General features: G+C 62.8%; 39 protein-coding genes and 1 tRNA gene (2 of these 40 cut by a window edge). 25 read left to right on the top strand and 15 right to left on the bottom strand.

What is annotated here, in order from left to right:
• A protein-coding gene (locus LNV08_RS01175; RefSeq protein ID WP_263531823.1) for a S9 family peptidase crosses the window boundary here: on the top strand, positions 1–1,378 show its 3' portion. The gene continues 650 nt to the left of window position 1, outside the view; only the last 1,378 of its 2,028 coding nucleotides appear in the window; its start codon lies off the left edge, out of view; its stop codon occupies positions 1,376–1,378.
• Positions 1,379–1,505: 127 nt separating this feature from the next.
• Here the strand turns inward: LNV08_RS01175 and LNV08_RS01170 are convergent, their stop codons facing one another.
• Together LNV08_RS01170 and LNV08_RS01165 are read right to left on the bottom strand one after the other, a co-directional pair.
• Positions 1,506–3,176 (bottom strand): ShlB/FhaC/HecB family hemolysin secretion/activation protein, encoded by a 1,671-nt coding sequence (locus LNV08_RS01170; protein ID WP_263531822.1) that lies wholly within the window; start codon positions 3,174–3,176, stop codon positions 1,506–1,508.
• 23 nt (positions 3,177–3,199) lie between these two features.
• Positions 3,200–7,327: an MBG domain-containing protein gene (locus LNV08_RS01165; protein WP_263531821.1), complete on the bottom strand. Its 4,128-nt coding sequence runs from the start codon at positions 7,325–7,327 to the stop codon at positions 3,200–3,202.
• A gap of 478 nt (positions 7,328–7,805) precedes the next feature.
• On the opposite strand from LNV08_RS01165, the gene LNV08_RS01160 reads away from it, so the two are divergent.
• The 6 genes from LNV08_RS01160 to LNV08_RS01135 all read left to right on the top strand — a co-directional run bounded on the left by LNV08_RS01160 (position 7,806) and on the right by LNV08_RS01135 (position 16,762).
• Positions 7,806–8,987 (top strand): vWA domain-containing protein, encoded by a 1,182-nt coding sequence (locus tag LNV08_RS01160; protein ID WP_263531820.1) that lies wholly within the window; start codon positions 7,806–7,808, stop codon positions 8,985–8,987.
• A 41-nt stretch (positions 8,988–9,028) separates the two neighbouring features.
• On the top strand, positions 9,029–11,089 hold the full coding sequence (locus LNV08_RS01155; protein WP_263531819.1) for an autotransporter assembly complex protein TamA: 2,061 nt from the start codon (positions 9,029–9,031) through the stop codon (positions 11,087–11,089).
• 33 nt (positions 11,090–11,122) lie between these two features.
• Positions 11,123–15,532, top strand: a complete 4,410-nt coding sequence (locus LNV08_RS01150) for a translocation/assembly module TamB domain-containing protein (RefSeq protein WP_263531818.1) — start codon at positions 11,123–11,125, stop codon at positions 15,530–15,532.
• Between the two features lie 48 nt (positions 15,533–15,580).
• Positions 15,581–15,655: transfer RNA gene (locus tag LNV08_RS01145), tRNA-Arg, on the top strand.
• 26 nt (positions 15,656–15,681) lie between these two features.
• A complete protein-coding gene (locus tag LNV08_RS01140) occupies positions 15,682–16,314 on the top strand; it encodes a hypothetical protein (protein WP_263531817.1) in 633 nt (210 codons plus the stop codon).
• Between the two features lie 124 nt (positions 16,315–16,438).
• Positions 16,439–16,762 (top strand): 2TM domain-containing protein, encoded by a 324-nt coding sequence (locus LNV08_RS01135; RefSeq protein ID WP_263531816.1) that lies wholly within the window; start codon positions 16,439–16,441, stop codon positions 16,760–16,762.
• Positions 16,763–16,882: 120 nt separating this feature from the next.
• On the opposite strand, the gene LNV08_RS01130 is transcribed toward LNV08_RS01135, so the two are convergent.
• Positions 16,883–17,728: a transporter substrate-binding domain-containing protein gene (locus tag LNV08_RS01130; protein WP_263531815.1), complete on the bottom strand. Its 846-nt coding sequence runs from the start codon at positions 17,726–17,728 to the stop codon at positions 16,883–16,885.
• 371 nt (positions 17,729–18,099) lie between these two features.
• Here LNV08_RS01130 and LNV08_RS01125 point away from each other — a divergent pair, with 371 nt between their 5' ends.
• Complete coding sequence (locus LNV08_RS01125; RefSeq protein WP_263531814.1) at positions 18,100–18,903, top strand: substrate-binding periplasmic protein; 804 nt, start codon at positions 18,100–18,102, stop codon at positions 18,901–18,903.
• Positions 18,904–19,043: 140 nt separating this feature from the next.
• Here LNV08_RS01125 and lpdA read toward each other — a convergent pair whose 3' ends face one another.
• The 3 genes from lpdA to aceE are packed head-to-tail and all read right to left on the bottom strand — an operon-like array spanning position 19,044 to position 25,274.
• Positions 19,044–20,846: a dihydrolipoyl dehydrogenase gene (lpdA, locus tag LNV08_RS01120; RefSeq protein ID WP_263531813.1), complete on the bottom strand. Its 1,803-nt coding sequence runs from the start codon at positions 20,844–20,846 to the stop codon at positions 19,044–19,046.
• 12 nt (positions 20,847–20,858) lie between these two features.
• Positions 20,859–22,532 carry a dihydrolipoyllysine-residue acetyltransferase gene (aceF, locus tag LNV08_RS01115; RefSeq protein WP_263531812.1) on the bottom strand — a complete coding sequence of 558 codons (1,674 nt, stop codon included), beginning with the start codon at positions 22,530–22,532 and terminating at the stop codon, positions 20,859–20,861.
• Positions 22,533–22,550: 18 nt separating this feature from the next.
• Positions 22,551–25,274, bottom strand: coding sequence for a pyruvate dehydrogenase (acetyl-transferring), homodimeric type (aceE, locus tag LNV08_RS01110; protein ID WP_263531811.1), 2,724 nt, complete (start codon positions 25,272–25,274; stop codon positions 22,551–22,553).
• Between the two features lie 240 nt (positions 25,275–25,514).
• On the opposite strand from aceE, the gene LNV08_RS01105 reads away from it, so the two are divergent.
• The 5 genes from LNV08_RS01105 to LNV08_RS01085 all read left to right on the top strand — a co-directional run bounded on the left by LNV08_RS01105 (position 25,515) and on the right by LNV08_RS01085 (position 32,801).
• The gene (locus LNV08_RS01105) at positions 25,515–28,109 is read left to right on the top strand and encodes a PAS domain S-box protein (RefSeq protein WP_263531810.1); all 2,595 of its coding nucleotides are present in this window, start codon (positions 25,515–25,517) and stop codon (positions 28,107–28,109) included.
• Positions 28,106–28,729 (top strand): response regulator transcription factor, encoded by a 624-nt coding sequence (locus LNV08_RS01100; RefSeq protein WP_263531809.1) that lies wholly within the window; start codon positions 28,106–28,108, stop codon positions 28,727–28,729. Before LNV08_RS01105 ends, LNV08_RS01100 begins: the two co-directional genes overlap by 4 nt.
• 169 nt (positions 28,730–28,898) lie before the next feature.
• Positions 28,899–29,762 carry a bifunctional methylenetetrahydrofolate dehydrogenase/methenyltetrahydrofolate cyclohydrolase FolD gene (gene folD / locus LNV08_RS01095; RefSeq protein WP_263531808.1) on the top strand — a complete coding sequence of 288 codons (864 nt, stop codon included), beginning with the start codon at positions 28,899–28,901 and terminating at the stop codon, positions 29,760–29,762.
• Positions 29,759–31,780: a M3 family metallopeptidase gene (locus LNV08_RS01090; RefSeq protein WP_263531807.1), complete on the top strand. Its 2,022-nt coding sequence runs from the start codon at positions 29,759–29,761 to the stop codon at positions 31,778–31,780. The genes folD and LNV08_RS01090 overlap by 4 nt, the downstream gene beginning before the upstream one ends.
• Positions 31,781–31,943: 163 nt before the next feature.
• Positions 31,944–32,801 (top strand): substrate-binding periplasmic protein, encoded by an 858-nt coding sequence (locus LNV08_RS01085; protein ID WP_263531806.1) that lies wholly within the window; start codon positions 31,944–31,946, stop codon positions 32,799–32,801.
• 69 nt (positions 32,802–32,870) lie between these two features.
• Here the strand turns inward: LNV08_RS01085 and LNV08_RS01080 are convergent, their stop codons facing one another.
• Positions 32,871–33,596, bottom strand: coding sequence for a substrate-binding periplasmic protein (locus tag LNV08_RS01080; protein WP_263531805.1), 726 nt, complete (start codon positions 33,594–33,596; stop codon positions 32,871–32,873).
• 46 nt (positions 33,597–33,642) lie between these two features.
• Positions 33,643–36,429, bottom strand: coding sequence for a M16 family metallopeptidase (locus LNV08_RS01075; RefSeq protein ID WP_263531804.1), 2,787 nt, complete (start codon positions 36,427–36,429; stop codon positions 33,643–33,645).
• A 104-nt stretch (positions 36,430–36,533) separates the two neighbouring features.
• Between LNV08_RS01075 and LNV08_RS01070 the strand changes: the two genes are divergently transcribed.
• From LNV08_RS01070 to LNV08_RS01055, 4 genes are all read left to right on the top strand, one after another.
• Entirely contained in the window at positions 36,534–37,385 is an 852-nt protein-coding gene (locus tag LNV08_RS01070; protein WP_263531803.1) for a PA4780 family RIO1-like protein kinase, read from the top strand.
• Positions 37,386–37,510: 125 nt separating this feature from the next.
• Positions 37,511–39,094 (top strand): sensor histidine kinase, encoded by a 1,584-nt coding sequence (locus LNV08_RS01065; RefSeq protein ID WP_263531802.1) that lies wholly within the window; start codon positions 37,511–37,513, stop codon positions 39,092–39,094.
• Complete coding sequence (locus LNV08_RS01060) at positions 39,091–39,456, top strand: response regulator (RefSeq protein ID WP_263531801.1); 366 nt, start codon at positions 39,091–39,093, stop codon at positions 39,454–39,456. The genes LNV08_RS01065 and LNV08_RS01060 overlap by 4 nt, the downstream gene beginning before the upstream one ends.
• Positions 39,457–39,522: 66 nt before the next feature.
• A complete protein-coding gene (locus LNV08_RS01055; RefSeq protein ID WP_263531800.1) occupies positions 39,523–40,395 on the top strand; it encodes a universal stress protein in 873 nt (290 codons plus the stop codon).
• 9 nt (positions 40,396–40,404) lie between these two features.
• Here the strand turns inward: LNV08_RS01055 and LNV08_RS01050 are convergent, their stop codons facing one another.
• Complete coding sequence (locus LNV08_RS01050) at positions 40,405–41,586, bottom strand: MFS transporter (protein WP_263531799.1); 1,182 nt, start codon at positions 41,584–41,586, stop codon at positions 40,405–40,407.
• The gene (locus LNV08_RS01045) at positions 41,583–42,929 is read right to left on the bottom strand and encodes a DNA recombination protein RmuC (protein ID WP_263531798.1); all 1,347 of its coding nucleotides are present in this window, start codon (positions 42,927–42,929) and stop codon (positions 41,583–41,585) included. Before LNV08_RS01045 ends, LNV08_RS01050 begins: the two co-directional genes overlap by 4 nt.
• Before the next feature lie 160 nt (positions 42,930–43,089).
• Between LNV08_RS01045 and LNV08_RS01040 the strand changes: the two genes are divergently transcribed.
• The 6 genes from LNV08_RS01040 (at position 43,090) to LNV08_RS01015 (ending at position 51,494) form a co-directional block, all read left to right on the top strand.
• Positions 43,090–43,863: a hypothetical protein gene (locus LNV08_RS01040; protein ID WP_263531797.1), complete on the top strand. Its 774-nt coding sequence runs from the start codon at positions 43,090–43,092 to the stop codon at positions 43,861–43,863.
• A gap of 88 nt (positions 43,864–43,951) precedes the next feature.
• A complete protein-coding gene (locus tag LNV08_RS01035; RefSeq protein ID WP_263531796.1) occupies positions 43,952–45,466 on the top strand; it encodes an FAD-binding oxidoreductase in 1,515 nt (504 codons plus the stop codon).
• Positions 45,467–45,521: 55 nt separating this feature from the next.
• Positions 45,522–47,576: a UvrD-helicase domain-containing protein gene (locus tag LNV08_RS01030; protein ID WP_263531795.1), complete on the top strand. Its 2,055-nt coding sequence runs from the start codon at positions 45,522–45,524 to the stop codon at positions 47,574–47,576.
• 120 nt (positions 47,577–47,696) lie between these two features.
• On the top strand, positions 47,697–48,305 hold the full coding sequence (locus tag LNV08_RS01025; protein ID WP_263531794.1) for a PEP-CTERM sorting domain-containing protein: 609 nt from the start codon (positions 47,697–47,699) through the stop codon (positions 48,303–48,305).
• A gap of 29 nt (positions 48,306–48,334) precedes the next feature.
• Entirely contained in the window at positions 48,335–50,284 is a 1,950-nt protein-coding gene (locus LNV08_RS01020) for a bifunctional metallophosphatase/5'-nucleotidase (protein WP_263531793.1), read from the top strand.
• Position 50,285: 1 nt separating this feature from the next.
• Positions 50,286–51,494, top strand: a complete 1,209-nt coding sequence (locus tag LNV08_RS01015) for a tetratricopeptide repeat protein (RefSeq protein WP_263531792.1) — start codon at positions 50,286–50,288, stop codon at positions 51,492–51,494.
• A gap of 4 nt (positions 51,495–51,498) precedes the next feature.
• Here LNV08_RS01015 and yghU read toward each other — a convergent pair whose 3' ends face one another.
• The 5 genes from yghU to LNV08_RS00990 are packed head-to-tail and all read right to left on the bottom strand — an operon-like array spanning position 51,499 to position 56,045.
• The gene (yghU, locus tag LNV08_RS01010; RefSeq protein ID WP_263531791.1) at positions 51,499–52,389 is read right to left on the bottom strand and encodes a glutathione-dependent disulfide-bond oxidoreductase; all 891 of its coding nucleotides are present in this window, start codon (positions 52,387–52,389) and stop codon (positions 51,499–51,501) included.
• Between the two features lie 30 nt (positions 52,390–52,419).
• Positions 52,420–53,346, bottom strand: a complete 927-nt coding sequence (locus tag LNV08_RS01005; protein WP_263531790.1) for a LysR family transcriptional regulator — start codon at positions 53,344–53,346, stop codon at positions 52,420–52,422.
• Between the two features lie 28 nt (positions 53,347–53,374).
• The gene (locus LNV08_RS01000) at positions 53,375–54,343 is read right to left on the bottom strand and encodes a 2-hydroxyacid dehydrogenase (protein ID WP_263531789.1); all 969 of its coding nucleotides are present in this window, start codon (positions 54,341–54,343) and stop codon (positions 53,375–53,377) included.
• A gap of 3 nt (positions 54,344–54,346) precedes the next feature.
• Positions 54,347–55,054: a nitroreductase gene (locus LNV08_RS00995; RefSeq protein ID WP_263532282.1), complete on the bottom strand. Its 708-nt coding sequence runs from the start codon at positions 55,052–55,054 to the stop codon at positions 54,347–54,349.
• A gap of 34 nt (positions 55,055–55,088) precedes the next feature.
• Complete coding sequence (locus LNV08_RS00990) at positions 55,089–56,045, bottom strand: histone deacetylase (protein WP_263532281.1); 957 nt, start codon at positions 56,043–56,045, stop codon at positions 55,089–55,091.
• Between the two features lie 247 nt (positions 56,046–56,292).
• Here LNV08_RS00990 and LNV08_RS00985 point away from each other — a divergent pair, with 247 nt between their 5' ends.
• Both LNV08_RS00985 and LNV08_RS00980 read left to right on the top strand, forming a co-directional pair.
• On the top strand, positions 56,293–56,850 hold the full coding sequence (locus LNV08_RS00985) for a phasin family protein (protein ID WP_263531788.1): 558 nt from the start codon (positions 56,293–56,295) through the stop codon (positions 56,848–56,850).
• Between the two features lie 306 nt (positions 56,851–57,156).
• Positions 57,157–57,671, top strand: partial view of a phasin family protein gene (locus LNV08_RS00980; RefSeq protein WP_263531787.1) — the 5' portion only. The gene runs 40 nt beyond the window's last position; 515 of the gene's 555 nt are visible here — the first part of the coding sequence; it begins with the start codon at positions 57,157–57,159; the stop codon falls past the right edge of the window.

The following is a 57,671-nucleotide window of genomic DNA, read 5'->3' as shown; positions in this document are numbered from 1 at the left end:
CCCCGATGGCCGCAGCATCGTATTTGCCTTTGATCCGGCGCCCGAGAAGAAGGTCGGCAATTGCTTTGCGCTGGCCGAGATAACGCTGAAATCAGGCGGCAAGCCAGGCGAATTTCGCACCCTCTTGCAAGACGCCGCCTGGGACTTTGGTGCGCCACGCTATAGCCACGGCGGCCAGCATCTCGCCTTTTTAGCCAGCAACCAAGGGCTCAAGCACACGATGCCGGCGCAGCTGGCCGTGCTGGATACCCACGGCCAATGGGCGGTCGTGTCGGCCGATTGGGACCGCGAAGTCGCCGCGCCGCTGAATTGGGCCGAAGATGATTTGTCGCTGCTGTTCTGCGCCGAGCAGGCCGGCCGTCGCCACCTCTGGCGCTTCGACCTGCCTGCCGCCTCCGTCGCTATCGAGTTCGAAGGCGGCCACGCAACAAGCTTCGCGGCCGCCGCGGGCGTGATCGTCGTCAACCACGACAGCATTCACTTCCCTCCGCGCTTGTCCGTGTTGGATGAAGAGAAGAAAGCGCAGCGCATCGAGTCCTTCAACATCGACTTGCTGGCGGCGCACAAATTCTCCAAGATCGAAGAAGTCTTCTACGCCGGCGCGCAGGGCGAGCAGGTGCAGATGTGGCTGGCCTTCCCGCCCGGCTTCGAGGCCAAAAAGAAATACCCGGTCATGCATCTGATCCACGGCGGCCCGCACACCGCCATGGGCGACAGTTGGCATTGGCGCTGGAACCATCAGTTATTCGCCGCCGAGGGTTATGTGGTCGCCGCCGTTAATTACCACGGCAGTTCCAGCTTCGGTCACGCATTTCTCGACTCGATCACGCACCGCTGGGGCGAGCTGGAGTTGCAAGACATCGAGGCGGGCACCGATTGGATCTTGAAGAAGCCTTGGGCCGACAAAGGCCGCGTTTACGCCACCGGCGGCAGCTACGGCGGCTTTATGGTTGCATGGATGAACGGGCATGTGGAGCCTGGGCGTTACCAAGCCTATATCTGCCACGCCGGCTGCTTCGACTGGCAAGCCATGTATGCCGACGATTGCTACACCTGGCATGTCAAAGAGCTGGGCGCCAACTACTGGGTCGACCCGGCCAAAATCGCCGCCCAAAGCCCGGTCAACTTCGCCCAGCATATGCACACGCCCACGCTGGTCATCCACGGTGCGCTGGACTACCGCGTGCCCGACGCGCAGGGCCTGGCCTACTACAACACGCTCAAGGCGCGCGGCGTCGACGCGCGCCTGCTGTGGTTCCCGGACGAAAACCATTGGGTGCTGAAGCCCCAGAACAGCAAGCTCTGGTACGGCGAGTTTTTTGATTGGTTGAAGCGCCATCCAGCCAAAGCGGCAAAGGCCACAGCGCCAAAAAACTAAGGCTCGCTTGAAGCCGTGCCGAGTGGCACGGCTCGAGCCAAGGTCGCGCGAATGTTGCAAACGCCATGACCAGCATGTCCCGGCAAAGCGACACCAAGCTAGCGCAATTCGACAAGCAAGCGGGTGGCTAAATCCGATAAATCACGCTGACCCAGACAAGCGGCTGCTTGTTCGAGCTGGTGTCGGCTTGCGGTGCGCCGCCCTTGCCCCGCCAAGCCAGCGCCGCGTCCAGCTCCAAGTCCTTGATTTGCGCCCTGACGCCCAGTCCGGCTCCGCTGAGTGTGCGGTTGTTGATGGCCGTTTGTGGTGTGGGCGTCTTGTTGATCTGGACCTTGCCCAAGTCATACAAGACATAGGGGACGAAGCCGCCAAGCGGGTAGCGCAACTCCATTTGGGTCATCCAGCCTTGATCTCCCGTGGCTTCGCCATTGGGAAAGCTGCGCACCCCACTGGCACCGCCGAGAGTGATGCGCTCGCTCGAATCGAGATTCTTGTCCGTCATTTGGGCGCTGATGCGGCCATAGAAACTCAGGCCCGAAGCGCTCAGGTTTTGCAGACGAATGAGGTCAAGATTGATCTTTGTGAAGCGGCCCAGGGTTTGGTTTTCGTCCTGCGGATATTGGGGGCCGCCAAATTTGAGCCTGCCTGGGGTCATGCTGAGATTGCCAAAGCTGATGCCGCCATAGCCCAGACCGTCACGGCGATCAAAGTCAAAACCCAGCACCAAGGCATCGGTGGATTTGCCTTCGCTGATGCCCGCCTTGTTGTCTTGCAAGCGCTTGTGCTGATAGCCCGCCGATGCCTTCAGATTGGCATTGTTCGTGCGCAGCAAAGGGTAGCTCAAGCCCAGATTGCTGACCTTGGCGGTGCCGGTGGCATTGGCACTGGCAAATTCTTTGCCTAACTGATAGTCCGTATGGGCATAGCTGACGCTGCCGCGCAGCCCTTGGCTGCCCAAAGGCGTGTTGTAGGCCAAACTGCCAAGCCACAACTTTTCGTCACTGACGAGGCTGCGCAGGCTGATCTGGTCGCCCAAGCGCAGGGGGCTGTTCCAGTCGAGATTGAATTGCAGTCGGTTGCGGCCGCTGTAGCGGTTGCCGTGATTGTCTGCCCCGACGCTGCCCACCCAGGTTTGCGCCGGCGTGACTTCAACTTCCAAGTCCCCGCTGCCGACCTTGCTGCCTGGCTGCATCATGGGGACGACGCGCACCCCCGGCTGATCACCCAGAATCAAGGTTGCCCGCTCCAGCGCTGCGCTTGAGATGACGGCGCCGGGCTGGAGCACGCTCAAGAACTGCTCGGCCTGGGCCGCCCAAGCGGGATCTGTGCTCACGGCCCGAACCTGCCCGTACTCGCCCTCCAGCACCTGAATGCGCAAGACGCCATCGCTCAATTCTTGCGGCGGCAAATAGGCGCGAGCAAATAGAAAGCCACGCTGCTGATAGAGGGCGCCGACCCGGTCGGCCAATTCGCGCAGGCCGGCCAAGTCGAGCTTTTTACCTGCAGCATCTGCCAACAGTTCCTCCAGAGTGGCACTGTCGATCACCGTGTTGCCACTCAGCTGAACGCTGCTGATCAGCACCTGCCTGCCGCCGGGTAGCACCAGGTCGGTGCTGGGACTTGGCATGGTCAGCTTTGGAGCCTGGCGCTGCGGTTCCGGCAGGCGCCTGAGCTCTTGTGAAAGTTGCCCTGCATCGGGTGGTGTCTGTGCGCGGGCTTGATTGCCGGCCATGCCCGCGATCAAGGCCAAGCTGGCCAAGCGCACGATTTGCAAGCCGCGTGCGTCAGAACTGCTCATGGTGAGAGCCTTGATGTCTTTTCTCATTGTTCTTTCCCGCCTTCTTGATTGTTCGCTGGTGTCGTGCGTAGCTCAGGCAGTTTGATGCCGCCGCCGACAACCAACATGCGCAAGCTGCCGGCCGAGCCGGTCAAAGCCGAGTTGTCAGCGATGGGAGGCGTTGTGCCGGCGCTGCGGGCGGTCGGGCCACTTGAATCTCCGCCAGCGTTTGCCGCCGGGGCGGCTGGCACATCGATCAGCGTGAACGCGCCGCCGCCAAAATTCGGCACCGTCAGCGCCGGCGGCATCGAAATGACGTTGGTGGCCGATGGGCTATTGCCGGCAATCACATTCGCATTGACGGCCGGTGCAATGACCAGGTTCGAATCGACCGCGGTGATGGCGTAGTTGCTATTGCTCAAGGCCTGAGCGCTGATGGCATGGCTGCCAATGCTCTCGCCGGAGGCGCGAGATAGCGCACCGTCGAGTTTGTCGCCACTGACCATGCTGCCGCTGCTGATTTGGTAGCTGAGGGCGGGGTCGGCCTCGCCGTAGGTTTTGCTCTTGGCATCCGCCGCTACGGTGATGGGCCGTGGCGTGATGCTCAGCACACCGTTTTGCGCCGTGATCAAGTAGTTGCCATTGGCGAGGCTTGATGCGTCGATGGTGTAGTTGCCGACGATGCCGCCAGGCGAGCGGCTCAGCGCACCAACCAAGCTGTCGTCACCCACCAGATTGCCGGCCGTCACGGCATAACTGAGAGTCGGTTCGGCATTGCCGTAGACCTTGCTCTTGGCATCCGCCGTTACGGTGATGGGCCGCGGCGTGATGCTCAACACGCCGTTTTGCGTCGTGATGAGGTAGTTGCCATTGACCAGGCTTGATGCGTCGATGGTGTAGTTGCCGACACTGCTGCCTGGCGAGCGGCTTAAGGCGCCGGCCAAGCTGTCGTCACCGAGCAAGTTGCCAGCCGTCACGGCATAACTGAGAGCCGGGTCGGCATTGCCGTAGATCTTGGTCTTGGCATCCGCCGTCACGGTGATTGGCCGCGGCGCGATGCTCAACACGCCGTTTTGCGCCGTGATCAGGTAGTTGCCATTGGCCAGGCCTGATGCGTCGATGGCGTAGTTGCCGACATTGCTGCCTGGCGAGCGGCTTAAGGCGCCGACCAAGCTGTCGTCTCCGACCAGGTTGCCGGCCGTCACGGCATAACTGAGAGCAGGGTCGGCATTGCCGTAGACCTTGCTCTTGGTATCCGCCGTCACGGTGATGGGGCGCGGGCTGATATTGGCGCTGGCAGAGGCGCTGGTGTTTTGCAAACTGTAGTTGGCGGCGTCGGCGCCACTCAGGCTGATGCCTCCGATCGTCACCGTTTTGGCATTGCCCGCGCTGCTATTCACGAAATTGGCGTTGCTGTGGGCGATGCTCAGCATGTCATTGGCAATCAGATCTGCCGAACTGGCCACCACAACAGCCGAGGCACTGCCGTCATAGACCTTGTTGCTGGCCGTGTAGCTGGCTGTCAAAGGCTTGGCAGCGATGCTGGCCGACACCGTGCCGCCACTCAAGCTGTAGTTGCTATTGGATAAAGCCAAACTGCTGCTAACAAAGGCCGAATAAGCGCCGACGTTCTTGCTGGCCACCGCCGCCGTGCCGGTCACGGTCGGGCTGGCGTCGCCATTGACCATGCCGGTCAGCGCAAAGCCCGAGACCATCGAGTTATTGCCGTCATAGGTCTTGCTGACGCTCAGGTTCAGCGTACGCGGGGTGATGCTCCAATTGGCCGCGGCACCCGCACTCAACGAGTAGGCTGTGTTGCCCAAGCTGACTCCGCTGGCATAGCTCAAACTGTAAGTGCCGGCATTGGATGTGCTGCTGGGGGCGCCTGTCCAGACGGCCGTGCCGGAGGCCGAAGCGTCTGAGATCAGATTGCCACCCGAGATGGCGTCGAACAGCGAATAGCTGAAGCTGGGCCGAGCGCCATAAATGCTGCTGCCTGGATTCAGGCGCAGATAGATCGGAGTGCTGCCCCCACCAGCTGCTTGGCCAACCGAGCTGATGGCGTTGTTGATCAAGCTGACGGGCGCGCCAGCGTAGTACCAGACGAAGCCGCCGGACTGGCCGCTGGCCAAATCGGAGAGGCGCTTGAACATCGCGTACGAGCCATCGACCTGGGCGCTATTGATCTGCGAGGTCCGGGGATCTTTGTTAGTGGAGTTGGAGAAGCTGCAGCAAGAGGCATGTGCCATGTCCACGCCGTCTGATGTCGAATAGAACAAGACCGCACCACCGGTGCTGCCGTCGTTGTTTTCAGTGACCTTCAGCGCATTAGACGCTGTGTTCTGGGTCGGCAGGCTGACGAAGGTGTTGTTGACGATATTGCCTTTGGATTTGTAGCTGGCATCGCCCTGCCCAACCCAGTCATCGCGGGTTCCGATCCACAGTCGCAGATTGCTCAGCGCGCTGGAGCCCAAATTGGTCAGCTGGGTGTCCGTCTTGGAGTAGCTATTGCCCGCCAACAGTTCGAAACTGTTTTGCACACGGATCAGTTGCCCGCCGCCCATGTTCAGGGTGGCGCTGCTGATGATGGTGCCGACGCCCTCATGGTAGCCAGCAATATTGACGGACTTGTTGCTCAAAGCAGCGGTGAAGGTGTCCTGGGTGGTCTTGACCGTACCGTTGTAATTCCAGCTATTGCTGCCATCGCCCCCGACCCCCACGGCCAGATCCAAGGGGTTGCTGCTGATCGTCATCTTGTACCAGCCGTTGCGGCCGGTGGTGACGTTGTCGAAGTAGAAGGGCTGCCTCAACTGCCCGCTGGGGTCGATGGAGTCCTGCGTGCCATTGCCGAAGCGCAAGAGCCCGTTGTCCAGCACCAAGTTTTTGGTGGCGCCGGTGCTGCCTTTCTTCCAGGTGAAAGCAGCGGCATTGGGAATCAGGACCTTGACGCCGTTGGCCACACTGTACCCAGCGCCGCTACCGTTGCTGCTGGCTTGGCCGTACACAAAGGCCAGGCTACCCGTGCCGGTGGCGTTGAGGTCCGAGTTGACATTGATATTGCGCTCGGCCGTCAGCGTCAGCTTATTTGCAGCCCAAGTCACCGCATCATTGACATGAATATCGCCATTGCCACCCGTCGTGCCTTGGGTGGCAGTGGAGATGGTGACGTTGCTGCTGGCCAGGTCGGTGCCGAGTTGGCTGCCGCTGATATTGCCGCCACTGGCCGCAATCGTGTAATCGTTCGGATCGATCAGCCAAGTGCCATTGCGTCCATCGGCGCTGAGCGTTGTGACAACACGGCCAGGGTGGAAATCGACCAGCGCCGCGCTGGTTTCTACAAAACCGCCACCGCCACCCTGCGGCCCACTGGCATCGAGTCGCCCGCCCACCACGATGCGGTCGTTGCCCATCCCGCCCATCAAGAAGATTTCGCCCTTTTCACCGGAGGCCAGCGTTTGCGCCTCGGTCACGCCGGTGTGGTTGATCACCGTGCTGGCCAGGCTGCCAGCGGCCTTGGCGCTGAGATACACCAGACCACCATCTGCCTTGATGGCCCCGCCTTGCTCGATCAAAGCATCGATCGCGGCCGCATCGACTTTCAATTTGACCGGGCCGCCCAAGTCCAAAACGACTTTTGAGCCGGCGCCCATCAGCACCTGCCCGGCGGGCGCAAAGATGCTGCCGCTATTGCTGATCTTGGCCGCGATCAAGGCAACGGCGCCACCCGAAGCGGCGGTGATCTGCCCTTGATTGATGATGGCGTTGCCGCTGTCACCGCTGAAACGGTAGCGGCCGGCGAGGAAGTCCTGGTTGTCCAACCTGAGAGTGCTCGCGACCAAGGCGCCTACATTGACCTGCGCCGTTGGCGTGAACAACACACCGTTGGGGTTGAGCAAAAAGACTTGCCCATTGGCATTCAAAGCCCCTTGGATGCGCGAGACCTCGTTGCCCACCACCCGGTTCAAGGCCACGGAAGTGCTGGAGGGTTGGACGAAGTTGACGGTGTGGCCAGCGCCGATACTGAAGCTGCGCCAGTCGGTCGCCAGCAAGGCACTGTTTTGCTGCACGGTCAGCACATTGCCTTGAGCACTGATCTGCGCCTGACCGGCCACCACTTGAGCGCCAGTGGGCAGTTGGGCCGCCCGGGCAGCTTGCGCGCTCAGAAAGCTCACCCCGAAGCAAGCACTCAAGCAAACAACGAGGTTCCGCAATCTATTGGGTACTCGGGGTTGAAGCGCTGTGCGCTGCATTCTGCTTTCATTTCTGAATGCGGGTCGGACCGAGCCGGGCATTCCGTGGAGGGCTGCGCTGACCTCGGGCGCGGGTGTGGGGTTCAAGGCCAATTCGTCGAAGTGCTTCATCAAAGGCTCCAAAGGCGACACGACATCCGCGCATTCACCCTGGCGTATCGGCAATGAATCACGAAACTGAAGTATTTCTGCACGCCCCTCAAGAAATCCCGAGGGTAGCTTGGCAAAGCCAAGCCTTCTCAGCCTAGAAAAGGACTGCATTGCTCGGCGAGACGACATCGCTTTGGCCCGGCCGCGCAAAGCATCCAATCCAGGCCAAGGAACAAAGCCGCATATTTAAGGCCAGTAGATAATCCAACCCCTGGCTCCTTTTCGCCGCTTTGTCCCTCACAGGGCTGTCATGCTGATCAAGTTCTTCTACACCCTGCGCGCTGCCAAGCTACCCGTTTCGGTGCGGGAGTTTTTGAGCCTGCTCGAAGGCCTCAAGGCCGGCGTGATCGGGGCCGAGGGCGCTGCATCGATTGATGACTTCTACTATTTGGCCCGCACCACGCTGGTCAAGAACGAGGCCTTGTTCGATAAGTTCGACCGCGCTTTTGGCGCCTATTTCAAGGGCGTGGAGCTGCTGACCGACTTCAGCAAAGATGTGCCGCTGGAGTGGCTGCGCCAGCATCTGCAGTTGGAGCTGACGCCGGAGCAAAAGGCTGCCGTTGAGGCGATGGGCTGGGACGAGCTGATGGAGACGCTCAAAAAACGCTTCGAAGAGCAGAAAGAGCGCCACGAAGGCGGCAGCAAATGGATTGGCACAGGCGGCACCAGCCCCTTTGGCCACAGCGGCTATAACCCCCAAGGCATACGCATAGGCGGAGCGAGCAAGAACAAAAGTGCGGTCAAGGTCTGGGAGCAGCGCGCCTACAAGGACTATGACGACCAGCTCGAACTCGGCACGCGCAATATCCAGGTCGCGTTGCGGCGCTTGCGCAAATTCGCCCGTGAGGGCGCGGAGCTGGAGCTGGACTTGGATGACACCATCCACAAGACTGCCGCCAATGCCGGTTATCTGGACATCCGCATGCAGCCCGAGCGCCACAACAAGGTCAAGGTGCTGCTTTTAATGGATGTGGGCGGCACCATGGATGAGCATGTGCACCGGGTCGAGGAGTTGTTTTCGGCCGCCAAGACGCAGTTCAAGCACCTGGAGTTTTTCTACTTCCACAACTGCGTCTATGACTTTGTGTGGAAGAACAACCGGCGCCGCTTTGCCGAGAAGACCGCCACCTGGGACCTGATCCGCAAGTACAACAAGGATTACAAGCTGATCTTTGTCGGCGACGCGACGATGAGCCCTTACGAGATCTTGCAGCCCGGCGGCAGCGTCGAATACAACAACGAAGAAGCCGGCGCCGAATGGCTGCAGCGGCTGACCCACGGTTTCCCCAATTACGCATGGATCAACCCCGAGCCACAAGGCGTTTGGCAATACCGCCAAAGCGTCGCCTTGATTCAGCAACTGATGCATCAACGGATGTTTCCCCTCTCGCTCAGCGGGCTCGAAGGCGCGATGCGCTTGTTGAGCAAATGAGGGCGGCCGCTCAATTCAAACGGACTCTGGGTCTTGTGGGCGTGGCAAGCATCGCCTTGCTGGGTCTGAGCGGCTGCAGCACGCTGCAAGAATTCCGCGATAGCCTCAACCCCAAAGCTGCGGCCGAGCGACAGGCCAAGGCCGCGCAGAGCAGCGGGCGCCTGGTGGCCGAGTACAAATTGGTCGTCATTGCGCCGGCCAAGCTGCGTGACTTGCTGGAGACGCATCTGGACCTGGCGCGCTTTCGCAGCGCCCCGGAGGATCAGCGCCTGAGCCCGCAAGAGCTGCGCCGCCTCAGCAGTGCTGCGCCCCAGCAAGCCCGCGCCCTGCTCGAAACCGAAGGTTTTTTCAACGCCCAGATCGAGGTCGAGAACAGTGCGCCCGACGCCAGCAGCGAAGACTACCAACGACCCGTCATCACGGTCAGGGTGGAGCCCGGCCCACAGGCCAAGGTCACAGCGCTGACGCTGAGTTTCAGCGGTGAGCTGTTGGAGCCCGTGCCCGCGGACGCCGCCGCCAGTGCGCCCGAGCCCCGACTCGTGGAACAAAAAGCGCGCCAGCGTGAACGCATGCTCGCCGATTGGGGCTTGCAGGTCAGCGAGCCCTTCACGCAAGGCGAATGGAGCGGTGCCAAGGCAGCCATGTTGGGCCGGGCGCGCGCGCAGGGCTACCCGCTAGCGCGCTGGGCCAGCTCGGCGGCGCGGGTGGACACCCAAAGCAATAGCGTCGAGCTCAATCTGGAGCTGGCCAGCGGGCCGCTGTTCCGCCTAGGCGAGATCAAGATCACCGGCCTCAATCACCTGCCTGCTTCGGTGGTGGAGCGCCTGGCCGGCTTCGAGCCGGGTGAGCCCTATACCGAGCGCGCCATGCTGGACTTTCAAGAACGGCTGCTGCGCACCACCTTGTTCGACAGCGCCAGCGTCGACATCCGACCCGAGAATGCCGTCGTCGAGATCGAGGAGATCGCCGACGCAGTCGATGCGGCCGCGATGGCCGAAGCGCCGGCCTCTGCTCCTGCTCCTGCTCCTGCGCCTACATCAACAGCAAGTGTCGGCGAGGCCATGGCCGAGGCTGCGGCCGTGCTCACAACGTCTCCCATAGCGCCGCCCACAGTCAGCCCCGCGACCGCCAGCCCTGTCTATGTACAGGTCAAAGAAGCGCCCCGCCAGCAAGTCACCCTGAGCGTGGGCTTCGACACATCCTCCGGCCCCCGCATCGGCGCCGACTACATCAACCGCCAGCCCTTCGGCTTGAACCTGCGCTCACGCACCAAGCTCAAACTCGGCAGCCAGGAGAGTTCGGCCGATGTAGAGCTGAGCTCCTACCCGCTGGCCGATATGCAGCGCAATGTGATGGCCTTGTTTGTCGAGCGCTTGAGCAAGGATGGCACTGTCAACAGCAATTTGCGAGCACGCCTTGGACGCAACCGCGAAACGCCGCAGCAAGACCGCACCTACTTTTTGGAAATCCTGCGTTCGCGCGATGAAACACCGCAGCTGGTCACCAATGCGGGCGCCGTCTCGGCCAATGTGCAGTGGACTCGGCGCCGGGTCGACAGCACCTTGCGCCCGACCCGGGGCTATACCGGCCAGCTGCTGCTGGGCGCGGGCTATGCCGACAGCAGCAGCGCGGACAACGGCGGCTTCGGCCGTGGCCAATTGAGGGTCTACGGCTACTACCCGCTGCCGGCGGGCTTTTACGGCTCGGCCCGCACCGAACTGGGCCAGATTTTTGCCAAAGACAGCGTTGGCCTGCCCGAGAAGCTGCGCTTTCGCACCGGCGGCGACGAGTCGGTGCGCGGCTATGGCATTGACGCGCTGGGGCCGGTGGATGCCTTCGGCAACCCGACCGGCGGGCGCGTGCAGTGGAGCGGCAGCCTCGAGATTGCGCATGGTTTGATGGAAAGCGTGCCCGACCTGCTGGGCGCGGTGTTTGTGGACGCCGGCCAGGCAGCATTCAGCTGGAACGAGCTCAGGCCCGCAACTAGCGCGGGCCTGGGTCTGCATTACCGCAGCCCGCTGGGCACATTGCGACTGGACTATGCGCGCGCCACCGAAACAAAAACCTGGCGCTTGCACTTCAGCGTCGGCATTGCCTTGTGATGGGTTCGCCCTGTGAATGACGAGTTAGCACCCATGAATGAACCGTCGGCGGCGGCCCATCCTGCGGGCTCTCCTGCAGGAGTGCCCGCGCCAAAGAAGAAACCTTTGTGGCGGCGCGGCCCCGGCCTGCTGCCCAGTGTGCTGGCCTTGCCGGTGCTGCTTGCTGCCGCCGGCTGCACGCTGTGGTGGGGTCTGGCCACGCAGCCTGGCAGCACTTGGCTCTTGAGTCAGGTACCGGGCCTGGAGGTCGAAGCACTGCAAGGCAGCTTGATCGGCGACCTGTCGGCGGCCAAGCTGCGCTACACCCTGCCCGGCTCGCAAGACCGGCTGGAGATCGACAATTTGCGCTGGCAAGGCCTGAGCCTGGCCTGGAATGCCTCGCCCGGGCTCTGGGCCGACCTGCGCCTGCAAGGTCTGCAGGCGCAGCGCGTGCAGTTGCTGCTCCACCCCAGCACCGAGCCCAGCAAGCCGCCCGCCGATTTGCAACTGCCGCTAGGCCTGCACATCGCGTCACTGCAGGTGGATGAGCTGGCCCTGCCCTCATTGAGCGACAAGCCGCTGACCGAGCTGCGCGCCAGCCTGGACCTGAGCGCCAAGGGCGGCGCGCTGCATCAACTCAACATCCAGCATGTGCGCTGGGATCTGCTGCAACTGCAGGCGTCCGCCAGCATCCAGACCAGTGGCGAGATGCAGCTGCAGGCAGCGCTGGACCTGCAATCCCAGGCCAATAGCAGCCAGGATCTGCCGGCCTGGAACACCCAGGCCAAGCTGACGGGGCCGCTGCACTCGCTTGCGCTCAGCGCCGATTTGCAGGCCTTGGCGCAGCAGATGCACTTACAGGCGCAGCTGCTGCCCTTTGCCGACTGGCCGCTGCCCCAGGCCAAGCTCGACACCCGCAATCTGGACCTCTCCGCCCTTGCTTCCGGCCTGCCCCGCACCGCGCTGACAGGCCAAGCCGCCCTGCAACTACTGCCCCAGGCCAAGCCCGGCGCTGCGTCCAGCCTCAATATCAAGACCGAGCTGAGCAATACCCTGGCCGGCCTTTGGGACGCGCAGCGCCTACCGGTGCGCGCCTTGAACTTGGACCTGAACTTTGCTCCCGGCGACCCGGCCGCCCTCAGCATCAAGCAGCTTGAGCTGCTGCTGGGCGCGGCGCAGCAACCAGCCGGCCGCGTGCATGCGCGGGGCAACAGCTCCAAGCAAAGCGGCAGCCAGGTGGTGATCGCCCTGGACGGCCTGCGCAGCGAAGGCCTGGACTCCCGCGCGGCCGCGCTGCAGCTGGCCGGCGAAATCGAACTCAGCACCGGGCGCGCCGTCAACCAGCTGCAGGCCGACGGCCCGCCGCCGCTCTTGCTGCGCATGAAAGCCCGCCTGGACGGCCGCCTGGCCCGCAGTGGCACAGGCATGAGTCCCGGCACAAGTGTCGCCCCGCCCGCCACGCTGAGCCTGCAGGCCCAGGCCGAGGCCTCCAGCAGCGGGCTCCAGGTGCAGTCCTTGCGCCTGCTGTCCGACGGCTCGGAGCTGCAGGCCAGTGGACGCTTGAACCTCAACAAGGCCGGCAGCCTGGCGCAAGGCTGGGCTGCGCAGGCCAAGGCCAGCGGCCAAGTGCCCGACCTGCGCCGCTATTGGCGGGGCCGCGAAGGCAGCGCCTGGCAACAGAGCCCGCAAGCGCTGGCCGCGCTATTCGAAGCCAATTTACAGGCCGGGCCTGTACCTGCGCAGTCCGGCAGGGCCGGCAACTTGCTGCAGCAAGCGCCCACCGGCTCGGCCCGGCTGCAACTGCTGCCCACCCAGGTCGGCGGCGTGCCTGTCAGCGCCGATCTGAGCTATCTATTCAATGACCGCAGCAGCCTGCCCAGCCTCAAGCTGGCCCTGCAGGCCGGCGCGGTCAATCAGTTGCTGGCCCAGGCCAGCCTGAACTCGGCCGGCCATGTGCTCGCCGATGCCGATCTGCGCTTCGAGCAACTGGCGGGCTTGCAACCGCTGTTGGCGGCCTTCGCCCAAGACAAGCAGACCCAAGCGCCGCGCCTGGAAGGCGGCCTGAGCGGCAAGTTCACTCTGCGCGCCCAGCCTGGCGCTAGTAGCCCGACAGGCCGGACAAGATCCGACCCGACCAAGCCCGGCGCGGCCGACGAAGGCTGGGCCTGGCAGACTCAAGCCGACCTGCAAGCCCAAACGTTGAAATTCAGCGGTGCCGGTGACAGCGCCGCCAAGTCAAGCGCAACAGCGCTCAGCCTGGGCAGCGCCGAGCTGCATTGGGAGCTTGGCAGCGCCAAAGATGCCGCGCTCGACATCAGCGCCAAGCTGGCCCAGCTCAGCGGCAACGGCTGGAAGGTCCCCAGCGCCAGCGCCAAGCTGCAAGGCACTTGGGCCCAGCATCGCCTGAACCTGCAAGCCTTGGCCGAAGGCAAGATGCCGGCTGCGCTGATCCCACCGGGCCAGCCGGCCGAGCAGATGCTGCGCGGCCCTTTCAGCCTCAGCGGCTTGGGCGGGCTCAGCAGCACACCGAATGCGGCCTGGCGCAGCGGCGCCCAGTGGCGTGCAAGCGAGATCAAGCTACTGGCGCAAGCGCAGCCGGACAACGCGCCCAACACAGGCGCCAAAACCCGCACGCAAGCCGCCGACGCCAAAGCGCTGGCCAAAGCCCCCTGGCTGAAGGCCGATGGTCTGGCCTTGGCGCTGGAGCTGGCGCCACAGGCCGCCCTCAAGCAGCTGCGTCTTGAGCCGGGCCGGCTGGAGCTGCTCGGCGCGGGCCTGAGTTGGAAGAGCATGCAAATGCAAGCGGCCACAGCCGACAGCAAAACAGCGATCGACATCGACCTGGCGATGGAGCCGCTGGCCGTGGCGCCCTTGCTGAACCGCTGGCAGCCCGACTTTGGCTGGGGCGGCAATCTGCTGATGGTGGGCCATGCCCGCATCAAGACCAGCCCAAGCTTCAGCGCCGATATTGCGCTGGAGCGTAGCGGCGGCGACTTGTCGGTCACCGATGACAGCGGCGTGCAACAACTGGCACTCAGCGACGCACGCATAGGCGTCATCGGCAGCCCCGGCGTGTGGCATCTGACGGAAGCACTGGCCGGCAGCAATGTCGGCGTGCTGGCCGGCGCCCTGACCGCGCGCAATGCCGACCCCAGCGCGCTCTGGCCCAAGGCTGACGCCAAGCTGGAGGGCGTGCTGGAGGTTCGCATCGCCAACCTCAGCACCTGGGGAGCCTGGGTACCGACCGGCTGGCGCCTGGGTGGCAGCGTGTTCGCCAGTGCGAACTTCGACGGGCGCTTGAGTGCGCCCCAGGTCAAGGGCAAGGCCGGCGGCGCCAACCTGGTACTGCGCAACCCCTTGCTGGGCGTGGACCTGCAACGCGGCGAGTTCGCGCTCAGCCTGGACGGCGAGCGCGCCCGACTTGAACACTTCGAAGCCCATGCCGGCGACGGCCAATTAACGGCCCAGGGCGATATGCTGCTGGGCGCCTCACCGCGCGCCGATTTTCAAATCCTGGCCGACAAGTTCGCGCTGCTGCGCCGGGTTGACCAACGCTTGGCCGTCAACGGCAAGCTGGATTTGAAGCTGGACGCAGACGCCCTCGACATAACGGGTCAGCTGAACGTTCATGAAGGATTTTTTGACTTCTCACGCGGCAATGCGCCCACGCTGGACAGCGATGTCGAGGTGGTGCGCCCCGAAACGGCCGAGGCCGCCGCCGACGCCGGCCGCGCAGCCAATGGCGCCCGACACCGCAAGGTCAAGGTCAAGATCGACATTGACCTGGGCAACAAGCTGCGCGTCACCGGCTTCGGCCTGGACACCTTGCTGGCCGGCAATTTGCAACTCACCCAAGCCTCACATGGGCCGGCTCTGCACGGCCGCATCCGCACCGAAAGCGGCACATTTGCCGCCTACGGGCAGAAGCTCGCCATCGAGCGCGGGCTGATCATCTTCAACGGCGTGATCGACAACCCACGCCTGGACGTGCTGGCGATACGCCCGACACAGGAAGAGCAGCGCATCGGCGTCACCATCACCGGCACGGCGCGCAACCCACGCGTGAAGCTGTATTCCGAGCCGACGCTGGACGAGCGCAGCATGTTGTCATGGTTGCTGCTGGGGCGCGGCCCGGATGAGCTCAACAGCCGCGACAACGCGCTGCTGAGCAGCGCCGCCATGGCCTTGCTGAGCGGCACCGGCGAGAGCACCACCTCCAAGCTGATCAAATCGGTCGGCCTGGATGATCTGTCTTTCAGCGACAGCGGCGACCAGGCGCAAGGCACCGTGGTGCGCTTAGGTAAGCAGATCTCAAACCGCTGGTATGTGGGCTACGAGCGCGGCCTCAACGCCACGCGGGGCAGCTGGCAGGCCATCTACCGGCTCGCGCAACGCTTCACCTTGCGCGCGCAATCGGGAGATGACAATTCGCTGGATCTGATTTGGCAATGGCGCTGGGAGTAGGGGCGCGCCAATCGTGAGAGAATGCGGCCCGCCCCGAGCTCGGGGCATCTCTCCGTAGTTCAATGGATAGAACGGCCGCCTCCTAAGCGGCAAATGTGGGTTCGATTCCCGCCGGAGGGACCAGCTTTCAAAGCGATCCATGTGTAAATTTGCATCTCGTTCTTGAACTGCGCGTGATGGCAGCGGCTCACCCTCAACGCTCCGAACTCCCCAGACCAAAACCCGATCGCAGCCGTCTTTTGGTGGCCGGCCTGTGCATATTGCTGAGCTTGGGCCCGCTGCTCTGGTGGCTGTGGCTCAAGCCCAGCGGCATGGCGGTTGAACTAGTCAGCAAAACCTGGCGACTGGACATCGAGATCGAGAAGCTGCTGGAAGAAGGCGAATCGAGCTGGTGCGACGAGATGCCGGCCGAAGCGCGCAATATCAACCGCCGCCTCATCCTTGACCCCAGCGGCGCGAGGCCCGATCCGGCCGAGCATTGCCGCTTCACCCGCCCACAGTGGCGCACCATGCGCATGTCCAGGGCCGAGGGCGCGGCACCGGCCCCGCCCCAGTGGCCCGAGCCCAAACTCAATGGATTGCCCGCCGACCAACTGGGCGCCGAACGAGCCGGCAAGCGTGAGGCCTTTTACGAGTTGCTGCTGCAAAACGATACCGAGCAAGTCTGGACCTGCCGACTGCCGCTGGCCCAATGGCAGGCACACCGGCTGGGTGCGCGCTACCGCGTGCAAGTAGACCGTTTTGGCGTGGCCAATTGCGCCAGCCTACCCAAGCCTGCTTGAACCGTTTGTCGCCGCCGGCGCTCATTCGCGCCAGTGGCTTGCCTTTCGTCACAAGGCCCTGGGCCAGCCCAAAGCAGCCAGGCACAGTTCAGTCATCGCAACCCATTCCACCCAGGAGAACGTGATGACAAACCTGAACGACAGTAGCAGCGTCGGCGACAAGGACAGCAGCAACAGTTTGGAGGCGCAAGCCAAGAAGCGTGTCGATGCCAAACTGGGCTTTCTGACCCATTTGCTGGTGTTCTGCTGCGTCAACGCGGGCTTCTATCTGCTGGGCTTGTTGAGCGACCGAAGCTGGCATTTTGGCCATGCCCCGTTCCCGATTTGGGGCTGGGGTTTAGGCCTGCTCATTCACGGCATCGTCACCTGGGCTTCGCTGCAGGGTCAGGACTTGCGCGGCAGCATGATGGAGCGGGAGATGCAAAGGTTGAAGCAACGGCAGGTTTGACACGGCGGGGCTGGTCTCAGCCGATTTCGAATCCAGGCTCGGTCGCCACCTTGCAGGGAGTCTGCAGAGAAGGGCCGTAGTGACGGGCCGTAAAGACGGGCCGTAGAAAACTCAACAAAGCTATTGCGGCTTCAATTCGAAAACGCGGCGCCGATTGGCTTTGATCTCGGCCAGGCCACGCCTGAAGCTGGGGATGCTCAGAAACAAGGCCTCGAAACTACCATCTTTGAGCGCGATGTTCAGGCCTCGCTCAATACGATCGGCCAACTCAGGACGGTCGCGACTGACGAAGAAATAGACCGGCACCTCATAGTGCAAAAAGATCGACGACTCGACCGCCAAGCCCTTGTCGGCATGGGCTTGCTGCTCCACCCAAGCCTCGTGAAGACCGCGCGGAAAGTAATCGAAGCGCTTGGCCGCCAACATGCCAAACAGATTTTCGTAGACGGTGCTGGTCTCGCCACGCAGGCCGTTGGCTCGCAGCACGGCGGTCGAGGGCCAGTTCACGCCCGAACCGGCTCTGAATTGGCGCAGCTCATCCAAGCTGCGCAGGTTTTGAAATTTCTCTTGATCCTCGGCTCGAATCAAAAACACCCGGTAGTCGTTCAACTGGCGCAATAGCGAAATCCTGATCGGCAGCAAGTCGGCTTCGCGTTGCTTGTCGCTGCCGTCCCAGATCAGATCAATCAGACCCGTATTGTTCTTCAACTCCGAGACCTGCCGCGGGCTGCTCAGCAGCCCTTTGAAATACTCGATGCGGTAGGGCCCGTCGCTGGGTTTGGTCTTCTCGAGCGCCAGGCGCAGCAGTTGAGGGAAGTAGTTCGAGTAGGCCGCCGCACTGGAGGGCAGCGAGGGCACGACGACACGCAGCTCCGTGATGACGCTGGCAGCAGCGAGGCCGTGAGCGAGGCAAGTCACAACCACCGCGAGCAGAGCTGAGCGCTTGAGCGGGTCAAGCAGGCACATCAACAGCGCCAACCGCGGCGCAATCCGCAAGCGAAGGCGCTCGCCGCCGCCCGAGGGACACGCGGCAAAACGGTTTGCTAATGTGAGGTCAAGGCGCATTCGAGTCAGCAGGTTTGATGAGCAAGCGGTGAAGCTTCAAGCGCCCATTGTCAATGGTCGAGCAGCGCCAAAAGAATGGCGGGCTGAAACTTGGTCAAATCAATTTAGGCGGCACCGCCCACTAAGGTTTCACTGCAAGGCCAGACCTTGCGTGGCAGCATGAAGGAGCGGCAGGGTTGAATCGCCGGTCGGCGGCGGGCATTGAGAATCAAGTTTTGATCACAGCGCCCCGTACCCCAAGCGCCTAGCTCTAGGTGGTACCCTGCACCACGATGCTCATCCGCTCGTCTATCCTCCTGATGTGCCTGACCGCCAGCGTCTGGGCCGAGAACGGCCCCGGGGCTCAAGCGGTGGTGCGGGCCTGCGGCCACCCTGCCGCGCCACCCATGAGTTGGGATCATGAAGGGCAGCTGATCGGCGTTTGTGTGGAGGCGGCGCGGCGCGCATTCTCTGCAGTAGGGCTGACGCTGAAGGTGGAGCCACCCATCCCATGGGCCCGATGCCAACTGATGGTCGAGACCGGCGAGGTAGACGTGAACCTGTGCGCCTTTGCGAACGACAAGAGGCGCGAGTACGCGGTGATGGTTGCGCCCCCGATCGGCCACAACGAAGCGGTGCTGATCGTACGCCGGGACAGCAGCCTGGTGTACAAATCCTGGGCAGACCTGAACGGCCTGCGAATTGGCATGGGGCGCGGGGTGAGCTTCGGGTCGGAGTTCGACAACTATCTGGCGCAGCAAGCTCGGCTCGATATTGCCCTTAGCGAAGCACGCAATCTGCAAAAACTCACGTTGGGCCGACTTGACGCGGTGATCACTGCACGGCTCGCCGGCCAGCAACTGATCCGCAGCATGGGTTGCGAGGGGCAACTGCGCCTGCTGCCAGCCCAGGTGACTGAGGGCCGACTGCTCATGCAAATGTCCAAGCACTCCAAGCACTTGGCCGCCTTACCGCAATTGACCGCTTTCCTGAAACGGCCGGCCCAGGTCGAGTGGCTGCAGGCGCAGCATATTCGGTTTGACGCAACTTATGCTCAACTGCACCCTGCCGCGCAGACAAGGGTTTGCGAACCTTGAGGCCGTAGCGGCAGCGGGCTCGCTCGTCAGCCGCCGGATCACGAGTCAAAATTTGAGCATTCAAAGAAAAAGCCCGGATCGTCACCGAGCCGGGCCCTTGAGACAGCGAGGCGGAGCAAACCGCCCGCCCATCTAACTGTTTACTTTCGCGTTGGCGGCAAATCGGTACAAGAGCCATGCGCGACTTCGGCGGCCATGCCGATCGACTCACCCAGCGTTGGATGCGGGTGAATCGTCTTGCCGATGTCCACCGCATTGGCGCCCATCTCGATCGCCAGGGCGATTTCGCCGATCATGTCGCCGGCATGCATGCCAACGATGCCGCCGCCGAGAATCTTGCCGTGGCCATGGGCTTCCGGCGAATCATCAAACAACAGTTTGGTGAAACCTTCGTCGCGGCCATTGGCGATTGCACGGCCCGATGCGGTCCAGGGGAACAGGCCCTTCTTGACCTTGATGCCTTGCGCCTTGGCCTGGTCTTCGGTCAGGCCAACCCATGCCACTTCGGGGTCGGTATAAGCCACACTCGGGATCACGCGGGCATCGAACTGGCTCTTGGCCAAGTTCGCGTCACCCAGCTGCACGCCGGCGGCGACTTCGGCCGCAACATGGGCCTCGTGCACCGCTTTGTGGGCCAACATCGGCTGGCCGACCACATCGCCGATGGCGAAGATATGCGGCACATTCGTGCGCATCTGCACATCGACATTGATGAAGCCGCGGTCGGTCACGGCCACGCCGGCCTTCTCGGCGGCGACCTTCTTGCCATTGGGCGTGCGGCCCACGGCTTGCAAGACCAGGTCGTACAGGCCTTCGCTCTTGACACCGTCCAGCGTCTCGAACTGCACCTTGATGCCCTCGGGCGTGGCCTCGGCACCGATCGTCTTGGTCTTCAACATGATGTTGTCGAAGCGCTTGGCGTTGAGCTTTTGCCAGACCTTGACGAGGTCGCGGTCGGCGCCTTGCATCAGGCCGTCGAGCATCTCGACCACGTCCAGGCGAGCGCCCAGCGTCGAATAGACGGTGCCCATTTCCAGGCCGATGATGCCGCCGCCGATGATCAGCATCTTCTTCGGCGTACCCTTCAATTCAAGCGCACCGGTCGAGTCGACAATGCGCTCGTCTTGAGGCAAGAAAGGCAGGCGCACCGCTTGCGAGCCGGCCGCGATGATGGCCTGGCTGAAGTGGATGGTCTTCTTGGCGCCGGTCTTGGCTTGCGCCTCGCCGCTGGTTTCTTCGACCTCGACATGGTGGGCGTCGATGAAGGAACCGTAGCCACGCACGACCGTGACCTTGCGCATCTTGGCCATCGCAGCCAAGCCGCCAGTCAGTTTACTAATGACCTTTTCCTTGTGGCCGCGCAGTTTGTCGACATTGACGCTAGGCGCGCCAAAGTCAACACCCAGATCACCCAGGTGAGAGACCTCGTCCATCACCGCCGCCACATGCAGCAGCGCCTTGGACGGGATGCAGCCGACATTCAGGCAGACGCCGCCGAGCGACGCATAACGCTCAACCACAATGACCTTCAATCCCAGATCGGCGGCGCGGAAGGCGGCCGAATAGCCACCGGGGCCGGCGCCCAGCACCAGCAGATCGCAGCTGAGGTCGGCGCTGCCGGCGTAGGCTGCTGCTGCGGTGGGTGCGACGACTGGGGCTGTCACCGGCGCGGCTGCCGGTGCGGCAGGAGCAGGAGCAGCCGCTTCGGCGCTCTCCAGCGTCAGCACCAAAGTACCCTGATTAACCTTGTCGCCGAGCGAAACCTTGATTTCCTTAACCACGCCGGCATGCGATGAAGGGATCTCCATCGAGGCCTTGTCGCTTTCGACCGTGATCAGGCTCTGCTCCTTAGCCACCGTGTCGCCGGGTTTGACCAGCAGCTCGATGACGGCCACATCCTTGACATCACCGATGTCAGGTACCGTTACGTTTATCAATGCCATGTTCAGCCCCGATCAGAGAACAATGCGGCGGAAGTCCGCCAGCAAGGATGCAAAGTAAACATTGAAGCGAGCCGCCGCCGCGCCGTCGATGACGCGGTGATCCCAACTCAGGCTCAGCGGCAACATCAGGCGCGGTTGGAAGGCCTTGCCGTCCCACTTCGGCTCGATCTGGCTCTTGCACACACCCATGATGGCCACTTCGGGCGCATTGATGATGGGGGTGAAGTAGCGCCCACCGATGCCGCCCAAGGACGAGATCGTGAAGCAGCCGCCACTCATCTCGGCCGGGCCCAATTTGCCGTCGCGCGCTTTCTTGGCCAGCTCGCCCATCTCCTGGCTGATCTCGAAAATGCCCTTTTTGTCGGCATCCTTGATCACCGGCACGACCAAGCCATTCGGCGTATCGGCCGCGAAGCCAATGTGGTGGTACTTCTTGAGCACCAGCTTCTGTGCGTCGCCCTCGCCTTCGAGCGAGGCATTGAACTCGGGGAACTTCTTCAAGGCCGCCACCGCCGCCTTGATCATGAAGGCCAGCATCGTCACCTTGACGGCCGCCGGGTTCTTCTCGTTTTCCTTGTTGGTCTGCACGCGGAAGGCTTCGAGCTCGGTGATGTCGGCATCGTCATGGTTGGTGACATGCGGGATCACGACCCAATTGCGATGCAGGTTGGCGCCACTGATCTTCTTGATGCGCGACATGTCCTTGCGCTCAATCGCGCCGAACTTCTCGAAGTCCACCTTGGGCCAGGCCAGCAGGCCGGGGAAGGATCCACCGCCACCCGAGGAGGACGAAGCTGCAGGCGCCGAGGCCTTTTGCGCCAGCGTCTGCACCGCGCCGGCCATCACCGACTTCACAAAGCCCTGCAAGTCGATTTCCTGGATACGGCCATGCGGGCCACTGCCCCTGACCTCGCCCAGCGGAACACCTAACTCGCGCGCTTGACGGCGAATGCTAGGGGACGCGTGCGGCAGCTTGGTGTTGATGACAGTCGGCTCGTGGGCAGGTACGACTGCCGGCGCAGCCACCGCAAGGGCGGCGGCAGGCGCGGCTGCGGCAACAGATGCAGCGGCGGCGGGAGCAGCAGCGGCAGCCGGTGCAGCAACAGCGCCCTTCACTTCCACGATGGCCAGCAGCGAGCCCTTGGCGACCTTGTCGCCGAGCTTGACCTTCAAGTCCTTGATGACGCCGGCATGCGAGGACGGAATCTCCATCGAGGCCTTGTCGCTCTCGACGGTGATCAGGCTTTGCTCGACCTTGATGGTGTCGCCGACCTTGACAAACACTTCAATCACCGCGACCGACTCGAAGTCGCCGATATCAGGCACGAAGACCTCGACCAGCGCGCTGGCGGTGGGCGCAGCTGCTACGGCTGCCACAGGCGCGGCGACCGGTGCAGTGGCCGCAGCAGGTGCAACAGCCGGAGCCGGAGCTGGCGCAGCCGCTTCGCCGGCAGTCTCCAGCAAAAGCACCAAGCTGCCTTCATTGACTTTGTCGCCGATCGCGATCTTGATTTCCTTGACGACGCCGGCCGCCGAGCTGGGGATCTCCATCGAGGCTTTATCGCTCTCGACGGTGATCAGACTTTGCTCGAGCGCGACCGTGTCGCCCACCTTGACCATCAACTCAATGACGGCCACATCCTTGACGTCCCCAATATCGGGAACCTTGACTTCTACCAATGCCATGTCTTGTCTCCGCGGCGCTTATGCGTACAGGGGGTTGATCTTGTTAGCTTTGATGCCGTACTTGGCAATCGCCTCGGCCACGGTCGCCTTCGGCAACTTGCCTTCATCAGCCAGCGAGTTCAAAGCGGCGACGACGATGTAATGCCGGTTGATCTCGAAATGCTCACGCAGCTTGTTGCGGAAGTCCGAACGGCCGAAACCATCGGTACCCAGCACCTTGTACGAGCGCCCCGCAGGCACAAAGGCGCGGATCTGCTCGGCGTAGTTCTTCATATAGTCGGTCGAGGCAATCACCGGGCCTGTGGTCTGGCTGAGTTGCTGGCCCACAAAGCTGCCGCGCTGCGCTTCGGTCGGATGCAAGAGGTTCCAGCGCTCAACGTCCTGGCCTTCACGGGCCAGTTCGTTGAAGCTTGGGCAGCTCCAGACATGGGCGCCCACGCCCCAATCGGCTTCCAGCAAGGCCTTGGCGGCCTGGCTTTCCCGCAGAATGGTGCCGGAGCCGAGCAGATTGACCGTCAGCGCATTGTCCGATTTGCCAACATCGGCGGCTTCTTCCAGCAAATACATGCCCTTCAGGATCTGCTCTTCGGTGCCGGCCTTCAGGCCCGGCATCGCGTAGTTCTCGTTCAGCAGCGTGATGTAGAAGTACACGTTCTCCTGCTGCTCGACCATGCGCTTCAGGCCGCTGTGCAGAATCACGCCGACTTCATGCGCGAAGCTCGGGTCGTAGCTGATGCAGTTCGGGATGGTGCTGGCCAGGATGTGGCTGTGGCCGTCTTCATGCTGCAGGCCTTCGCCATTCAGCGTAGTGCGACCTGAGGTGCCGCCCAGCAAGAAGCCACGTGCCTGCATATCACCGGCAGCCCAGGCCAGATCACCAATGCGCTGGAAGCCGAACATCGAGTAGTAGACGTAGAACGGGATCATCACCCGGTTATTGGTCGAGTAGCTGGTCGCCGCGGCGATCCAGCTGGCCATGCCGCCGGCTTCGTTGATGCCTTCTTGGAGGATCTGGCCGTCCTTGGCCTCGCGGTAATACATGACCTGGTCTTTGTCGACCGGGGTGTAGTTCTGACCTGCGGGGTTGTAGATGCCGATCTGACGGAACAGACCTTCCATGCCGAAAGTGCGCGCCTCGTCGACCAGGATCGGCACGACGCGCGGGCCCAGATCCTTGTCACGCAGCAACTGGGTCAGGAAGCGCACATAGGCTTGCGTCGTGGAGATCTCGCGGCCTTCGGCGGTCGGCTCCAGCACGGCCTTGAAGGTGTCCAGCGAGGGCACGGTGAAGCTCTCTTCGGCCTTGACGCGGCGCTGCGGCAGGTAGCCGCCGAGGGCCTGGCGGCGCTCGTGCAGATAGCGCATCTCGGGCGTGTCTTCGGCCGGCTTGTAGTAAGGCAGCTTGGGCAGTTCGCTGTCCGGAATAGGGATGGCGAAGCGATCGCGGATGTACTTGATGTCTTCGTCGGTCAGCTTCTTGGTCTGGTGGACCGTGTTCTTGCCCTCGCCGGCCTTGCCCATGCCGTAGCCCTTGACGGTCTTGATCAGCAGCAGCGTCGGCTGGTTCGACACATTGTTGTGGGCAGCGTGGAAGGCCGCAAACACCTTCTCGGGCTGGTGGCCACCGCGACGCAGATCGAAGATCTCCTCGTCGCTCATATGTTCGACCAGCTTGGCGGTCTCGGGATACTTGCCGAAGAAGTTCTTGCGCACAAAGGCGCCGTCATTGGCCTTCATCGCCTGGTAGTCGCCGTCGACGGTTTCCATCATCAGCTGCTTGAGCTTGCCGCTCTTGTCGCGCGCCAGCAGCTCGTCCCAGCCCTTGCCCCAGACCAGCTTGATCACGTTCCAGCCGCTGCCGCGGAACTCGCCTTCGAGTTCCTGAATGATCTTGCCGTTACCGCGCACCGGGCCGTCCAGGCGCTGCAGATTGCAGTTGATGACGAAGACCAGATTGTTCAGGCCTTCGCGTGCGGCCAAGCCGATCGCGCCCAGCGATTCCGGCTCGTCCATCTCGCCGTCGCCCATGAAGGCCCAGACCTTGCGGTTCTCGGTGTTGGCAATGCCGCGTGCATGCAGATACTTCAGGAAACGCGCTTGGTAGATCGCCATCAAGGGGCCGAGGCCCATTGAGACGGTCGGGAACTGCCAGAACTCGGGCATCAGCTTCGGGTGCGGATAGCTGGACAGGCCCTTGCCGTCGACTTCCTGGCGGAAGCTGTCCAGCTGCTCTTCGCTCAGGCGGCCTTCCAGGAAAGCGCGGGCATAGATGCCGGGCGCGCTATGGCCCTGAATGTAGAGCAGGTCGCCGCCGTGGTTCTCACTCTCGGCATGCCAGAAATGGTTGAAACCGGCGCCCAGCATCGAAGCCAGCGAGGCGAAGGAGCCGATATGGCCGCCCAGGTCGCCGCCATCTTCCGGGTTCAGGCGGTTGGCCCGCACCACCATCGCCATCGCGTTCCAGCGCATATAGGCGCGCAGGCGCTTCTCGATCTCGATATTGCCGGGGCAACGTGCCTCCTGGTCGGCGGGGATCGTGTTCACATAAGGTGTGGTGGCCGAGAACGGCACATCGATGCCGGCTTGGCGGGCATGATCGATCAGCTGATTCAACAAGAAGTGCGCGCGTTCGCCGCCCTCCTCACCAATCACGGCGGACAGCGCGTCCAACCACTCCTTGGTTTCCATCGCATCGGTGTCGTTGGCTAAGGCGCCAAAAAATGACTGGGGCTGGGCGGACATGGGCTGAGTTCTCCGTCTGAGTGATTCGGGCCGGCCTCCCAGATGAAAGAAGAGGCGCAGGACCAATTGATTTAGAGGTTTACATCGAATACATCGCTGCGGAGTGTCGCACAAGTTTTGATCACTCTCAAATCGTGCGAGCAAGTTTCATATAATGAAATTCACTAAGAAATTAGGCCATAACGAACTCTGCGAAATGACAGAAAAGCGAGCGCCCCAGTTGCCCGGATAATTGCGGCCATGCCCAATGCATTCGACCTCTCCAGCGCCAAGCGCAGACTGCTGCTGCCTCTGCAGCGCCTTGCCTCCGGCTGGTGGCGCCGCCAATCCCCCGCCCGACAAGACCGCTTCGCCACTCTCGGCCCCTTGGTCTCGGTGCTTTTGTTCTTGACCGCCATCGTCTTGGCCTTCTGGTATTTGCGCAATGAGGAGATCGAGCGCGAATCCGAGGCGGTCAAGCGCGATACCGAAATCGCCCAGCAGCAAATCCGCGTTCGCCTGATCGAAAACCAAGAGCAGCTGATGCGCATTGCACGCGAAATCGTCACGCGCGCGGTGGACACCCATGACTTCAGCGCGCAGGCCAAGGGCTTCGCGCGCGAACGCCCCGAGGTCACCCATGTCACCTGGATCAACGCCAGGCGCGAAACGCGGGCCAGCGTCAGCGGGGCCGGCTTTCAAGACGACAGCCTGATGCATTCCGACGGCAATGACCCGTCGATGCCGGTGGCCAACCAGTCCAACCCGCCAGAGTCGGCGTTTCAAGCCGCCAAGGAGCGGCGCCAACCGGTCTATTCGCAGGTCTTCAGCGACTACAACGGCACGGCGGTTTTCCAGGTGCAAGTGCCCTTGATCGACCGCACTGGCTTCTCCGGTGTGTTGATTGCCGAGTACTCGGTCGAGGCGCTGCTGCGCTATTACGTACCGTCCGAGGTATCGGCGCGCCACAGCATGGCTGTGTTTGACAGCAGCGACCAAATGGTCGCGAGTTCAGTCACGCAAATGCCCGGCAAACGCAACAATAAGCGCCCCTCCATCCTGCATGAAGTGCCCTTGGCGCCTGCGATGAACGGGCTGGTGCTGCGCGGCGAAGGCTACCGCACCTCGATCGGACTGATCAGCAACACCTTGTTCTGGATGGTGGTGGCGCTGTCTACGCTGACCGTCTGGATGCTGTTCGGCACCTGGCGCCATATGCGCCGGCGCCTGCAAATCCAGACCGCGCTGACCTCGGAAACCAATTTCCGCCGCGCGATGGAGAACTCGATGCTGACCGGCATGCGCGCACTCGATATGGAGTCGCGCATCTCCTACGTCAACCCGGCCTTTTGTGCGATGACGGGCTTCTCGGAGGCCGAACTGATAGGCCGCAAGCCGCCCTTCCCTTTTTGGCCTCCGGACCGGCTAGAAGAAAACGCACGCCTGCTGCAACAAGAGATCCATGGCCGCAGCCCGGCCGGCGGCGTCGAGGTCAAGATTTTGCGCAAGGACGGCAGCATTTTTGATGGCCGCATGTATGTCTCGCCGCTGGTGGACACCAAGGGCAAGCAAACCGGCTGGATGACCTCGATGACCAATATCACCGAGGCCAAGCGTGTACGCGACCAGCTCTCGGCCTCGCACGAGCGTTTCACCACCGTGCTGGAGGGCCTGGATGCGGCGGTGTCGGTGCTGTCGGTGCAGCAGGGCGAGTTGCTGTTCGCCAATCGCAGCTACCGGCTCTGGTTCGGCGCCGACCCGGCCGGCCATGCGCTGCTGTCGGGTAGCCAGTTGGGTCGCAGCGCCGGCCCCGATGTGGACGAAGAAGTCGATGACTACTCGGGCTTGCCGCCCCAGCATTTGAGCGAGGCCGGCAACGCGCCGCGTGAGGTCTTTGTCGAGTCGCTGGAAATGTGGTTTGACGTGCGCACCCGCTATCTGCAGTGGACCGACGGGCGCCTGGCGCAGATGCTGATTGCCACCGACATCACCACACGCCGCCGCGCCGAAGAACAAGCCGCGCTGCAGGCCGAGAAAGCGCAGATGACCAGCCGCTTGATGACCATGGGCGAGATGGCATCCAGCGTTGCGCATGAGCTGAACCAGCCGCTCACCGCGATAACGAACTACTGCAACGGCATGGTGTCGCGCGTACGCAATGACGCGATACAGAAAGACGATCTATTGGCCGCGTTGGAGAAGACCGCCAAGCAGGCCCAGCGCGCCGGCCAGATCATTCACCGCATCCGCAACTTCGTGAAGCGCAGCGAGCCCAAGCGCGAAGCCGCGCAGGCGCATGACATTGTCGAGGACGCGGTCGAGCTGGCCGGCATCGAGCTGCGCCGGCGCAATGTGGCCATCCACACCTATGTGGCGCAGCGCCTGCCGCAGTTGATGGTGGACCCTATCCTGATCGAGCAGGTCTTGATGAATCTGCTCAAGAACGCGGCCGAGGCGATCGACAACGCCGGCCTGCCGGCCTCGCGCCGGCATATCGAGCTGCGCGTGATCCCCAAGCACACGCCCGAGTTGGGCGGCCATATCGACTTCAGCGTGACGGACATGGGGCCCGGCATGCCGGAGGAAGTGATCTCGCGCATGTACGAGGCCTTCTTCTCCACCAAGTCGGACGGGCTGGGCATTGGCCTAGGGTTATGCCGGTCTATTGTGGAGTCGCACAAGGGCCGGATCAGGGCCGAGAACTTATACAATGGCGCAGCTATTGTGGGCTGCAGGTTCGCCTTCAGCATCCCGGTAGACATCTCCCGCATTGACCCGACTACGCCGACCAGCGTGGCCGGAGCGAGCGGGCCAACAGCACCAGCAGCAGCAACAAACCAAATTTCGACACCATGAGTCTGATTCCGAAGAAGGGCAATGTCTACGTTGTCGATGATGACGAGGCCGTACGTGACTCATTGCAATGGCTGCTTGAGGGCAAGGACTACCGGGTTAAATGCTTTGACTCGGCCGAATCATTCCTGAGCCGTTATGACCCGCGCGAAGTCGCCTGCTTGATCGCCGACATCCGCATGGAAGGCATGAGCGGCCTGGAGTTGCAAGACCGTCTGCTGGAGCGCAAGAGCCCGCTGCCCATCGTCTTCATCACCGGTCACGGCGACGTGCCCATGGCCGTGCAGTCGATGAAAAAAGGCGCGCTGGACTTCATCGAAAAGCCCTTCAAGGAAGACGAACTCGCCGCCATCGTCGAGCGCATGCTCGAACAGGCTAGAGCCGCCTTCTCCACCCATCAAGAAGCCGCCAGTCGCGATGCCTTGCTGCAGCGCCTGACCACGCGCGAGTCGCAAGTGCTGGAGCGCATCGTCGCCGGCCGCTTGAACAAGCAGATCGCCGATGACCTTGGCATCAGCATCAAGACCGTGGAAGCGCACCGCGCCAACATCATGGAAAAGTTGAATGCCAACACGGTCGCCGATCTGCTGAAGATCGCCCTCGGCGCACCGGCCAAGGCTTGATCAAGACCTGACCCCAAGAAGCGCGCCGAGAGCGCGCTTTTGCTTTTTTCGGAGATGAATATGACCGCAGAACTGATCGATGGCGTGGCCCTGTGGCTCCGGCATCACATCGCTGCGCGATATGAGCCTTCACCGCAACGCCAGAACCTGATCTTTGGAGACCACTGACATGACAGCAAAACTAATCGATGGCGTGGCCTTGTCCCAACAAGTCCGCGCCGAAGTAGCGCTGCGCGCTGCAGCGCTGACGGCCAAGGGCGTCAAACCAGGCCTGGCCGTCGTGCTGGTCGGTGACAACCAGGCCTCGCAGGTCTATGTGCGCAACAAGGTCAAGGCTTGCGCCGACGCGGGTCTGCACTCGGTGCTGGAGAAATACGACGCCAGCATGAGCGAGGCCGACTTGCTGGCCCGGGTTGAAGCCTTGAACAATGACCCGTCCATCCACGGCATCCTGGTGCAACTGCCGCTGCCCAAACATATCGACGACCACAAGGTCATCGAAGCGATCTCACCCGAGAAAGATGTGGACGGCTTCCACGTCGCCAGCGCCGGCGCGCTGATGGTAGGCGAGCAAGGCTTCAAGGCCTGCACGCCATACGGCTGCATGAAGATGTTGGAATCCATAGGCATGAAGGATTTGCGCGGCAAGCATGCCGTCGTGATCGGCCGCAGCAATATCGTCGGCAAGCCGATGGCGATGATGCTCTTGCAGGCCAATGCAACCGTCACGGTCTGCCACAGCGGTACGCCCGATCTGGCCTTTCACACCAAGCAGGCCGACATCGTCGTCGCCGCAGTGGGCAAGCGCAATGTGCTGACGGCCGAGATGGTCAAGCCCGGCGCGGTCGTGATCGATGTGGGCATGAACCGCAATGACGAGGGCAAGCTCTGCGGCGATGTGGACTTCGACGGCGTCAAACAAGTCGCCGGCTGGATCACCCCGGTGCCCGGCGGCGTTGGGCCCATGACCATCACGATGTTGCTGGTCAACACCATGGAGTCGGCGGAGCGATTTGCTGCGGAGGCCCCATGAATAACCCATTACTCTCCACCGCCGCCCTGCCCGCTTTCGCCAGCATCAAGCCCGAGCACATTGCCCCCGCCATCGAGCAGTTGCTGAGCGAATCGCGAGCGGCGCTGGCGCTGGCCACCTCGGATGCGACAACGGCCGACTACGACGCGCTGTCGGCCAGCTTGGGCGTTGCCACCGAACGATTCGGGGCGTCATGGGGCGCGGTCAGCCACCTGAACGCCGTCGCCAACACGCCCGAGCTGCGCGAGGCCTATAACGCCGCGTTGCCGGCCGTCACCGAATTCTTCACCGAACTCGGCGCCGACGAAGCCCTTTACGCCAAGTACAAGGCGATCGCCGCAGCCCCGGGTGCGGCAAGCTTGAGCGCGCCCCGCCAGCAAGCGCTCAAGCTCTGGCTGCGCGACTTCGTGCTTTCGGGCGCCGAGTTGCAGGGCGAAGCCAAGGCCCGCTTCGCCGCGATTCAAGAGCGCAGCGCCGAACTCGGCCAGCAGTTCTCCGAGCATGTCTTGGATGCGACCGACGGCTATGCCTATTACGCGAGCACCGAAGAAATGGCCGGCGTGCCGGCCGACGCCATCAGCGCCGCGCTTGAAGCCGCCAAGGCCGAGGGCAAAGAGGGTCACAAGCTAACGCTGCACTTCCCCTGCTACTTGCCGGTGATGCAATATGCGAGCAAGCGCGACTTGCGCGCACGTCTGTACCGCGCCTATGTGACCCGTGCCAGCGAGCTGGGCGACAAGCCAGAGCTGGACAACAGCGCCATCATCGAAGAGCTACTGCGTCTGCGCCATGAAGAGGCCGCGCTGCTGGGCTTTGCGAACTTTGCCGAGGCCGCCATGGTGGCCAAGATGGCCGACTCGCCGACCCAGGTCCTGGACTTTCTGCGCGATCTCTCAAGCCGCGCCCGCCCCTTTGCCGAGAAAGACCTGGCCGAGCTGCGCGAGTTTGCCGCCAAGGAACTGGACTTAAGCGATCTGCAGCCCTGGGACACCGCCTACGCGTCCGAGAAGCTCAAGGAAGCGCGCTACGCCTTCAGCGACCAGGAAGTCAGGCAGTACTTCACCGTGCCGCGCGTGCTGGCCGGTCTGTTCGACATCATTGAGCGCCTGTTCAATGTGAAGATCAGCGAGCAGCCGGCCGAGGTCTGGCATGAGTCGGTCAAGTTCTATCAACTGGTCAGAGACGGAGCCCTTGTCGGCCAGTTCTACCTCGACCTCTACGCCCGCAACGGCAAGCGCCCCGGCGCCTGGATGGACGAGGTGCGCAGCCGCTGGGCGAGGCCGGACGGTGCGCAGCAAACGCCGGTGGCGCAGCTGGTGTGCAATTTCTCTTCGCCCACCGCCGACAAGCCCGCACTGCTCAGCCATGACGACGTCACCACCCTGTTCCACGAATTCGGCCATGGCCTGCACCATCTGCTGACGCAAGTGGATGAACTCGGCGTCTCCGGCATCTCCGGCGTCGAATGGGATGCCGTCGAACTACCCAGTCAGTTCATGGAGAACTTCTGCTGGGAATGGGAAGTGATTCAGAAACTGACCAGCCATGTGGACACCGACGAGGCGCTGCCGCGCGAACTGTTCGACAAGATGACGGCGGCCAAGAACTTCCAAAGCGGGCTGCAGACCCTGCGCCAGATCGAGTTCTCGGTCTTTGACATGCGCTTGCATGCCGAAACGGGCAGCGAGGCCGCCGTGCAAGCACTGCTCGACCAAGTACGCGCCGAAGTGGCCGTGATGGCCGCACCCGCCTTCAACCGCAGCCAGCACAGCTTCTCGCACATTTTTGCGGGCGGTTATTCAGCCGGCTATTACAGCTATAAATGGGCCGAGCTGCTGAGCGCCGATGCTTGGAGCGCGTTCGAGGTCGAGGGCGTTTTCAACGCCGCTTGCGGACAGCGTTATTTGCAAAACGTGCTTGAAGTAGGTGGTTCTCGGCCCGCGATGGAAAGCTTCAAGGCCTTCCGAGGCCGCGAGCCGAACATTGACGCCTTGCTGCGCCATCAAGGCATGGCCTGAGCTTGTCATCGCAAGGCCTGTGCTGACCGATTCAATAGACCTTTGTGAGGTCAGCGAAGTCTGCTCTTGAGCTTGTGCAGGAATTCGCTCAAACTCCGGCCACCGCAGGCCGAGCAGGAGTGCCCCATTGAGCGAAGACTTGCCACAAGATTGCACAGGCCGTATGCGAGTATTGCGGCAGCCACGGCGCCTGCTGTGCTGGATTTTGGCGGGTACTTTTGCTCAGCTGGCCCCAGCGCTCGCGGCGCCGGAACTGCGGTTTTTGACCACCGAATACCCGCCCTACTCTTCGCCCAAGCTGGAGGGAGGTGGCGCGATGGAATGGGTGTTGCGGGCGGCACTTGAGCCACGCGGCTATGTGATTCAAGTCCAGCCGGTGCCCTGGGCGCGAATCTCGCGCGAAATTGCCCAGGGGCAGGTGGATGGCGTGATGCTGCTCTGGCCTACCGATGTGACCGAGCTGGGCCTCTTGCCCACACAGCCAGTGTTCATCAGTCATCTTGGCTTTTTCGTGCGGCGCGAACAGTGGCAGGTGCAAGGCATCAGCAACTGGCAGATGTTGAAGGGGCAGACTGTGGGCGTCGTGCGCGGCTACACCTACCCCGATCAATTGCACGCGACCGGGGCGGTCTTGGAGCCGTCCCTCAGCGACCTGCACAATTTGAAGAAACTGGCGGCCAAACGCTTTGACTATGCAGCTCTGGAACGCGCGACTGGCGAACACCAGCTGGCTCAGGATGCAAACGGCGAGTTGGCACGCAAGCTTGTTTGGCAGGCCCCGGCCTTGGTGAGTATTCCTTTGACCTTCGGCATCGTGCCAGGGCGGCCCGGGGCAGAGAGACTCCTGAACGAATTGGAGCTGGGCCTGCAGCAATTGCGGGGGCAACGCGCCCTCAAAGCCATGCTGGATAAATTCAAGGTCGACCCGGCCGCTGCGCTGCAGCCCGAACCGCTGCCAGCCCTCAAGCTGCGCCGGGCAAGCCCTGCGAACCCCAATGCTCGCCCCAGCAAAACCCAATGAATCCGCGCCGCGCCGCGTCTTGCTGGATTCGATCAGCAAGCAGCCGCAGCGCTTGTATCAGTCGCAGACTCAACGACAAAAAGGCACATGCGCATTGAAGCGCACGACAAAATCGGGCTCGCTCAGCAGGAATTTGCGGCCGAAGTAAGCATGCAAGGGGCTGTCTTGGGCCAGTACGGTGCGAAAGGACTTGGGATCCAGACCCTGCTCCTTCATGGCCATGGCGATGGCCAAATCGCCACCCAGAATCGCGTCGGCGCGGCCGCCGCGCACAAAGGCACGTAAGAGCATTTCGTCGCTGGCGGGGCGCAGCACCACTTGATACTTCTGTTCCTCGAGCATCTTCAAGCGGTTGGAGCCGAGATGGGCGCCGACTCTGGCTGTCGCCTTGAATTCGGCCGATAGCGGATCAAGCTTGCTGGCGGCAGGCAAATACCACACCCATTTTTGATCGGCGATCACATCCGTCGCCTGCGCCCAGACCAAGCGCTCGGGCCGCAAGGTCGCGGGGAAGAAGCCGTCCACCTCGCCACGCTCCGCCATCAACTGCACCCGCGCCCAAGGATAGACCTCCACCGCATAGCTGCGGCCCATGCGTTTGAGCACACAGCTCACGACCCGCACGGCCACGCCGTCAAATGATTTGTCTGCCTGGTAGCTGCCGTAAGGGGCCTGATCGTGCGTACCCAAGCGCACGGGCAAGGGCAAGGACTCGGGCCCGTGCGCTGCGACTTCGCCACCTGGGCCGGTGATGGCCAAAAGGCTGCAAATGGCCAAGACTCGAAACTGGTGCATGCCCTTAATGTACCTATTTGGACCGCAGCGCTCAAAGCCGCCCCCATCAAGGCTTGTCTTTGAAATCCCCCACGGTCGAGATCACGAAGCCCTCAGCCTTGATGTGGCGTCGCCAAGCTGCGTTGACCTGTTCCAGCGTGGCCGCCTGGATGGCTGCGTCGCGGGCGGCGACATAGGCCCAGTCCTTGCTTCGATCGACCAGCAGATTCAGCGTGCCGGCCAACTGCGCCTCGCTGGCACGTGCCTGCAGCCGCGCTTCGGCCAAGTCCTTCTTGGCCCGCTGCAGTTCAGCCTCGCTGATGCCGGTTTCGTTCATGCGGCGCAGCTCGTCTTGCACCAAGGCAATCACCGCGTCGCGGTTCTGCGGTGCGAAGCTGCCACCAATGCTCAGGCTCGCATCATTGCCCCAGAACGGCGCATTCAGGCCGGCGCCGATGCCATAGCTCAAGCCCTCTTGCTGGCGCACCCGCGTCGACAAACGGCTTTCCATGCCACCCGCGCCAAACACCTGCACGGCCAGATTCAAGGGAACAAAGTCGGCGTCCGCTTCGCTGAGTTTGAAGTCCAAGCGCATGCGCAGGGCGGCATTGGCCTTGTCGCGCGCCAGCACGTCAAAGCGCGCGGCTGGGATGGCCATATGCGCCGGGCTGTGGCGAACAAAACGCGTGGTGGCCGATTTCTTCCAAGCACCGAAGAGCTGCTCGATGGCCGCGTCTAAGCCGGCCGGCAGCGCACCCACCACCGCCACACGCGCCTCGTTGGCAGACCAATAGTCAGCGTGGAAGCTGCGTACATCGGCCAGCTGTGTTTCTTGCAGCTGCGTGATTTGCTCGTCCAGGCTGAGCTGGTAGTCGGGGTGGCCCAGCTGCACGCCCAGGGCGCGGTTGTAATGCGCACGCACGGCCTCGCGCCGCAAAACCTCCAGCTCCTGGCGAGATGACTGCAAACCGGCCAAGCCGGCTTGCTTGATGCGATCGAATGCCTCGTTAGGCAATGCGGGCGCTTGCATCAAGCGAGCAGCCAGCTGCAAGACCTCGATCAAGCTGCCCTGCTCAGCCGTGATGCTCAGGGTCGCACCCTGGTCGCCGCCACTGATGCTCATGCCTGCCTTGAGTCGAATCAAGGCGTCTTGCAGCGCCTGTTTGCTCAGACCGGCGCTGCCTTCCATCATCAGCTCACCCACCCAGCCGGTGCCACGCCGCGCGAACGTGGCCTCGCGTTCACCCCAGCGCAGCTGCATTTGCATTTGCACATTGTTGCCACGCGTTTGCTTGGCCAAGGTCTGCAGCACGGTGCCGCTAGGCAGCGTCTTCATCACGGTGCGCTCTTGCAGCTTCGCGGGCGTGGGGTCAAAGCGCTCGCCCTCTTCCACCTTGGGCGGGCCTTTCAGATCAGCCAAGCGCTGGTCGAGCGGCGGCGCTGCCGGAATCTCCACCCGCGTGACAACATCGGCCGGCACATAGCGCCCCAGCGTGCGGTTGGCCGGCTGCAAATAGGCTTTGCGTACCCGCTCCACATCGGCCAAGGTGACGCGCGGCAAGTCCTCCATCAGCTGAAACAAGAGGCGCCAGTCGCCCGCGCCCAGCAGACCGGAGATCTGCTGAATCAGCGCTTCCGGGTTCTTCATCTGCTCGCGGTAAGAGTTCAGCGCCACATCGCGCACGCGCTGCAATTCCTCCTCGGTGAAGGGCTTACCGGCGCGGCCTTCGACCAGATCGAGCAGCAACTTTTCGACCTTGTCGGCCTGCTCTTGCGTCGGCGGAATCGCGATCGCCGTGATGCCGCCGGGCGCCTGCCCGCCTAAGCCGCCCAAGCCGGCATGCAGCGCCAGCTTGCTTTCGACCAGCTCCTTGTAGAGCTGCCCGCTCGGCGGCATCGACATCAGCAGGCTCAGCACCAGCAGCGGCGCCGAATCGGCATGCGCAATCGCCGGCACATGGTAGTAGGCGACCAGGGCGGGCTGGCCGCCAACGCGCCGCACCACCACCGTGCGCTCGCCGTCCTGCGCCGGCTCTTGTGTGTAGGTCTGCAGCAAGGGCTGCTCGGGCTTCTTCAGCGGGCCAAAATGCTCGGCGATTTTGGCCAGTGTGCTGGCGGGATCAAAGCGCCCTGCCACCAGAATGGTCGCGTTATCGGGCCGGTAATGGCGTTTGTAAAAGGCCTGCAGCCGCTCGATTGGCACGTTCTCGATATCGCTGCGCGCGCCAATCGTCGAATTGCCATAGGGGTGCCAGTCATAGGCCACCGCCTGGACGCGCTGGAACAGCACCTGCATTGGCTCGTTCTCACCGCGCTCGAACTCATTGCGCACGACGCTCATTTCCTTGTCCAGATCGGCGCGCGCGATGAAGCTGTTGACCATGCGGTCGGCTTCAAGAGCTAACGCGAAGTTCAAAGTGTCGGGGTTGGCGTTGAAGGAGGCAAAGTAATTGGTGCGGTCATTGGTGGTCGTGCCGTTGAAGCGGATGCCCTTGGCGGCAAAGGCACCGGGGATGTCGCGGTGCGTGGGCGTGCCCTTGAAGACCAGATGCTCGAGCAAATGCGCCATGCCGTACTCGCCCTGCGACTCGTGCCGACTGCCCACCCGGTAGGTGATGTTGACGGTGGTGGTGCTCTGCGCTTCGTCGGGAAAGAGCAGGATCTGCAGGCCATTGGGCAGGCGGTATTCGCTGATGCCGCCGAGCTCGCGCACAAAAACAGCTGGGTTTTGAGCGACAGCGGCCTCGGCCGCAACCATGGGCGGCGCTTTTGTCTGAGCGCAACCGGCCAGCCATTGCGTGGCCAAGACAGCCGCCAACACACCTGCAGACAAACGAAAAGGAAAACGCAACATACAAGACCCAACTCCGCAAAAGGGAAACCCCGATGCCCGGCATTCTGAGGCCAGAATACGTGCTGACTTTCAGCGCAGGCACGCGCCCCGACAATAGCCAAGATATGAAGACACCGAAAAGATTGCAATCTCTGCTTGACGAAGGCCTGATCGACGGCGTATCGCGCCAATTGATGAGCGGCAAAGAGGCCCAAGTGTTCGTCGTCCAGTGCGGCGGCGAAACCCGTTGCGCCAAGGTCTACAAGGAAGCCACCCAGCGCAGCTTCCGCCAGGCGGTCGACTACACCGAGAACCGCAAGGTCAAGAACAGCCGCGAGGCCCGCGCCATGGCCAAGGGCAGCAAGTTCGGCCGCGAAAAGCAAGAAGAAGCCTGGCAAAGCGCCGAGGTCGATGCCCTCTACCGACTGGCCGGTGCCGGCGTGCGGGTGCCTAAGCCCTTCAACTTCTTCGAGGGCGTGCTCTTGATGGAGTTGGTCACCGACGCCGACGGCTCGGCCGCACCGCGCCTGAACGATGTGCAGTTCACGCCGCAGCAAGCCTTCAAGCATCACGCCACGCTGGTGCAGGAAGTGGTGCGCATGCTCTGCGCCGGCATCGTGCATGGCGACTTATCGGAGTTCAATATCCTGCTGGCGGCGGACGGCCCGGTCATCATCGACCTGCCGCAAGCGGTCGACGCGGCAGGTAACAACCACGCTAAACGGATGCTCTTGCGTGACGTTGAGAATCTGCGTAATTTCTTCGGCCAGTTTGCACCCGACTTGCTGCACAGCGACTTCGGCCATGAGATCTGGGCCTTGTTCGAGCGCGGCACGCTGACGCCCGACGCCAGGCTGACAGGCCGCTTCGTGCACCAGAACCGGCCGGTCGACTTGCGCGGCGTGATGCGTGAAATCGACGACGCCCGTGATGAAGATTCGGCGCGGCGCCTGCGCATGCAGCAGCAGCAACAGTAACTGCAATATTCACGGCAAACTCAGAAGCCCAGCTCCCAGCCGCGATGCTAGAGTGAGCCCCCAAAAGCCAAGCAACTGCCAAGCAACTCAACATGCCCAGAGCTTCGGCGGGCAACGGAGGTGGAGTGAGTCTTGATCAGCCCATCAACATCGCCTCGCTGGCCTGGCTGCTGGCGGCTTTGACGCTTGTGCTGATTGGCGCCGCGCTGTGGATATTCCGCCTGCGCCGGCAACTCATCGCTGAGCAACGGGCCGTGCTGGCGCTTCAAGAGGCGCAGCAAATTGCCCAAGCGCTGTCCGACCATGTGCCCGGCATGTTGGGCTATTGGACCCGCGAGCTGCGCTGCAGCTTCGCCAACAAGGAGTACCTGACCTGGTTCAAACGCAGCCAGCAGCAAATGCTGGGGCTGAGCATGCAAGAGCTGCTTGGACCCGAACTATTCGGGAACAACGAACCCCATATCCGCGCTGTTTTAGCGGGTGAGAATCAACAATTCGAGCGGCAGCTGACCCGCGCTAACGGTGAAATTGGCTACACCTGGGCTCAGTACATCGCACACAAGGTCGACGGTGAAGTGCGGGGCTTTGTGGCCTTGGTGCTGGACGTCTCAGAACTGAAGAAGGCCGAAAAGGCGCTGAGAGAAAGCGAAGCATTCAATCTGGCCGTGTTGAATTCTGTGGCCGCCGAGATTGCGGTGCTGGATCGCGAGGGCATCATCATTGCGGTCAATCAGCCTTGGCGGCAGTTCGCCGAAGCGAATGGCGGCCCCAAAAATGGCAGCGTCGGGCACTGCTATCTGGACAGTTGCCGCGGCACGGGTGATCCTGCGCAAGCCGCGGATAGCAGCCCTTTGGAGGCCCATGCCGGCATCGCAGCCGTGCTCAACGGCAGCAAGCGCAGCTTCAATCTTGAGTATCCCTGCGACTCACCCACCGAACAACGCTGGTTCGCCATGCGCGTCACGCCGCTGAGTCGGGACGCTGGCGGCGCGGTGATCTCACACAGCTCGATTACCCAGCTCAAGCTGATTGAAGCGCAATTGCAGCGATCGCTGCAAGACAAAACCGCGCTGCTGCTGGAAGTTCACCACCGCGTCAAAAACAATCTGCAGGTGATCACCAGTCTTTTGCGGATGGAAGCCCGGCGCAGCGAGAGTGCGGCCACCAAAACCGTGCTCAAAGACATGCAGGCACGCATACGCTCGATGTCCTTGTTGCACGAAACCATTTATCGCAGCGGCACCTTTGCCGCCATCGATCTGGGCACCCATATCCGCCAAGTCGCCAGCCAGAGCTTGAAGAATTTGCAAGTCGAAGACGGCTTGCTGCAACTGCATGTGCAGGCCCAAAGCCTGCAAGTCGGGCTTGACCAGGCCACAGCCTGTGGTTTGCTGCTTACGGAGTTGGTCTCGAATTGCCTCAAACATGGGTTTGCCGATGGCCGCGCCGGTGAAATCCGCATTCAACTGGCGCCCAAGCCCGACAGCCCGCTGTGGAGCTTGCATGTCAGCGACAACGGCGCGGGTTTGCCGAGCGACTTTGAAGCCCGTCAGGGCAAATCCCTGGGTCTGCAACTGGTGGGCAGCCTGGCGACGCAAATGGGCGGCATATTGCTGATTGGGGCTGGGCCGGCGGCGGAATTTACGGTAGATTTCGCACCCGAGAAGCCGGCTGCACTTGAGATCAATTTAGCCAGGAGTAGTTTGTGAGCAAACTCAAGGTTCTGGTGGTGGAAGATGAACTGATCGTCGCCATGGACATCGCCGAGCAATTGCGCGACCTCGGGGCCGAGCCGGTGGGCCATGCCAAATCCGGCGAGCAAGCGATCGAACTGGCCGGGCAATTGCGCCCCGATTTGGTCATGATGGACGTCCACCTGGCCAGCAGCATGGACGGCATCAGCGCCGCCCAAGTCATACGCGACCTGTTCGACATTCCCTGCTTGTTTTTGAGCGCCTTCAGCGGCGCCGACAGCCTCGCCCGCGCCCAACTCACCGCGCCGGCCGGCTATTTGTCCAAACCCTTTGATGAGAGTGAATTGGGCTTGGCCTTGGCGGCCGTTTCCAAATAGCTCGGCCCGCCCTTGTCGGCTCGCGTTAGCATGAGCGCCTCCCCAGTTCAATGTTTGGAGGATGAGATGGCAGCGAGCAGCAAGATCAAGTCCATGGTGGTGCATGTCAATGACAAGCCGCGCTCGGCCCAGGTGGTGGCGCTGGCGCAGCGTTTTGCGCAGGCCTTGGGCGCGCACTTGGCGGCGGTGCATGCGGTCGCACCCAGCAATACCGGCGCTTATCTCTCGCCCGAAGCCGCCAGCTTGGCGCTGGACCTGCATGAGGGCGAAGATCAGCGCCGCGTGCAGCGTGCTGCCGAGTTGGTCAAAGCGGCCGGCGCCGACATCAGTTTTCGCAGCGAGATGGGCGACTCCGCCGAGGCGATGGTGCAGATTGCACGCAACTGCGATTTGCTGGTCATGAGCCAACAAGACCCGCAGGTGCCGGACGGCTCGGCCGATGGCCTGATTGGCCGCTTGCTGATCTCGGGCGGCTGCCCGATTTTGTTTGTCCCCTATGTCAATGACACGCCGCTGGCGCGCTGCGGCGAACGCGTGCTGGTGGCCTGGACTGACAAACGCGAAAGCGCCCGCGCCTTGCGCGACGCCCTGCCATTTTTGCAAGCCGCCAAACATATCGAGCTGGTGCGTTTTTCCGAAAGTGCCGAACTCGGCCCCGAGCCTCTGCTGCGCCCGCAAGCCTATCTACGCCTGCACGGTATCGAGTGCACGCTCAAAGTCCTGCACCAACGCGAGCCCTCGCTGGGCGAGCGCCTGATGTCCTCCTTTATGCCCGACGCCTCGGTGGCCGAGGCCTTGCTATCCCACGCGGCCGACAGTGACAGCGACCTGATCGTGATGGGCGGCTACGGCCAGACCCGGCTGTGGGAGCTGGTACTGGGCGGCGTCACGCGCTCGATGCTGCATTCGATGACGGTGCCGGTGCTGATGTCGCACTGAACAGCTCGTTCAAGACTCACCGTTTTGATGGCGCGTTAGCCTTGCCGCAGGCCATTGCGCCAACAGCAACAAGCCCGCCATCAACCACAGGGGTGCGGCGCTGACGCTGGCGGCCGCCAGCAGGCCAAAGCCGACCGGCATCGCCACCGTCGCGCCATTGGTGGCCACCATGCGCAGACCCAGGGCCTGACCGTGACGGTCGGCCGGCGTGACTTGGTGCAGCATGGCCATCACCATCGGTTGCACCGAGCCCAAGGCCAGACCCAGCAAGGCGGAACCCAACATCAGCCCCGGCGTGCCGGGCAACCAAGCGTAGACGGCCAAGGTGGCGGCGGCCATCAGCATCGCCGCACGCAAGGCCTTCACTTCATCCAACTGTTTGGACCAGCGGATGATGGCCAGGCGCACGGCCATCGCGGCGACCGCAAACGAGGCCAGCACGAAACCAATGCTGGATGCACTCAGCCCCTTGGCATGACCGATCACCGGCACCACAAAGCTGTGCGCATCCCAGGCCGCAGCCAGCACCACGTTCATCAGCAATAAATAGCGCAGCGCCGGTTGTCGCAGCAGATCCCAGGCCGGCTTGGCACGACTGGCCGCACTCTGGGCTTTCGGCGTGTGGCGGGGCAGCTTGGTGATGAACACCCAGGCCAGCACCGGCAAGAGCACAGCCAAGCCAAAAGCGGCCCGGAAGCTCACATAGTCGATCAACACGCCGGCCGCCACCGGGGCCAAGGCATTCGACATCGCCGGCCCCAAGGCCATCCAGCCGAACACGCGCTTGAGCTCGGAGGGTTCGTCGGCCATCTGGCCCGCCTCACGCTGCATCGCCACCGCCGCCACGCTGAGCGCGCCGCCGGCGAGGAAGCAGCTCAGCCCTATCGTCCACAGGCCCTGCCCCGCCAGAGCCACCAGGGCGCCAAACAGCGCCATCAGCACCGCGATGCCGACGGGACGGTGCAGGCCATACCGATCGGCTTGCCGGCCCGCCCACATCGCCAACAACATCGGCGCCACCGCGAACAGGCTCAGCAAAACCCCGACCGCCCACTCACCATGGCCTTGATGCAAGACCCATAGGCTGGCGGCGACGCGCGTCACCGCCATGCAGGCATGCAAGGAAATGAGACCCGCAATCAGCCAGGGGAAAGCGCGGCGCAAATTGGCGGCCGGGCTGGGCTGAGTCAAGACCTGGCCTCGTCAGCTTCGTCATCATCAAGGGGACTGCCCGCCAATTTAAGCAGGGCCATTGCCGCCTCATCCGGCAGCGCCTCCACATCCTTGAGCTTCCTCGTCATCACCCGCGTGCGGGTCTCGGCCAGGTCGATGCTGTTGCTGGCCTCGTCAAGCTTCTTCTTGGTCTTGGCCAAGACCTCGCCGAACTTGCCGAACTCGGTCTTGACCGCGCCCAGCACCTCCCAGACCTCGGCCGAGCGCTGCTCCAGCGCCAGCGTGCGAAAGCCCATCTGCAAGCTGGTCAAGGTGGCCAATAAAGTAGTCGGGCCTACCAGCATCACTTTGAATTCACGCTGCAGCGCCTCCAACAAACCGGGCCGGCGCAGCGCCTCCGCGTAAAGCCCTTCGGTCGGCACAAACAGAAGCCCAAAGTCGGTGGTGTGCGGCGGCGCGACGTATTTGTCCCGGATGCTTCTGGCCTCTGCGCGCAGCCGCGTCTCTATCGCCTTGCTCGATTGCTCAACTCCCACGGCATCGGCGCGCTCCTGCGCGTCGAGCAAACGCTCGTAGTCTTCGCGCGGAAACTTGGCGTCGATCGGCAACCACAGGGCGACGCCATCGCTGCGCTGACCCGGCAAGCGAATAGCGAACTCGACCCGCTCGCTGCTGCCGGGGATGGTCGCCACATTGGCCGCGTACTGCTCGGGCGTGAAGACCTGCTCCAGCAAGCCCTGCAACTGCACCTCGCCAAAAATGCCGCGCGTCTTGACGTTGTTGAGCACCCGGCTCAGGCTGCCCACATCACGGGCCAGGCCCTGCATCTCGCCCAGGCCTTTATGCACCTGCTCCAGGCGCTCGGCCACTTGCTTGAAGCTCTCGCCCAGGCGCTGCTCCAGCGTCGCATGCAGTTTTTCGTCGACGGTGGCGCGCATCTGCTCGAGCTTTTTCTCGTTGTCTTGCTGGATCAGGCTCAGGCGCTGCTCGACGGTCTGGGCCAGTGCCCGCAAGCTCTCGGCCAGGGTTTGCGTTTGGCGCTGCGCGGCCAGGTCCTGCGCCTCGCGGGCGGCCAAGGCCTGCGCGGTCTGCGCTTGGCTGCTGCCGGCCAGACCGCTGCTGAGGGCTTGCTGAAAGCGCGCTAGGCTTTGCTGCAACTCTTGGCGAGTGGCACCAGCACTGCGCGTCAACTCGTCACGCAGTTCGCGTTCCAAGCGCTCGTTGGCTTGTTGCAGGATTGGCAGCAATTCGGCGTCTGCTTTGCCCTCACTCGCCGTCCGGCGCATGTGCAGCCAGAGCAAAAACATGCCCAGCACCAGCAGGCTCAGGGCCGCCAAGCTCATCGCTTCGAAAACACTCATGCCCTGATTGTCTCAGCTGTTCCAGGCCCGAACAGCATGAAGCGTGCGTGCAGCAGACCCGAGGGCATTCCCTGCCCGAGGTGGCGAGGGTCTTGAGAAACAATCCTCCCTAACGTCGACTCAAGACGTCAAACCAAAAAATGCAACACAGGGGGATTGGATGAAACGCAGGAATCTCTTGCTGACACTGGCTGCGGCGACCGTCCTGAGCGAGGGCTTGCTGGGCCATGCAGCACAGGCGGCTTCGCCGGAGGCCAAGTTTGCTGTGCTGTCTTTGATCGGTGACTCCATCAATGTCGTGACATTTCAAACCACGGTCGGCAGCAAGTTAGACCGCAATATCAAGCAATCGGCCGCAATTCCGGACGCGCCATTCGACATCACCGCGCTGCGCACCATACAGGCCAGCGTCAAGGAACTCAAAGGGCCAGGCGAAGTCTTGCTCTACCGCTCACCGTCGATTGATTTGTTCGGCGACCCTTGGGCCTTGTTCGACGGAACCAAGCTGCTGCTGCCGCCGAACTTGGTGGAGGCGATGAAGAAGGACGGCGCCAGCCATTTATTGCTGCTGACGCGTAACCGACAGGACGCCAAGCTCGCGACCACCCAGGGTGCCGTGGGCAGCGGCCGACTGGAGGGCATTGGCTTCTACATCGACCGCCAAAAGCGCATGTACAACACCGACACCCTGGAAAGCGGCCAGGGCTTCCTGGCGCCGTACACCTATTTGCAACTGAGCCTGGTTGACTTGTCCAATGCGCAAGTTTTGCAGCAGCAAACGATCAGCAGTTCGCAGACTATCGGGTCGGCCCGCAGCAAAGATGGCTTTGATCCCTGGCAAGCCCTGAGCCCGGAGGACAAGGTCGACACTTTGGAGCGGATGATAGAGAAAGAGTTACGCCAAGCGGTGCCGGCCCTGATCGGGCCAAAGTAAATCGATCCGACTGAATCAGCGGGCAAGGGGCAGACAAGTGGCAGAAATGGATCGACGACGTTTTCTTCAGTACGGCTCGGCTACCCCCATGGCTGCCATGCTGGCGGCTTGTGGCGGCGGATCGGGGGATGCTTCTGGCCCAGCACCGCCGCCCGCTCCAGGCCCAGCACCGGCTACTGCTCCGCCCTCCCCCAGCGGCGGCCCGTCCGCCAGCGAATGGGACGCTCTCGCCGCGCAACTCAAAGGCCCGCTGATCCGCCCAGGCCACTCCGACTATGAGCGCCTGCGCCGCCCCGCCAATGCGCGCTACGACGCCTTGCTGCCGCAAGCCTTGATACGCTGCGCCGGCTCGGCCGATATCCAGGCCGGCCTGGCCTTCGCGCGCCGCCTCAGCATCGCCGTCGTGCCGCGCGGCGGCGGCCACAGCTATATCGGTAACTCGACCGGCAGCGGCCTCATCATCGACGTCGGCCCGATGGACAGTGTGCGTCTCGATGGCGATCTAGCCATCGTCGGCGCCGGCGCCAAGCTGGCCGATGTGTACGAGAGTTTGATCGCACAGGGCCGCTGCATTCCTTCCGGCAGCTGCGTGTCGGTTGGTATTGCCGGCATCACCCAGGGCGGCGGCTTCGGGGTGATAGACCGGGCTTACGGCCTGACTTGCGACGCGCTGCGTAGCGCCCGCCTGACCACGGCGGACGGCGCCGAGCTGCTCTGCAGCGACAGTCAAAACGCCGACCTGTTCTGGGCCTTGCGTGGCGGCGGCGGCGGCAATTTCGGCATCGTCAGCGAGTTCACGTTTCAGACCCATGCCGTGACGCCCTTGCAGCAGTTTGCGGCCGACTTCGCCTTGGTCGATTTGCCGGCCGTGCTGGCGGCTTGGAGCGAATGGCCCAAGACCATGCCGGATCAAATCTGGTCGCAACTCGTCGTCTCGCCCGCAGGCTGCCATCTTTGGGGCTTCAGCATCGGCGACGAGACGGCCTTGCGTCCGCATTGGCAGAGCTTGCTTGCCAAGATCGGCCGCCCAGCCTTGAGCAGCTCGCAAACGTCGCGCAACTACCGCGAGGTGATGCTGGGTGCTTGCACCAGTTTGAGCCCGGCGCAATGCCATCTGCCGAGTCAAAATTCAGCCGGGCTGTTGGGTCGCGTCGCGATGGCGGCCAGCTCGGATTTTTTTGACAGCCTGGCCGATCCGCAAGGCATGGCCGCCGCCTTGAGCGCGGCCGTGCTGGCGCGTCGCAGCGCCGGCCGCCCCGGCACTGTCATCATGAATCTGATGGGCGGCGCCATCGGCCGCGTGGCCTCTGATGCGACTGCTTTTGTGCACCGCCAAGCCTTGTTCAGCGCCCAGTACTACGCCGAATACAGCCCCGCAACATCCGGCAGCGAGCTCAGCGACGGTGAGCAATGGGCGCACGGCATGCGCCAAACCTTGCGGCCCTGGAGCAGCGGGCGCGCCTACCAGAACTATCTGGATGCGCTGATCACAAACCCCGAAGAGGCCTATTACGGCAGCAATCTAGCCCGGCTTAAACAGATCAAGGCCCGGGTCGACCCGACGGGCTTGTTCAAACAGCCACAAGGCGTCACCGGGACCTGAAAAAAGATCCTCAAGCAAAATGCCTGACTCTGCATGCTCCTGACCAGGCTCACTCATGTCCTTACCCGGCGCTCTGCGCTTTCGCACGCAAGCCATCACCATCACTGCCGAGCAAGAAGACATACAGGCCTCGGGTGAGCATTCGATCTTGATTGAGGCGGCGGCCGGCACCGCCAAGACCACCTCGCTGGCCCTGCGCATCTGCGAAGTCTTGGCGCGCGGCGCCGCGCCGCGCCGCATGCTGGCGCTGACCTTCACGCCCACCGCCTGCCTGGCTCTGCGCCGCGCCCTGCAGTTGGTGGCCGGCGACAGCCTGATGCACAAGCAGGTGCGCGTCGAGACCTTTGATGCCTATGCGGCCAGCGTGCTCCAGCAGGTCGAACGCGTGCAGGGCGATAGGGCTGTGCCGCCGGTGCGCCAGCTGCACAGTGCAGAGCAGGCTCGGGCCTATGTCTGGAGCGCCATCGAGGCGGTGGCCAACAACCCGCTGGAGCGCCATACCGAAGACCTCGTGCTGCCGTCCTACGGCGCCGAGTCCTATGTGGGCGACTTTTTACGCCGCATCCAAAGCATCAAGGGGCGCTTGGCTCTGGAGCTGAACCCGTCCGAACAGGGTCTGGACAGCCCCGACTACGCGGCCGATGAGCTGGGCCTGGACTACAGCCTGCTGCGGGTGCTGCGCGCCTATGAACATCTGCGCCTGGACTCGGGCTATGAGCAGGCCAATTTCCGCATGCCACTGGACGCCACCTATGACCTCGCCCGGCTCTTACGCTCGGACAGCATCGACAGCCCCGAGGAGCTTCCGCTGGGCCAGTTCGACGGCATCTTTGTCGACGAGATGCATGACTGCAATGAGGCGATGTTCACCTTGTTGCGCGCGCTGTTGCACAGACCCGAGGTGTATTTTTGCGGCGTTGGCGACCGCGATCAGGTGATCCACCAACATTTCGGTGCCGATGCCAGGTTCATGAGCCGCGCGCTCGACGCGGAGCTCGGCCGGCGCCTGCAGCGCCTGCCACTGTCCCTGAGTTTTCGCTACGGCGACAAACTGGCGGGCTGGATGGCCAAGCTCGCCGCCAAACCGATTGCTGCTCAACAGCTGCGCCAGACCGAACTGCGCATGCTCAGCTGCGACGGCCCGGCGCAGCCGACAACCGCTGCGGCCGTCGTCAGCGCCTTGCAGACTTGGCGCAGCGAGCAACGCAAGGACGATGTCTATAGCGACTGCGCGGTGCTGCTGCGCCATGAATCGCAATCGGTGCTGCTGGAGAACGCCTTGCACGCCCAAGGCATCGCCTATCAATGCATGGGTTTTGTCAGTTATCTGCGCAGACCCGAGGTCCTGTTCGTGCGCAGCGTCTATGCGATTGCCAGCGGCCGGCTCGACACGCTGGGCGGGGCCGAGACACGGCGCTTGATCCCGGACGCCTTGTTCGAGATGACGCAAACGCCGCCGCTGAAGGCGGATGATCCCGACTATCAATCCGCCGATGCCTTTATGCGCGAAGCCAGAGCCGCCGCGGCCGACAGCGAGCAAGTGCTCGCCAAGATCTTCAACCAGCACATCCTCGACTGGGCGCCCAAACCGGTTAAACAGCGGCTGCAAAAGGCCTTGGCTGTGGTGCAGCAGGGTGCGGACTTCGCTGCATTCCTGGCCGCGCTGGAGATGGCCAAGTTTGGCCGCGACGTCTTCGTCGAGAAGGAGCGCCGGGACGAACTGGGCCGCCATATGAAGGGTCTGCTGGCCGCCTCCGCCGAACATCGCAGCGCGCTCGACTTCTTCCAATCACTGCAAGCGCTGGACGAGGCGCAGGCGCAGCGAGTGGCCGCGCGCGCCGAGGGCAAGGTGTTCTCGCACAAACACAAGAGCCGCCCCACCATCACGCTGGCCAGCGCAGCCCATGTCAAAGGTCTGGAGTTTGAGCATGTCTTGCTGCCCTTTTTGACCCAGGGCGTATTCCCCGATGCCCAGGCCGAGCCGGTCGGTGAAAGGAACCTCTTTTACGTCGCCGCGACGCGGGCCAAAGGCCAATTGACCTTGCTGGTCAATGCCGAGCGGCCAAGTGCGTTCGTGCCGACTGCCTTGCTCAATAAAACGAAGCCATGATCCGTTTGACCTGCTTGGGCCCAAGCAGGTTCACACCCTAGTCACCCCGCACAGGCAGGATCGCGCCGTTCCGTCAGCATTGTTTTTTGACGGTGGCCCTCATCCATCCTGGACTAGATCATGACAAGCAAATTCTTCTCCCGCGCCGTTGCGGTCGGCGCTTTGAGCGCACTCACGCTGGCTGCCGGCCTGAGCTCCGCCCACGCAGCCACCTTGGCAGCCGACGGCAGCTGGGCCGAATTCCTGGTCAATGCCGACCTGACTCCGGTCAACAGCCCGAACAGCCTCGACTGGCTGCTTGGATTTGACGATGCCAGCACGGCTCACTTCACGTTCACGATCGATGCCGGCTTTGTCGGCAGTTTGACCGTGCTGGACAGCGGCATTTCCGGCGATCGCTTCATTGTCACGAACAAGGGCGCCGCACTCGGCGAAACCAGCGTCGGCGTTGACGGCGACCCCTTGCTGGAAGGCAGCTCCGTCGCTGACTTCAACATCGCCTTGGCCAACCCGAGCTTCAGCCGCGGCGTCTACACGCTGCAAGCCGGCAGCTACGACATCAGCGGCTATCTATCCAGGTCGGTCCAGCTCGCCGGCAGCCCGATGAATGTGACCACCGGCGGCCTGCAGCTGACCGTTTCAGCCGTGCCCGAGCCGACGACCCTGGCCAGCCTGCTGGCCGGCCTGTCGTTGCTGTCGCTGGCCCTGCGCCGCAAAGCCAGCAAGTAAGCAACCCTGCATTCAAAAGACCCATCACCATGTTTAAAACACGTCCTCTGCTGCTGGCCTTGATGGCCGCTTTTGGCCTGAACGCGGCGCAAGCCGTCACCGCGGGCCCTAGCCCCATCAGTGTCAAGATCATCGGCTTCAATGATTACCACGGCACGCTGGAAACTCCCGGCACCTTTGGCAAGAACACCACCATCCCTAGCGCCCAGCGCCCCGCCGTCGGCGGCGCCGAGTATCTGGCTGCCTATGTGGCCAAAATGAAGGCCAGCAACCCCAACACCGTCGTTGTCGGAGCGGGCGACTTCATCGGCGCCTCGCCCTTGATCTCGGCGCTGTTCTTTGACGAGCCTGCGGTGGAGACGCTGAACAAAATCGGCGTTGATTTCTCGTCGGTGGGCAACCACGAATTCGACAAGGGCAAGGACGAGCTGCGCCGACTGCAAAACGGCGGCTGCAAACTGGACGCCGGCGGCGTCCAGGAAGCCAATAGCTGCAAGGGCTTCGGCTCCTCGGCACCGGGCACTTTTGACGGCGCCAAGTTCAAATGGCTGTCGGCCAATGTGGTCGAAACCGCCACCGGCCGCACGCTGCTGCCGGCCTATGGCGTGAAAAGCTTTGGCGGCGTCAAAGTTGCCTTCATCGGCATGACGCTCAAGGGCACACCGGGCATCGTCACCCCCACCGGCGTGGCCGGCCTGGCCTTCAAGGACGAGGCCGACTCGGTCAATGCCTTGATCCCCAAGCTGCGCGCCCAGGGCATCGAATCCGTTGTGGTGTTGATTCACCAAGGTGGCTTCCAGAACGCGGCGGCCGGCAGCGGCCTGACCAACGCCAGCGACATCAACGGTTGCCTGAACGATCTCAAGAACCCGGACGGCAGCGCCAGCGATATCGCCAAGGTAGTCGCTCGCTTTGACAATGCGGTCGATCTGGTCATCAGCGGCCACACCCACGCCGCCTACAACTGCTCGAAGAACACCGTCGACGTGACCGGCAGCAACGCCGCCAACGCGGTCAGCACGCCGCGCCCCACCGGCCTGCCTAACAAGACCGGCCGACTGATCCCGGTCACCAGTTCCAGCGCCTTCGGCCGCGCCTTGACCGAAGTCGATCTGAGCATCGACCCCGTCAGCCGCGACGTGACGGCCGTCAGCGCCACCAACCGTTTGGTGGACCGCAGCGACGCCGCCATCAACACCGCCATCGCCAACAACCCGGAAGTCAAGAACGTGGTACAGGCCTACAAGAACGCGGTCGCACCGATCGCCGGTCAAGTGGTGGGCACCATCACCACCGGCCTGAGCAATGGCGCCAACAGCGCCGGCGAAATGGAAGCCGGTGATCTGATCGCCGACGCGCAGTTGCAAGCGACCCAGCCGGCCGCATTGGGCGGCGCGGTGATGGCCTTCATGAATGCCGGCGGCGTGCGCAGCCCAGGCTTCGTCAAGCCCGCCGCTGCCAGCTACCCTTATGCGCTGACTTACGCCGACGCGTTCACCGTCCAGCCGTTCGGCAATAGCCTGGTGACGATGACGCTGACAGCGCAGCAACTCAAGGACGTGCTGGAGCAGCAATTCAAAGGTTGCAAGGGCCAGACCGCAGACCGCGTGATGCAAGCCAGCAATGGCCTGAAGTACAACTGGAGCGCCGCAGCACCGGCTTGCGCCAAGATCCAGAACGTGACGCTGACGCCGACCGATGTGACCGTCTACCCGCCCGTTGTGACGGGTGCTGCTGACAACATCGTCATCAATGGCGTGGTGCAAAACCCGGCCAAGACCTACCGCGTGACAGTCAACAACTTCACCGCCACCGGCGGCGACGGCTTCACGGTCCTGCTGGGCGGCAGCAATGTCCAGGGCGGCGCACAAGACATCGATGCCTTGATCGCCTATCTGTCCGGCTACAAGAATGCCGCAAACGCCTACAACCCCAGCAGCGCGGTGCTGAACAAGCCACGCATCACACAGACGCCTTGAGATGAAAAAATACCGCCCACCGCTTGATGGCAAGCGGGCGGTGTCGAGCTGGAAACCAAAGGTGGCCGGGCTGTTTTTTAGCCTGGCCACCTTTGTTTGCGGCGGCACCCAAGCCCATCAACATCCGCATCAACATTCGCAGGGTCAGCAGGGGCATGCCCAATCGCCAAGCGAGCCCGAGCGGCAGGCGCTGCTGCAGGCCGCCCGCACGGCACTGGCCGCAGGCGACAGCGACACCGCACAGCGGCGACTCGACGCAGCCGCCATGATCAGCCATGCGGCCGACACCGAGTTGCTGCTCTTGCAGGCGCAGATGCAGGCCGGCGAATATCGCTCGGCGCTGATGTTTGCCTCGCACACCGCCGGCGCGCATATCCATGAGCCCGAGGCTTTGGCGCTCTATGCCTGGATGCTGGCCTTGGGCGAGCAGCGGGCCGAGGCCATGCGCATGTTGGAAGCCGGCTTGAAGCGCCTGCCGAACGAGCCGGCACTGCTGGCGACGCAGCAACAACTGCCGCGCGCCGAGCCCATGGCTCAGGCCGAGTCCGACCCCGTTGCCGCCAGCATTCGTCCCGGCCCCTTGGCTGTCGGTGCGCCCGTTCCCTCCCATGCGCTAGCGCTGGGCAGCGGGCTCTTGCTTGACGGCGGGCGCCTAGCCCTGGTGCCGTTGGCACCCAGCCAGGCCGCGACACAGCTCTGGCTGCGCAATGGCTTGGGACACACCAGCACGGCCCATTTGCTGCAAAGTTTTGACAGTTTGGGCCTGGCTCTGCTGAGCTTGGACACACCGCTGCCCATCGCTCAGTCGAAGTTGGCACGCGCGCCGCGCGATGCCTTCGCCGGCAGCCCGGCCACCGCATTTGCCTATCTGGCCACACCCTCGGCGCAAGCCGCTTGGCCGGCCATGCACCGGGGCTTTTTAGGCCGCATCAGCGCGGCCAACAACCAGCAAGCCTTGGGTGTGGAACTCCCGCTCGCCCCACGCGGCGGGCCGGTGTTCGATCAAGCAGGACGCTGGATAGGTCTGGTACTGCCGAACCAGGACGGCGAGCCCAAGCTGCTGCCGCTGAGCGTCTTGCAAGCTCAGCTGGGTGCTTCGTTTACGGACGTCCCAGTGCTGCAACAAGGCCTGCCGATTGCACTTGATCAGCAGTACGAGCAGGCGCTGCCTTTGACGGTGCAGTTGTTGATCGAAGGCAAGCGGCTCTGAGCCTTCAGCTCGGCTTGCCGATCCTGTCCTGCGTCTGGCCCTCAAAATCGCTCGCCGCATGGCGCTCCCACAGCTGGCTGGACGCCTCACCCCAGGTGCGATTGACCATGCGGCCGCGCTGCACCGCTGGGCGCTGGGCGATTTGCTTGGTCCAGCGCTGCACGTTCGCATAACTCTCGACCTGCAGGAACTCGCCGGCGTTGTAGAGCAAGCCTTCGGCCAAGGCGCCGTACCAGGGCCAGACCGCGATATCGGCAATCGTGTAGTCGCTGCCGGCCAGATAGGGACTTTCGGCCAAACGCCGGTCCAGCACGTCAAGCTGGCGCTTGACCTCCATCGCAAAGCGGTCGATCGGGTATTCCATCTTGCTCGGCGCATAGGCATAGAAATGCCCGAAGCCGCCGCCCAGGTAGGGCGCGCTGCCCATCTGCCAGAACAGCCAAGACAGGCATTCAGCCCGGCCGGCCGCGTCCTTGGGTAGCAAGGCGCCAAACTTTTCAGCCAGGTGCAAGAGAATCGCGCCGGATTCAAAAACACGAATCGGCTGCTCCCAACTGCAGTCCAGCAGCGCTGGAATCTTGGAGTTAGGGTTGACGCCGACAAAGCCGCTGCCAAACTGATCCCCGTCATTGATGCGGATCAGCCAGGCGTCGTACTCGGCGCCGCTATGTCCCAGCGCCAGCAACTCCTCCAGCATCACCGTGACCTTGACGCCATTGGGCGTGGCCAGCGAATAAAGCTGCAGCGGGTGGCGGCCTACCGGCAGTTCTTTCTCATGCGTGGGGCCGGCAATGGGGCGATTGATGCTGGCGAACTGGCCGCCATTTTCCTTGTTCCAGGTCCACACCTTGGGCGGCGTGTAAGTCGAAGAATCGGGTTTGGATGAATCGTTCATGCGATGAATTGGCTGCTTAGGGTTGGCGGTTCAATGACTATCCCACAAGGGCTCGGGCGCGAACTGCTCGGCCAGAAAATCCAACATCACGCGTAGGGCCGTGGACATATTCTTGCGCGAGGCGTAGACCGCATAAATGCTCAGCTCGGTCGGCTTCAAATCGGGCAGAAGCGCGAGCAAGCGTCCTGCGCGCAAATGCTCTCCTGCCAGATAGGTCGGCAAAATCGCCACGCCCACGCCGGCCAAGGCGGCTTGCAGCAGCGCGCCGGCATCATTGGCGCTGACATTGCCTTTGACATTCACGCTGACATTGACGCTGCTGGCAAGCGCGTCGGGAGCGCCCTCGCGCTCGAAGGTCCAGAGGCTTTTGCCATAGTAGAAATGGCTCAGGCAGTTGTGCTGGCTCAGCTCTTCCAGGCCTTGCGGCCGGCCGCGTTTTTCCAAATAGGACGGCGCCGCGCAAACGACTGAGCGGCAGACCGACAAGCGGCGCGCGATCAAATTCGGATCCAGCTCATTGCTGATGCGCACACCCAGGTCGATGCGCTCCTCGACCAGATTGACCGCGCGGTCCAGCAAGACCAGATCGACGGACACGGCCGGGTACAGCGCCACAAACTCCGCCACTACTCTGGCCAGTTGCGCCTGACCAAAAGAGCTGCTGGCCGTCAGCCGCAGCAGACCTTGCGGCGCCCTGTCGGGCAAGGTCACAGCGGCCTGCATATCGGCGCTCAAGTCCAGCAGCTGACGGCAACGCGGCAGCAGCTCATGGCCGGCCGCCGTCAGGCTGAGTTTGCGGGTGGTGCGGTGCATCAAGCGTGCACCGGCCCAGGCCTCCAACTCAGCCAGGTAGCGCGACACGACCGGGCGCGACAGATCCAGTTGCTCCGCCGCAGCGGACTGGCTGCCGCTGTCGACCACGGCCACAAAGACCTGCATTGCCGTCAACTTGTCCATGCTGGGCCGTCCATGTTCAGGTTCGCGCTCAGTTCAGTCCGGTCACGGGTTCCGCCCCACCGAGCAAAGCGATCAAATTGTCGACCGCCAGATTGCACATCGCGCGGCGCGTCGGCAGCGAGGCACTGGCGATATGCGGCGTCAGCACCACATTGCTCAGCGCCAGCAGGGCCGGGTTCAAGGCCGGCTCGCCCTCGAAGACGTCCAGGCCGGCGGCGGCTAGGCGCCCGGCGGCCAAGGCCTCGGCCAGCGCCGCGTCATCGACGACGCCGCCACGCGCGATATTGGTCAAGGTCGCGCTCGGCTTCATCAAGGCCAGCTCCGGCGCGCCAATCAGATGGTGCGCTTGCGGTGAATAGGGAACGACCAAGACCAGGTGGTCGGCGCGCCGCAGCAGCTCGTCCTCGCTCACCCACTGCGCACCGAGCGGCTTCTCTAACTCGGGGTCCAAGCGGCTGCGGTTGTGATAGATCACCTGCATGCCGAAGCCCAAAGCGCCGCGCTTGGCGATCGCCTGGCCGATGCGGCCCATGCCCAAAATCCCCAGCGTCGCGCCATGCACATCGGCGCCGGCCAAGAGATCGATCGACCATTGCCCCCAGCGGCCGGCACGCAGGTAATGCTCGGCCTCGGTGATGCGCCGCGCCGCCGCCAGCATCAAGCCAAAGCCAAAGTCGGCCGTGGTCTCGGTCAGCACATCCGGCGCGTTAGTGACCCGCACGCCTTGGGCGCTGCAAGCGGCCAGATCAACATTGTTGTAGCCCACCGTCATCAGGCAGACGGCGCGCAGCTCCGGGCAGGCAGCCAGCAGCGTTGCATCGATCAGCTCGGTGCCGGTCGCAAATAGACCGACCTTGCCTTGCAGGCGCCGGATCAACTCGGCCTGCGGCAAGGGCGTGTCATCGAGCGGCTCCTCGACGTCGAAGTGCTCGACCAGCCTGGCCACAATGTCGGGAAAGATGCGCCGGGCCACCAGCACTTTTTGTCGAGCAGCCAAGCTTCAGTCCTCCAGGAAGCGCGTGAACTCGGCCACCGCCGCGCGCTCGGTCTGCAGCGTGTTCTCGATCGCGTCTGGATCGGCATAACCCAGCGCCATGCCGCAGACCAGCATCTGCGCCGGCGGCAAACTCAGCTCTTCGGCAATCAGGCGATGGAACTGCGTGAAGGCCGCTTGCGGGCAGGTATGCAGGCCGTGGCCACGCGCCGCGATCATGATGCTTTGCAAGAACATGCCGTAGTCCAGCCAACTGCCCTGCTGCATGACCCGGTCGATGGTGAACATCAGGCCGACCGGCGCGTCGAAGAACTGGTAGTTGCGACCATGTTGAGCGTGCATGCCGGCACGGTCGGTCTTGGCCAGGCCCAAGAGGCCGTACAGATCCCAGCCGACCTTGCGGCGCCGGTCGATATAGGGCGAGGCCCACTCGTTGGGGTAATAGGCATATTCCTGGTTGTGCGTGCTCAGCTCGGCCGGGTCGTTATGAACGGCCAGGATGCGCGCGCTCAAACGCTCTTTTGCCGCACCGGTCAGCACATGCACCTGCCAGGGCTGGGTGTTGGTGCCGGACGGCGCGCGCGCCGCTACACGCAAGATTTCTTCAATCGTCGCGCGCGGCACCGGCGTGGGCAAAAAGGCCCGCATCGAGCGGCGGGTTTCTATCGCCTTGTCTACGGCGGCCTGGTCTTGCGGGCTGGGAGTTTCAAACAAATTCACTGGGGCATTCCTTTGCGGGTGGCTGGGGCTATTCTTGCATTGAGCGCTGTCGCGGCATTTGCTGCCATTGCAGCCAGCTGTGTGCAGCGGTATTCAAGGTATTGATCTGACAAGCCAAGGTGCTGCTGATGTCATGGCCATAACCGCCCGCCATACTCAGCGCGACCGGGATGCGGCGGGCGCGCAAGGCATCCAGCACCCTTTGGTCCCGCGCCAGCATGCCGGCCGTCGTCAGCTTGAGGCGGCCGAGCCGGTCACCTTCATGCGGGTCGGCACCGGCCAGGTAGAAAGCCAGCCCTGGAGCAGCATGCTGATAGCGCGCCCAAATCGTCGCCAAAGCAGTGTCCAGCGCTGCCAGATACTCGGCGTCGGCGCAGCCATCGGGCAGTTCCACGTCCAGATCACTCGCCTCTTTACGGGCCGGGAAGTTCTTGGCCCCATGCATCGAGAAGGTAAAGACGCTGGCATCGCCCTGAAAGATGGCGGCCGTGCCATTGCCCTGGTGGACGTCAAGGTCGATCACCAGCACGTTGAGCGCTTGGCCATGCTGCTCGCGCCACTCGGCCTGCATCAGCTTGGCGGCCACCGCCACATCATTGAAGACGCAGTAGCCCGAGCCCCGGTCGGCAAAGGCATGGTGGGTGCCGCCGGCCATATTGGCAGCCACGCCCTCTTGCAAGGCGGCGCGCGCCGCCGCGATGCTGGCGCCGACCGAATGCCGCGAGCGCGCGGCCATCTGGGTCGACCAGGGGAATCCGATCTCGCGCTGCGCGGCCGCGCTCAGGCCGCCCTGCAGGACCGCCTCGATGTAGTCAGGCCTGTGCACCAAGGCCAGCTCGGCCTCACTGGCAGCCGGCGCTGCCTGCATGCGCAGCAGGCCCGGCTGCGCCTCGAAATGCTCGCGCAGCAGCCGGTATTTGGATTGCGGAAAGGAGTGCCCGGCTGGCAGCGCCAGGCTATGGGCATCGGAATGAAAGGCCAACATGCCGACACCATAGCCGCTTTGGCGCGCCCCGCCTGTCATGCCGGCGTCACGGGCCAAGCGCAAGCTTTGATCAAGGGCTGGCAGGGCTTCATCTGCCTACCCCCTAACTTGTTGCGGTGCAGCAAAAAACCCTTGCAAACTTGTGGCGCGTCCATATACTTTGCATTGTTGCAGCGCAACAATCCCGCTGTCGAAGCAATTCAACAGACCCATATATCGGGGGTAGACCCCGGCCAAGGAGTGCTACATGCTGACCACAGAACAAATCATCAATGCCCACAAAGCCAATGTCGAAACGCTGTTCGGCCTGACAGCCAAGGCGTTCGAAGGCATCGAAAAGCTTGTCGAACTGAATATGCAAGTCGCCAAGACCGGCTTGGCCGAATCGCTGGAATCCGCCCAAAGCCTGATGTCGGTGAAGGACGCGCAAGAACTGCTGGCTTTGCAGTCGACGCTGTTGCAGCCTAGCGCCGAGAAGGCAGCCGCTTACAGCCGCCATCTGTATGACATCGCCAACAGCACCAATGCCGCAGTCAGCAAGGTGGCTGAAGCCCAAATCGCCGATGCGCAAGCCAAGTTCGCCGCCGTGATCGACAGCGCCGCCAAGAACGCACCAGCCGGCAGCGAAAACGCCGTTGCCATGGTCAAGACCGCCGTGGCTGCCGCCAACAGCGCTTTTGAGTCCATCCAGCAAGCGACTCGCCAAGCCAGCGAAGTGGCCGAAGCCAACTTCGAAGCCGCCGCCGACACCGCCGTCAAGGCCACCCAAACCGCTGCCCGCAACGGCAAGCGCGCGACGGCCTAAACAGAAGCTGCAGTCCTGTAACTCCGGTTTCGGGTTGCTGGTCAAGAAGCCCGGTTCACAAGCCGGGCTTTTTTACGCCCCAATGCCTCAGGCGCTTGGCGCAAATCCAAGCCTAAAACCTCGACAGCCGATGAGCTTTCAAGTTATTTGCTGCGCCGCAACAAATATTGCTTGCATTTCGGTTTCAAGTCCCTACAATTCGTTTTGTTGCAGCGCAGCATTTAACTGTGCAGCAGCTTGCGAACATCCGCAAGACGAATTTCATTTGAAATCAACCGGGGGTCGCCCCCCACACAGGAGCACACCATGCTGACAGCTGAACAATTCTTCGCCGCCCACAAAGCCAATGTCGAGACTCTCTTCGGCCTGACCACCACTGCCTTCCAAGGCGTTGAGAAGCTGGTCGAGCTGAACATGCAAGTCGCCAAGACCGCGCTGGCCGAAGCCGTTGAGTCCACCCAAGCCGTGATGTCGGTCAAGGACGCTCAAGAACTGCTGAGCCTGCAAGCTACCCTGCTGCAGCCTAGCGCCGAGAAGGCAGCTTCCTACAGCCGCCACGTGCAAGAAATCACCAGCAGTACCAGCGCCGAAGTGGCCAAGGTTGCCGAAGCTCAAGTGGCCGACGCTCAAGCCAAGTTCGCCGCTCTGGTCGAAACCGCCTCCAAGAACGCACCTGCTGGTTCCGAGAACGTAGTGGCCCTGGTGAAGAACGCCATCACCACCGCCAACAACGCGCTGGAATCGGTGCAGAAGGCTGGTAAGCAAGCCGCTGACGTGGCCGCCGCCAACTTCCAAGCCGCTACCAACTCGGCCGTCAAGGC

Source organism: Paucibacter sp. TC2R-5 (assembly GCF_025717605.1).
GTDB lineage: Bacteria > Pseudomonadota > Gammaproteobacteria > Burkholderiales > Burkholderiaceae_C > Paucibacter_A > Paucibacter_A albus.
The sequence above is the reverse complement of the archived record's forward strand: the minus strand, read 5'-3'. Positions and strand labels throughout refer to the sequence as shown.

Excerpts from the sequence above, each read along its gene's own strand:
- LNV08_RS01170 (WP_263531822.1), bottom strand. The coding sequence starts at position 3,176 with ATGAGCAGTTCTGACGCACGCGGCTTGCAAATCGTGCGCTTGGCCAGC.
- LNV08_RS01160 (WP_263531820.1), top strand. The coding sequence starts at position 7,806 with ATGCTGATCAAGTTCTTCTACACCCTGCGCGCTGCCAAGCTACCCGTT.
- LNV08_RS01150 (WP_263531818.1), top strand. The coding sequence starts at position 11,123 with ATGAATGAACCGTCGGCGGCGGCCCATCCTGCGGGCTCTCCTGCAGGA.
- LNV08_RS01135 (WP_263531816.1), top strand. The coding sequence starts at position 16,439 with ATGACAAACCTGAACGACAGTAGCAGCGTCGGCGACAAGGACAGCAGC.
- LNV08_RS01130 (WP_263531815.1), bottom strand. The coding sequence starts at position 17,728 with ATGTGCCTGCTTGACCCGCTCAAGCGCTCAGCTCTGCTCGCGGTGGTT.
- LNV08_RS01125 (WP_263531814.1), top strand. The coding sequence starts at position 18,100 with ATGCTCATCCGCTCGTCTATCCTCCTGATGTGCCTGACCGCCAGCGTC.
- lpdA (WP_263531813.1), bottom strand. The coding sequence starts at position 20,846 with ATGGCATTGATAAACGTAACGGTACCTGACATCGGTGATGTCAAGGAT.
- aceF (WP_263531812.1), bottom strand. The coding sequence starts at position 22,532 with ATGGCATTGGTAGAAGTCAAGGTTCCCGATATTGGGGACGTCAAGGAT.
- aceE (WP_263531811.1), bottom strand. The coding sequence starts at position 25,274 with ATGTCCGCCCAGCCCCAGTCATTTTTTGGCGCCTTAGCCAACGACACC.
- LNV08_RS01105 (WP_263531810.1), top strand. The coding sequence starts at position 25,515 with ATGCCCAATGCATTCGACCTCTCCAGCGCCAAGCGCAGACTGCTGCTG.
- LNV08_RS01100 (WP_263531809.1), top strand. The coding sequence starts at position 28,106 with ATGAGTCTGATTCCGAAGAAGGGCAATGTCTACGTTGTCGATGATGAC.
- folD (WP_263531808.1), top strand. The coding sequence starts at position 28,899 with ATGACAGCAAAACTAATCGATGGCGTGGCCTTGTCCCAACAAGTCCGC.
- LNV08_RS01090 (WP_263531807.1), top strand. The coding sequence starts at position 29,759 with ATGAATAACCCATTACTCTCCACCGCCGCCCTGCCCGCTTTCGCCAGC.
- LNV08_RS01085 (WP_263531806.1), top strand. The coding sequence starts at position 31,944 with ATGCGAGTATTGCGGCAGCCACGGCGCCTGCTGTGCTGGATTTTGGCG.
- LNV08_RS01080 (WP_263531805.1), bottom strand. The coding sequence starts at position 33,596 with ATGCACCAGTTTCGAGTCTTGGCCATTTGCAGCCTTTTGGCCATCACC.
- LNV08_RS01075 (WP_263531804.1), bottom strand. The coding sequence starts at position 36,429 with ATGTTGCGTTTTCCTTTTCGTTTGTCTGCAGGTGTGTTGGCGGCTGTC.
- LNV08_RS01070 (WP_263531803.1), top strand. The coding sequence starts at position 36,534 with ATGAAGACACCGAAAAGATTGCAATCTCTGCTTGACGAAGGCCTGATC.
- LNV08_RS01055 (WP_263531800.1), top strand. The coding sequence starts at position 39,523 with ATGGCAGCGAGCAGCAAGATCAAGTCCATGGTGGTGCATGTCAATGAC.
- LNV08_RS01045 (WP_263531798.1), bottom strand. The coding sequence starts at position 42,929 with ATGAGTGTTTTCGAAGCGATGAGCTTGGCGGCCCTGAGCCTGCTGGTG.
- LNV08_RS01040 (WP_263531797.1), top strand. The coding sequence starts at position 43,090 with ATGAAACGCAGGAATCTCTTGCTGACACTGGCTGCGGCGACCGTCCTG.
- LNV08_RS01035 (WP_263531796.1), top strand. The coding sequence starts at position 43,952 with ATGGCTGCCATGCTGGCGGCTTGTGGCGGCGGATCGGGGGATGCTTCT.
- LNV08_RS01030 (WP_263531795.1), top strand. The coding sequence starts at position 45,522 with ATGTCCTTACCCGGCGCTCTGCGCTTTCGCACGCAAGCCATCACCATC.
- LNV08_RS01025 (WP_263531794.1), top strand. The coding sequence starts at position 47,697 with ATGACAAGCAAATTCTTCTCCCGCGCCGTTGCGGTCGGCGCTTTGAGC.
- LNV08_RS01020 (WP_263531793.1), top strand. The coding sequence starts at position 48,335 with ATGTTTAAAACACGTCCTCTGCTGCTGGCCTTGATGGCCGCTTTTGGC.
- LNV08_RS01015 (WP_263531792.1), top strand. The coding sequence starts at position 50,286 with ATGAAAAAATACCGCCCACCGCTTGATGGCAAGCGGGCGGTGTCGAGC.
- yghU (WP_263531791.1), bottom strand. The coding sequence starts at position 52,389 with ATGAACGATTCATCCAAACCCGATTCTTCGACTTACACGCCGCCCAAG.
- LNV08_RS01005 (WP_263531790.1), bottom strand. The coding sequence starts at position 53,346 with ATGGACAAGTTGACGGCAATGCAGGTCTTTGTGGCCGTGGTCGACAGC.
- LNV08_RS00990 (WP_263532281.1), bottom strand. The coding sequence starts at position 56,045 with ATGTTGGCCTTTCATTCCGATGCCCATAGCCTGGCGCTGCCAGCCGGG.
- LNV08_RS00985 (WP_263531788.1), top strand. The coding sequence starts at position 56,293 with ATGCTGACCACAGAACAAATCATCAATGCCCACAAAGCCAATGTCGAA.